This is a genomic window from Duganella sp. CF458 (genome assembly GCF_900113115.1).
In the GTDB taxonomy this organism is placed as follows: Bacteria; Pseudomonadota; Gammaproteobacteria; order Burkholderiales; family Burkholderiaceae_D; genus Rugamonas.
In genome coordinates, this window is the sequence record NZ_FOOF01000006.1 from 1 (window position 1) to 56,049 (window position 56,049).

Genomic DNA, 56,049 nt, shown 5'->3' on the forward strand with positions numbered 1-56,049 from the left:
TTGGCTACAAATCGCCGGCACGCTTTGCGGCAGACTTCAACAAGGAAGTGCTGGCAGCTTGAGACGAGAGTGTCCACTATTGACAGTACACCTCAGTCATCGTCGCCCATTGCGTCAATTGCGTCCCAATCCGTCTCGCTCACGTAGGACGAAGTAATATTGACGGGCTTCCCGCGTAGTGGCTTTTCGAAAGGAAATGACACGGAGGTTCTCACTTTCATAGCAGTAGGTCAACTTGGCAATTCGCTCATCCACGAATCCGATGGTGTTGTAACGCCGCTCCGGGTACGGAAAACGGTCGTCTCGAAAGTGAATTCCAAACCATTGAAAATTTTCCAAGCATCCTGGAAATCGTATTTATGTACGCGGAGGTTTTCCAAGCGTTTCAATTCATCCCACGAGATTGTCATAGCAAGTGTATGCCATCGAAATATGAGGTCAAGCAGGCGGGACGGTAAGTTGATTCTCCGGCGCCTCGACGGTACATGTGTTGAGGTGGATCAGGTAAGATCGCGGGATGACTAGGGATACTTTTGATTACCGCGACGTGGCGGTCGAGTCGGTCGAGGAATTCGGCCAGGTGCTGGTGCGGCCGGTGAATGGGCAGGCGTTCAGTCCGGAGATGCGGGTGCAGTGTTCCCGGCAATTGCGCGATACCGCCGTTTATCCACTCGGGACTTGCTTCCTTGTGCTGGCGAAGATGACGGACCGCTTGGGCGGGGAGCCTTACCTGTATGTCTTTCACGGCGATCCGGTCAAGGTGCTGGCGCCGGCGCAGCTGGATGCCTTCCTTAACGACCGCCGCCGCTTGCGGATTTAGGAGAACGTCGATGAAACCTGCTATTGCCGTGTTGCTGGCAGTTCCTGCGCTGGCGTTGGCGCAGGTGGCCGAGCCGCAGCCTGACGAGTTGCTGCAAATCGCTTTTCCGAAGTGGAAGGACGAGGAGGGCGGCCGCGTGCAGTCGATCCAGACCAGCGCCGCGACGCGCTGCTGGGATGCGAGGCAGGGCAAGAAGCGCAACGTGATTGTGGTGCCACGCCAGGCCGTGCGCGTTGCGCCGGACCGGATCGTGCTGCTGGTAACCCTGACGCCGGCAGGCGATGGCGGCGTGCCGCAAATTGCGCACGGCACGCCTGCCGGTCTTGCGGCTTATACGTTCAAGCCGGGCAAGGATGGATGGAAGCTGGCGAAGCGCCAGGAACCGTTCGACTTGCAGGGCTACGAAGGCCGGGCGCAATTAGGCGTGCTTCCGCTGTCACCAACCAAGCAAGGCTTGCACGTGACGTGGGGCAGTTGCTGGCAGGGCCATTGTGTGGACCTGTTCGCCCTGTATTCCATTGGGCCTGACGGTGTGAAGCCGAAGCCGCTGCTGCTGCAGAAGATCAAGGGCGACAACGTTTATTCGCGCCCGGACTGCGTGGATCGGCTGGCGGGCGTGGTGCAGGGCTTGCAACCGGCCGACCCGGCGTATGCCGACGATAAGGTTGCGCCGGGCCGCTGCTATGCCATCGAAGGCCGCTGGGAAGTTGCCAGCGCCGGAGCGCTGGTCCTGCGCTTCTCCGGGGCCATGAGCAAGGGTGGCAAGGAAGGCAATGCGCCGGCTCAGCGCATCGATCAAGCGATGAAATTCGAATTCCGTGGCGGGCGTTACGTGCCCGTCTCCGGCAGCAACCCCGTTCCAGACGCATAAACCAAAGGAGACCTACGTTGATCAAGATTCGCGAAATTGACCATATCGTATTGCGCGTCGTCGATGCCGACCGCATGATCCATTTCTACACCCAGGTGCTTGGCTGCACCATCGAGCGCCGACAGGACGAGATCGGCCTGATCCAGCTGCGCGCCGGCAGTTCGCTGGTGGATTTGGTGCCTATCGATAAGAAACTGGGCAAGATGGGCGGCGCTGCGCCGGGCAAGGAAGGCCGCAATGTCGACCATTTCTGCTTCCGCGTCGAGCCGTTCGACGAGGCGGCGATCCGCGCCCATTTGAGCGCACACGATGTGCAGAACGGCCCGTCTGAGTCGCGCTATGGCGCGGAGGGCGAGGGGCCGTCGATCTACGTCAACGACCCCGAAGGCAACACCGTTGAACTGCGCGGTGCGCCTTACGCGAGCTGATCACTCGTCGTCGTCCTCGTCGTCTTTTTTGAGCTTCGAGGACTTGCGTGCTTCATCGGCTGCCGCTTTCAGCTTGGCCGCATCGCCCATGAATTCATCCACGCTGTGGTCCTGGCTGCGGCGCACTTCCGGCGGCAGGATCACCGACATATACAGTTCATCGCGCAGGCGGCCGGCATTCTCGTAGTTGCGCATCAGGATCAGGCCCGAGCCTAGGGCCAGGAACACGGCGCAGGAAGAAATGAAGGCGCGCGGCTTGTGCGGTTTGACGGTGCGCAGGTGGTGGTAGATCATCGCCACCAGGATCAGCATCACCACGTGGTTGCCGTAGCGTGTGAACGCCTCCGCCGACCAGGCATAGGCCAGCACGCTGCTCAAGGCCTTCCAGGCGCCGATGGTCACCAGCCCGCTGCCAAGGATGAACAGGTGGCGCCCAAGGCGCGCATGGCCGCCGAACAGGCGATTGGCCAATGCCCAGACTCCGCTCCACACCATGCCGGCGCCGATGCCGGTGACAATCACCAGCAGGTAGCGGATAGCCTGGAAGGCGCCGGTATCGGACAGCGCTTCGGTGACCCCGACGAACAACGCGATCAACGCCATCCCGGCCAGTGCCGGCACGCCGCCTTCCCATGCGTGCATGGTGGTGTCGGTGACTTCGGCTTCCACCGGAAATGCGGTGTCGCGCACGCGCAGGCGGGTGTGGCCGAGGCGAACCACGGTGGTGCCGTTGATCGGCACCGAAGCCTGCCGCTTGCCGTGCACGACGATGCCGTTCTGGCTGCCCAGGTCGCGCATCACCAGTGCGCCATCTTCCGCCAGTTCCACCACGGCGTGGGTAGCCGCGGTATGCGCGTCATCGAGGATGAAATCGTTGTTGTAGCCGCGGCCGATGGTGATCGGCAGTTTGTCGACGCGGTGGCGGTGCAGCACGTCGCCATTGCGCGCCAGGGTCTCGATAAAGAACGGGCCGTTCATTTCTTGCCCCCGCGTGCCAGCGATTCGAGGAAGGCACGCGAGGCACGCAGGCCGTTTTCATATGACACGCCGCGCGCATCGAGGCGGCTTTGCAGGTTCATCTTGCCTTCGTCGGTGCTGGAGGTCAGCAGGGCGAAGTCATACAGGCCGTCGAATTTGCGGTAGGCGCGCACGCACATGACGGCGCGCATCGGCAGGGTACTGTTCTTGACGAATTGTTCGGTGCACATCGGGCCGGTCAGGCGCTTGTCCTTGTGGCTGCCGAAGTTCTCGTTCTTGAACGAGTTGCTGGACAGGACAGCGAAGCGCACTTCATCCAGTCCGGTGCTCTTCATGTACTGGTGCTGGATCTGGACCTGGCCGGTCTGCAGCGAGCCGGAAACGAACAGCGAGGACTCCATCTGGCAGTTGGTGACTTCGACCGAGAACGAGTCGCGGTCGTTGGAGCGTCCCCAGCAGCGCATCTGTTCCGATTCGCGCACCGGCACCGAGTACGGGCCCATGGCCTTGGCAGTCAGCGGCTTGCCCAACAACTGGTCGATCATGGCCGTCTGGTGCACCAGCAGTTGCTGGGCGACGATGGCGGTGAAATCCTTCGGCGGCTTGGCTTCCGGATCGACTTTCTTCAGCAGCTCCTGCGCATAGCGGGCCGGTACCAGGAAAGACACCAGTTCGCCATCCAGGCGCTTGGAGACGTTGATGCCGGCCACCGCGCCGTCGACGGTCACGCTCGGGCCGCCGCTCATGCCGGCATTGATTGGACCGGTGAACATCAGTTGTTCGTAGAAGCTGCGCGCGATCACGCCGTTGAACGAGCCCTCGGAGATGGCAAAGCCCAGGTCGAGCGGATTGCCCAGCGAATAAAGGTATTGGCCTTGCGTCAGCGCGACAGGCTTGTCGCCCAGCTTGAAGTAGCCGGTGCCGTAGCGGTTGACGCGCACCACGGCCAGGTCGTGCAGCACGTCCACCGCCAGCAATTCGATATTCCCGCGCTGGCCGGCAGTGTCCACCCATTCGCCGGTGTAGGTGTCCGGATCCAGCGCGAACTGGGAGACCACGTGATAGTTGGTCATGACCAGGTTGGAGGTGCCGACCAGGAAGCCGGAACCGACCGAGGATTGGGTTCGGCCGGTTTTCAGCAGCGAGCGAACCTGCAGCAGGTCGGACTTGGCGGCGGAATAGAGTTTTTGCGCGGTGCTCGATGGAGTCGGCAGCGAGACCGTATCAGTGGCGGGGGCAGCCGCCTGTTGGGCGTTGGCTGTTGCGCAGCCCCAAGTCAAAGTCAGTAGTAAAGCCAGTTTAGTGAATTTCATCTAATCTTTCGACTCGGGGGAGCGGGGCGGGATTACAGTTCGCCGTCTTCTGCGGCCGGCGGGGTGGCCGGGGTCATCATGTGCCCCAGCTTGAGCGCCTTGGTATTCAGGTAGTGCTGGTTGAAGGCGTTGCGGTTGACCAGCAGCGGCACCCGTTCGGCCACGGCGACGCCCAGGGCGCCCATGGCGGCAATCTTGCGCGGGTTGTTGGTCATCAGTTTGAGGCTCTTCACGCCGAACTGCTTGAGCATCGGCTCCACCAGGGCGTAGTTGCGCTGGTCGGGCTTGAAGCCCAGTTGTTCATTGGCTTGCACCGTGTCGGCGCCTTGCTCTTGCAGGCGGTAGGCGCGCATCTTGTTGATCAGGCCAATGCCGCGGCCTTCCTGGCGCAGGTAAAGCAGCACCCCGCGGCCTTCTTCGGCGATGCGTTTCAACGCGCCTTCAAGCTGGGCGCCGCAGTCGCAGCGCTGGGAGAACAGAACGTCGCCGGTCAGGCATTCGGAGTGGACGCGCGCCAGCACCGGCTCGCCATTGCCGATATCGCCCAGCACCATGGCCAGGTGCTCTTTGCCGGTGGCGTGTTCGACGAAGGCATGCAGCGTGAACTGGGCCCACGGCGTTGGCAGGGCGCACGAGGTGACGTAGTCCAGGTCTTCTTTTACCGGTTGTTCTGCGACGGGCTGCATGATGCTCTTTCAATCTTTGTAATGTGTAACCCTGCAATCATAACAAAAACCCGGTAAATCCGGGGCCGGCCCGCAGGGGCAGCCCCGGATATGCCGGTTCAAGGCAGGTCGAACAGCAGGACTTCAACGTTATCGGCACCGGACAGGGTAACCGTGGCCTCGCCGGTAATCTTGGCTGCATCGCCACCTTTCAGCTCGGCGCCGTTGACCGTCAGCGTGCCGCGGATGACATGGACATAGGCCTGCCGCCCCGCGCCCAGCGTGTGCACCGCACCTTCGCCGCCATCCAGGATGGCGGCGTAGATCAAGGCGTCCTGGTGCACCAGCACCGATCCCTCGCGCCCATCCGGCGAGGCAATCAGGCGCAGGCCGCCGGCCTTGCTCTCTGGCGTGAAGTGCTTTTCCTCGTAGCCTGGCTGGATGCCGTCTTGTGAAGGCTGGATCCAGATCTGCAGGAAGTGCACGCCTTCCTTGTTCGAGTGGTTGTACTCGGAATGGCGCACGCCGCTACCCGCCGTCATGCGTTGCACGTCGCCGTAGTGCAGGACCGAGCCGTTGCCCATGCTGTCCTTGTGTTCCAGCGCGCCGCTCAGCACATAGGAGATGATCTCCATGTCGCGGTGGCCGTGGGTGCCGAAACCCTGGCCAGCTGACACTTTGTCTTCGTTAATCACCAGCAGCGGGCCGAAGCCGACGTGTTCCGGGTCGTAGTAGTGGCCGAACGAGAAGCTGTGGCGGGAATCGAGCCAGCCAAAGTTGGCGACACCGCGGTCTTCGGATTTGCGTACTTGCAACATAATTAGCTCCTTGTGCGATAATTTCGATCAGATGTTTCACAGTATATGGCTGCGTGTCCGTGTTAAAAAGCGAATAATTTGCCGCTCAATGATCGAAAAAATCGAATGCTCAGATTAAGCCTTGAAGCCCTGCAAATCGTGGACGCCATCGACCGTGGCGGTTCCTTTGCCGCCGCCGCGCGTGAGCTGTACCGCGTGCCTTCGACCATTTCCTACACGGTGGGCAAACTGGAGGAGGAGCTTGGCGTGCAGGTGTTCGAACGCTTTGGGCCGCGTGTCGAATTGACGCCGGCCGGTCACGAGCTGCTGAAGGAGGGGCGCTACCTGCTGAAGGCGGCGGGCGACCTGGAACAGCGGGTGCGGCGCGTGGCGTCGGGCTGGGAAACGGAACTGGCGGTCGGACTCGATTCCATGTTCGCTGCCACCGTGCTGGTACCGGACGTGCGCGCCTTCTACGAAGTGACGCAGCAGACCCGCTTGCGCCTGGTGCAGGAAACGCTGGGCGGTAGCTGGGAAGCCTTGCTGGACCGGCGCGTCGATATTGCCGTCGGTGCGCCGGGCGATGGTCCGGCCGGCGGGGGCTATGTGTCGCAGCCGATCGGCCGGTTGAAATGGGTGTTCGCGGTCGCGCCGCAGCATCCGTTGGCGCAGGTGCCGGGGCGCCTGGGACGCAATGACCTGCAACGCCATCGCGCAATTGCCACGGCCGATTCCGCCCGCCTGCTGGCGCCGCGCACGGTCGGCCTGGTGTTGGGACAGGACACCCTGACCGTGCCGACCATGCAAGCCAAGTTCGATTACCAGTTGGCGGGCCTGGGCTTTGGCTTCCTGCCGGAGCGCTGCGCGCGCGCGGCATTCGCCGCCGGCCTGCTGGTGGAGAAGGAGGTCGAAGAACCGAAACCGGATGAAACCTTTTATCTGGCCTGGCGCAGTGGCGAGTCCGGCGCGGCTTTGCGCTGGTGGCGGCAGCGCATGGCAGAACCGGGCTTGTTCGAACGTCTATGTTCCCACTTGCCAAAGTAATGCTGGCTCCATAAAATTTGACATTCCTGGATCTTTGTTGGAGCCAGGCGGCGGCGCACACTATCCCTGACACATCGAAAGGGATTGCCATGCTGGACTTCTACTACGTCGCGACACCCCAAGGGCAGCAATTGCTGATGTTCCTGGAAGAGACCGGGCTACCGTTCCGGCGCATTCCCAAGGCAAAATCCCTGGCGATGGTCGACCACTGGCCGATGGATGCCGGCGAGCCGCTGCCGCTGCAGGAATCGGGCGCCATGCTGCTCTACCTGGCCGAAAAGGCGGGATTCGGCCTGCCGGCCGGTATGCGCGCGCGCGCGGCGGCGCGGCAGTGGCTGTTCTGGCAGAAGTCGTTCGAATGCCAGGGCAACCGGACCGCTGAGCTGTTCAGTACGCTCGACAAGCAGCTTGCAGAGCAGGCCTACCTGTGCGGCGAGCAGTATTCGGTGGCCGATATCGCTTGCTTCCCCCTGGTGAGTGCCCGCGGCGCGCGCCTGGCCGCCTATCCCAGCCTGGCGCGTTGGTTCCATGCCGTCAGCCAGCGCCCCGCCACCCAGCGTGCTTATGGGCGCGAAATGTCCACTTCGGTTCCTGACCCCGAAGTGGACACCGAAGCGGGCATTTCGGCGCTGGCGGGAGTACTGCCATGAGGCGGGCCGACGCCGGGAGCATGTTGTCGGTGGCGGCGATCTGGGGCGCGTCATACCTGTTCATCCGCGTCGGGGCGCCGGAGTTTGGCGCGGCGGCGATGGGTGGGGTGCGCGCGGTGGCGGCGGCACTGCTGTTGTTGCCACTGCTCGTGTGGCGCGGCCAGATCGGCGCATTGCGCCGGCATTGGCGCGGCATCGGCTTTATCGGCGTGACCAATGCGGCGCTGCCATTCCTGCTGTTTAATTTCGCGGCGTTGACGATTCCGGCCGGCCTGTCGTCCATCCTGAGCGCGACCACGCCCTTGTTCGCGGCGCTGATCGGCGCGATCTGGCTTGGCGAACGGCTGACCATTACGCGCATGGCGGGGTTGTCGCTGGGCTTCGGCGGCGTGGTGCTGCTGGTGGCGGGCAAGCTGCATTTCCTGCCGCAGCACGACATGCTGCGCACGATGCTGGCTTCGCTGGCGTGCCTGGCGGCGACGCTGCTGTATGGAATCTCGGGCAACTTCAGCAAGCGCTACCTGGCCGAGGTGCCGCCCCTGGCCGTGGCCGGCGGCAGCCAGATGGTGGCGGCCGTGCTCCTGCTTGGCCCGGCGGTGGTGCTGTGGCCGGCTGAGCCACCTTCGGCCAAGGCCTGGGGCGCCGTGCTGGCGCTGGCTGCGCTGTGTACGACGTTTGCGTATGTGCTGTTCTTTGGATTGATTGCGCGGCTGGGGGCGAGCAAGGCGATGAGCGCGCTGTTCCTGATTCCGGCCTTCGGCGTGCTGTGGGGCTGCCTGTTCCTGGGGGAGATCTTCTCGCTGCAGATGGGCTTGAGCTGCCTGGTGATCCTCGCGGGTTGCGCGCTGACCACCGGGCTGCTTGAACCGTCGCGCTGGACGGTTCCGTTCACGACAAGGCGCGCTTAGCGCTTGTCATCGTTCTTGTGGCTTTGGCGGCCGGCTTCGGCGTGCTGCTCAGGCGTGCCGCCACGGGTGCCCCCACCGCTGCCACCGCTGTTGCCACCACTGCCGCTTTGGCGGCTGCCGCCACCGGAGTCGGAACCGGACTGGCGGTTGCCGTCATTCTTGTGGCTCATGCTGCCAGCCTTGCGTGCTTCTTCCGAGGTGAACTCGTGCGCATTGCCGGATGCGTGGGCTGCCTTGCCGCCTTCGCTGGCGATCTCACGCTGGCGTTCCGGATCCATCGAGGCGAAGCCACGGTTGCTGGTATCGCCGCTTTGGCGATTGCCGCCCTGGTTGCCTGACTGTTTGGAGCCGCCGCCGCGATTGTCTTGATTGCTGGATGCCATGATCATCTCCCATATCGGTTCAAAGGAGTGCTCATGTTAGGCGCGGCAGGGGCGGCCATTAATCAGAACACGCTACCAGACTTTGTAGGAGAATGGCTCATTGAAAAGTAACGTTTTCGAGGCAAGCCATGGCCCAACTGGATCGCTTTGTCACAGCGCAGGACGTGCTCTACCAGCAGGTGGTCGACGAATTGTCGGCCGGGCGCAAGCGCAGCCACTGGATGTGGTTCATCTTCCCGCAAATCGAAGGCCTTGGCTTCAGCGCGATGGCACAACAGTATGCGATCGGCGGCCTGGCCGAAGCGCGGGCTTACCTGGCACATCCCGTGCTCGGCGCCCGGTTGCGCGAGTGCAGCGCGCTGGTACTGGCTGTCCAGGGAGCCACCGTCCATGGTATCTTCGGGTCGCCGGATAATATGAAATTCCATTCGTCGATGACGCTGTTCGCGCAAGCCGCGCCGCATGAGGCGCTGTTCCGCGATTGCCTCGACAAATATTTTGGCGGCGTGCCCGACCAGGCCACGCTGGACTTACTGCACAAGGAAAAACAATGACCCGTACCATCCTCGACGACGCCCACCTGCACCCGGCCATCCGCGAACGCGTGGCAAAGAACCACGCCGATATCGTGGCGCAAGTGCAGGCGGCCATTGCGGCCAACCGCGTGGTGGTCGTCGGCATGCGCCAGAACCCGTTCCCGAAGAAGACCTGCCGCCTGCTCGATGCGCAAGGCACCCAATACACCTACCTCGAATTCGGCAGCTACTTCAGCCAATGGCGCCGCCGCACGGCGTTGAAAATGTGGTCCGGCTGGCCAACCTTCCCGATGATCTTCATCGACGGCGTCCTGATCGGCGGCTTCAACGACTTGGAGCGCCTGATCGAAAAGGGTGAATTCACTGCGCTGGTCGCGCCGCGCCTGCAGGGATGATGGACGCGCTGCCATTGCGCCTGAATCCTGGCGACGATTTGCGCGGTGCTGTGGAACAGGCGCTGCGCGATGCGGGTGCGGCGGCGGGCTACCTGGTGCAGGGCATCGGCAGCTTGTCGGTGGCGCAGCTCCGTTATGCCGGACTGGCGCAGCCGACCGAGCTGCTGGGCGACCTGGAAATCCTGACCCTGGCCGGTTCGGTGGCGCCGGATGGCGCCCACCTGCATATGATGCTGTCCGATGCGCGCGGGCGCGTCTTCGGTGGGCATGTGGGCCGCGGCTGCATCGTGCGCACCACGGCCGAATTGCTGCTGGTGCTGCTGCCGGCGCACCAGTTCTCGCGCCAGCACGATCCGCTGACGGGCTTTGCAGAGCTGGCGATCCGGTCCACGCCTGGCTAGGCTTGCCTGCCTTTCGCATCAATGCGCCGCCGCTGCGCCGTCGTTGCGGCGCCGTTGTGGAATGGTGAATTGTGTTGATAAATGGTTATCAAATCATGCGCTGACGCAAAAACGCCGGTATACTTCAGCGACGATATCCAGGATGACTTCTCCATGCTCCGCCAGCCCCAAACGCATAAGGCCCCAGCCCAAGGCTTTACGCTGATCGAATTAATTATCGTGATCGTCATCCTCGGCATCCTGGCCGCGTTTGCACTTCCGAGAATAATCAATTTCGGCTCCTCGGCCCGCACTGCGTCGATCGAGGCGCTGGCGGGCTCCGTCAAGACTTCCGTCCGGCTGGTGCGCTCGCTCACTGCGCTCAGGGGCGAGGGCACGGCCAGCACGATCGCCAACATCACCTTCGTCGACATCGACGGCGTGTCGATGCGCGTCTGGAGCGGCTACCCGGACCGCTGGTGCGACGGCATCGGCGTAGCGCTGCAGGGCTCGAAAGTCCCGAGCGGCGGTTGCTACCTGTCGCCGAGCGCGGTCCCTTCCGGCGACTATACCTTCTATGGCTACGGCAACAGCCAGATCCCGGGCGGCGATGCCGGCTGGCGCATTGAAGCTGCGCCGACGCCGCTGCAATGCTCGGTCCAATATACCTATAACGGCAGCGGAGCGCCGGTGATCAAGGCCAACACCAGCGGCTGCTGAAGCCAATTCAGTTCCGGCGCGCGCGCAGCGGGTCGAGCAGGGCGCGCAGGTTGTTGTGGTCGATCTCGTACATCAACGCCAGCAGCGCGCCCAGCTCCCCTTTCGGGAAGCCTTCGCGCGCCATCCAACCCAGGTAATGACCCGGCAAGTCGGCCAGCTTGCGGCCCTTGTACTTCCCATAGGGCATATCGCGCGCCACCAGCATTGCCAGGTATTCCGGGTTCATCGTCTTACAGTGCCTTCACAGGTATGCAGATCTCGCAGGTGAAACTGCCGTCGGTCTGCGTCGCAAGGTTTTCGTAGCGCTCAAAGCATGGGCGCTCGTCGCATTGCAGCCCGCTCGAGGGCAGCCATTCCTTCATCATGCGGTTCCACACCGGACCGATATCGCGCGGCGAGCCGGTGTAGCGGGTGACAGCGTAGCGTCCACCGGGCATGTGCGCCACGCTGAATTGTCCGCCGGGTTCGAAGCCCTGCAGGATTTCGACGCAAGCGTCGTAGCGGCATTTGTCGGCCGGGGTGACGCTCGGGTCGTCGTGGCCGATACCGTAGCAGGTGGCTCCGGCCAGGCCGTGGCCGAGCATCCAGGGCATGACAGCCTGGGCCCAGAACTGGCCGACTGCCGGGCCGTAGGGGCCGATGTGGCGGCGGTAGGCGATGCGGGCCGGCGGCAGGTCGATAACGTTGACGTCCATTTTTTGTGCTCCATTGTGGTGGTAGGAGCCCTCATCTTGGTCCATTGCGCCGCTGCCAGCCTGACCGTGCTTGCTGTTCGCCTGATCCAGATTGCTATGTTGTGCGTTGACCTCGGCCAGGAAGGCCGCGATGCGCGCCGGCGTATTTTCGCGCCACTCGGTCGGGGTGCTGCCGAAGCGGGCCTTGAAGGCGCGGGCAAACGCTTCGCCCGAGCCGAAGCCGGTCGACAGCGCCACGTCCAGCACCGTGCCGCCGGCGGCCAGCTTGTGCGCGGCCACTTCCAGCCGGCGCCGGCGCACGTAGTCGCCCAGCGTTTCACCCATCCACGCCGCGAACAGGCGGTGGAAGTGGTAGCGCGAGAAGTTGGCGATATCGGCCAGGCCGGGCAGGTCGAGCTGCGCGTCGAGGTTGCGGTCGATGTGGTCGAGCACCCGGTTCATGCGGCGCTCGTATTCGCTGCGCGGATCGTTCATGCCAGCGGGTAGATGCGATCGAGGCTACCGGGGCCGAAGTATTTTTCGTACTCCTTGGCGGCGTAGGAATCCATCATGCCGGAGATGTAGTCCACCACCAGCCGTTCGCGCGAGTCCTTCAGGCTGCGGATCGCCGGCGGCAGCAGGATGCCGCCTTTGTTGTAGGTCTTGTCGGTCAGGACTTCGAACAGGCCGCGAATGATCTTCTCGCCGCGTTTTTCATACAGCTGCACGTCCTTCTTGCGCAGGATGGCGCGCCACAGCAGGCTTTTCAGGCCGCGCGCCAGCAGGCCTTTGGTGCGGTAGCCCAATTCCGGACCGTGCTTGCCTTCCACCACGCCGATGTCGCGGCACAGCTCATGCACGATCTGCGAGGTCAGCTCCTTGCGCAGCACGATGGAATACTCCTCCGAGCTTTCCTGCATATCGCATTTCAGCGCCTCCTCGTGGGCGTGGTTGGCGATGCTGGCGAACTGCTCGTGGGCGCCGGAAAAGTCCTTGCTGATCTTGAATTCGTGGACGATCTCGCCCCAGGTGATGATGCCGAAGCTCAGTGCGTCCTCCACGTCGTGCGCGGCATAGGCGATTTCGTCGGCCAGGTCCATGATCTGGGCGTCGATGCTCTTGCTCAGCGAGACGCCGCGGGCATTCAATTGCCCGATCAGGAACTCGTAGTCCTCGTCGTACAGGAATTTCTTCGGATTATCGGCGCGGCGCTGGAAGTATTTGGTGATGCCGAGCAGGGAGCGCACGGTCAGGTTCAGGCCGGCGTAGGCGTGGTGCTTCTTCTCCAGCGTGCGCAGGGTGCGGAAAGCTTGGGCATTGCCTTCGAAGCCGCCGGCATCGGCCGCCAGCTGGTCCAGGATCTTTTCGCCGTAATGGCCAAAGGGCGGATTGCCGATATCGTGCGCCAGCGAGCAGGTTTCGGACACCACGCAGCGCTCCAGTCCCAGGTCGGCGGCGATGGAGCGGGCGATCTGCGCCACTTCCAGGCTGTGGGTCAGGCGGTTGCGGTTGAAACGGTTGGCGTCCACCCCGAGCAGCTGCATCTTGCCCTGCAGGCGGCGGAAGGACGACGAATACAGCACGCGCGCATAATCGCGCATGCATTCCTCGCGGCCCTCGCCGCGGCCGTCGGCCTGGGCGTGAACCCGGTATTCGAGCGGCAGTACCAGCGCTTCCTGGGCGCGGGCGAAATCGATGGTCTGTTGGTCGTACATTGTTTTCCTCAGGTTTGCAGGCGATTCTAAGGCGCTTCGGCATTCCAGTGTATATTGCAGCCCAAATTGTTTCATGGCTGGATAACAAAATGTCACCTGTTTCACTGTTCCTCGTGGTGCTGGCCTATTTCGGCCTGCTGCTGGGCGTGGCCTGGGCCACTTCCCGCAACGCCAACAACGACAGTTTTTTCATCGGGAACAAGCGTTCGAACTGGATGCTGGTGGCGTTCGGCATGGTGGGTACCACGTTGAGCGGCGTGACCTTCATCAGCGTCCCGGGCGCCGTGGGCCGCGACGGCTTTGGCTATATGCAGATCATGATCGGCTATGTGCTGGGCTATATCGCGGTGGCTTACGTGCTGCTGCCGCTGTACTACCGCCTGAAACTGACCTCCATCTACCACTACCTCGACGTGCGTCTGGGCCGGCGCTCCTACCAGAGCGGGGCGGCTTTCTTCATCCTGTCGCGCACCCTGGGCGCCACGGCGCGCCTGTACCTGGTGGTGAATATCCTGCAGGCCGTCATCCTGGACAGCCTGGGCGTGCCGTTCTGGCTGACCAACCTGGTCATCCTGGCGATGATCCTGCTGTATACGTACGAAGGCGGGGTCAAGACCATTGTCTGGACCGATACGCTGCAAACCACGGGCATGCTGTTCGGCCTGGCGGCGTGCACGGTGTTCCTGTTGAACGAGATGGGCCTGGGCGTGCTGGAAAGCGTGGAGCGCATGCGTGCGGCCGGCCTGGCGCGTGTTTTCACGACCGATATCGACAGCCCGGGCCATTATTGGAAGCAGGTCGCGGCCGGCTTTTTCATCGTCATCACCATGACCGGCATGGACCAGGAGATGATGCAGAAGAATATCTCGGTGAAGACGCTGGGCGATTCGCAGAAAAACATGCTGGCGCTGAACGCCATCCTGGCCGGCGTGCTGACGTTGTTCCTGTTCCTTGGCGGCTTGCTGTACCTGTACGCGCCGCAGGTTGGCGTGACCGCGAGCGGCGACAGGATCTTTCCGGCCGTTGTGATGGGCCACTTGCCGGCGCTGCTGCAACTGGTGTTCATCGTGGCCCTGATCAGCGCCTTGTTTCCGAGCGCGGACGGCGCGATCACGGCGCTGACATCGTCCTTCTGCATCGACATCCTGGGACTGAAGCGGCGCGCGGAACTGGGCGAGGGCGCGCAACTGCGCATCCGCCACCGGGTGCACCTGGCGTTCTGCGCGCTGTTCCTGCTGCTGGTGATGGTGTTCAAATGGCTCGACAGCGCCAGCATGATCGGCATGATCCTGAAACTGGCCGGCTACACTTACGGCCCGCTGCTTGGCCTGTTCGCCTTTGGCCTGCTCAGCAAGCGGGCAGTGAACGACAAGCTGGTGCCGTGGGTAGCGCTGGCCGGGCCGCTGCTGTGCGCCCTGGTCGACTTTAACCAGCCAATCCTGTTCGGCAGCTACCGCATCGGACTGGAACTGCTGGTCCTCAACGGCCTGGTGGTCATGGCTGGGCTATACCTGATTTCTTCACCCTCCAAGGCGAATGTCGCTTATAGTGTGGAGTAGTTACATTTTTTGCATTAGGAGTAAAGATGTCCCGCTCTGTTTTCTCGTATGTCCGCGGTGGATTCGCCTGGTTCTGGGGTGCCGTGGATAAGAGCCGCCGCGCCACCATGAACTTCCTGTTCCTGCTGATCGTGGTGGTACTGATTGCCGCCATCTTCGGCGGCGGCGTCAAGCCCTTGGGCGACAAGACCATGCTGGTCCTGAACCTGGAAGGCGCCCTGGTGGAGCAATCGTCCGGCAGCAGCCGCGACGCGCTGATGGCCGGCCTGGCCGGCGGCGAAGTGCACAAATCGGTGCAACTGCGCGATGTGTTGAACGTGCTCGAGGCGGCCGCCAAGGACCCGCAGATCGGCGGCGCCGTGCTGGTGCTGGACGAAATGCAGGGCGGCGGCCAGGCCATGCTGCGCGAGATCGGCGCGGCGGTGGACCGCTTCAAGGCCAGCGGCAAGAAGGTGGTGGCCTGGGGTTCCAGCTACAACCAGCGCCAGTACCAGATCGCGATCCATGCCGACGAAGTCTACCTGCACCCGATGGGGGCGGTGTTCCTTGACGGTTTCGGCAAATACCGCAACTACTACCGCGATGCGCTGGACAAGGTGGGCGTGACCGTCAACCTGATGAAGGTCGGCACCTACAAGAGCTTTGCCGAGCCGTTCATCGCCAACGGCCCTTCGCCGGCGGCGGCGGAAGCGGATGCCTTCCTGTACAACGACCTGTGGGCGCGCTATACCGCCCAGGTGGAGAAGTCGCGCAAGATGCCGGAAGGCGCGCTGATGAAGGCGATCGACAACCTGCCGGCGCTGGTGGCTGAGACTAAAGGCAACCTGGCGCAAGTGGCGCTGAACGCGAAGCTGGTCGACGGCTTGAAAACCAAGGACGAACTGCGCGTGATGATGACCAAGCGTGGCGTGGACGATCCCGCTGCCAAGTCTTTCCGCCAGGTCAGCTATCACGATTACCTGGCGCGCGTGTTCCCGAAACTGACCGGCGACGCGATCGGCGTGGTGATGGCAGTTGGCGAGATCAGCGACGGCGATGCGCCGGCCGGCCAGATCGGCGGCGCGTCGACGGCACGCCTGGTGCGCCTGGCGCGCGAGGACAGCGCGATCAAGGCGGTGGTGCTGCGCGTTGATTCGCCTGGCGGCAGCGCTTTCGGCTCGGAGCTGATCCGCCGCGAACTGGAACTGACCCGCGCAGCCGGCAAGCCGGTGATCGTTTCGATGGGCAACGTGGCCGCTTCCGGCGGCTACTGGATTTCGATGGCGTCGGACGAGGTATTCGCCGACCCGGCTACCATCACCGGTTCGATCGGCGTGTTCGCGCTGTTCCCGACCGTGGACAAGGTGATCGACAAGCTTGGCATCCATACTGCCGGCCAGACCACCACCTGGCTGGGCGATGCGGGCAATCCGCTGCGTCCGATGGACCCGCGTTTCGGCCAGCTGATCCAGGGCGTGATCGGCCACACCTACGAGGAATTCACGTCGAAGGCGGCCAAGGCGCGCAATACCACGGCCGACAAGATCGATGCCGTGGGCCAGGGCCGGGTGTGGACCGGTGCCCAAGCGAAGGAGCGCGGCCTGGTCGATACGCTGGGCGGCTACACCGACGCCTTGAAAGCGGCGGCGCAGCGCGCCAAGCTGAGCGGCGAACCACGCATCGTCTACATCGAGCGTGAAGTGTCGCGCTTCGACAAGGTGCTGGAGTTCTTCGGCGCCTCGACCGCGCAAGCTGCCGCTGCCAAGGCGTTCGGCGAGCAAGCGCGCACGTCGCTGCTGCCAGCCGGCGTGCCGGCCGGCGTGGCCACCGAAGTGGTGCAGGACCTGAATTGGCTGAACGAGATGACTGCCCAGCGCAAGCCGTTCATGGCGCTGACCCATTGCCTCTGCAGCTCGCCCGATTAGTTTGTAGCATCTTTGTAAGCAGTTATTACAGGAATCAAGCCGCCAGCCAGTCTGGCGGCTTTTCTTTTGGGGCGTCCGGTGGCCCGAATTGTTTCCGATGTTTCTTGCCGAACGTATTCGGGCCGGGACGCTGTGCTAGAGTCAATTCGCATACCACCCAAAAGAAGAAAGGGTCGCCCCATGGAGACTCCAACAACATCCAATGCCCCCTCGACACCACGCGCCGGCAAACGGGCGCGCTGGATCGGCGGAGTGGCGGCCCTGCTTGGCATGCTGGCCCTGGGCGGCCTGGCCTGGTACCTGACCCACCGCGGCCCTGCCGAAGGCGGGCAGGGTGGCTCGGGTACGCCGGCCACCGCTGGCGCTGGTGGCGCCGGGCAGGGAAGCGGTGGGCGGGGCGGCCGCGGTGGACGCGGTCCCGCTGCCACGGTCGGCGTGGCGACGGCCGAAAAGGCCGACTTGCCGGTCACCCTGGACGCGCTGGGTACCGTCACCGCGGCCGCTACCACCACGGTGCGGCCGCAGGTTTCCGGCATCCTGCAAAAAGTTCTCTTCAAGGAGGGCCAGATGGTCAAGGCGGGCCAGGTGCTGGCCCAGATCGATCCGCGCCAATTCGAGCTGCAGCTGATGCAGGCCACCGGCCAGCGCGAGCGCGATGAGGCGCAACTGGAAAATGCACGCCTGACGCTTGAACGCTATCGCACCTTGCTGGCGCAGGATTCCATCGCACGGCAGGATGTCGACACGCAGGCGGCGCTGGTCAAACAACTCCAGGGCACGGTCACGACCGACCGCGCGAATGAGGGCACGGCGCGCCTGAACCTGGGCTACACCAAGGTGGTGGCGCCGATCAGCGGGCGGGTCGGCTTGCGGGTGGTCGATATCGGCAACCTGGTTGGTTCGAGCGATGCGGCGGGGATTGCGGTGATCACGCAGTTGGCGCCGATCGATGTGGAGTTTGCAGTGCCGCAGGACCGGGTTGCGGAGCTGGCGCCGCGCGCCGGCGATCGTGCCGGCGCACCCATGGTGGCGCTGGCGTACGACCGCACGCGCAGCACGGTGCTGGAGAAGGGCGGGTTTTATGCACTGGATAACCAGGTCGATACGCAGACCGGCACCGTGATGGCGAAGGCGCGCTTCGCCAATGCCGGTTCTTCCTTGTTCCCCAGCCAGTTCGTGAACGTGCGGCTCGAGCTGCGCACCATCAAGGATGCGGTGGTGGTGCCGGTGACGGCGTTGCGGCACGGTTCTTCGGGCGACTACGTGTACGTGTTGCAAGATGGGCAGACAGCCTCGCAGCGGCCGGTCAAGCGCGGGATTGCGACCGTGGACAAGGTGCAGATCGAGAGCGGCCTGGCGGCCGGCGAACAGGTGATCACCGAAGGGGCGGACCGCATCAAGGACGGTGCGCGCGTTACGTTGCCGTCGCAGCGGCCCGGCGCTGACGGCGAGGGCGGCGGCAAGCGGCGCCGTCATCGTGACGATGCGGGCGCCGCCGGCGCGACGCGATGAGCCCCTCGGCGCCCTTCATCCGGCGGCCGGTGGCGACGGCGCTGTTCATGCTGGCCATCGTGCTGGCCGGCCTGCTTGGCTATCGTTTCCTGCCGCTGTCGGCGTTGCCGCAAGTCGACTTCCCGACCATCCAGGTACGTACGCTGTATCCCGGCGCCAGCCCGGAGGTGATGGGGCGCACGGTCACGGCGCCGCTGGAACGGCAGTTTGGGCAGATGTCCGGCCTGCAGCGCATGAGCTCCACCAGCGCAGCCGGGGTTTCCATCATCACGCTGCAATTCAGCTTGGGCCAGACGCTGGACGTGGCGGAGCAGGAAGTGCAGGCGGCGATCAACGCCGGCGGCTCGCTGCTGCCGACCGACCTGCCGGCGCCGCCGGTGTACGCCAAGGTCAACCCGGCCGATGCGCCGGTGCTGACATTGGCCATCACCTCGAAAGCGATGCCCCTGACGGAAGTGCAGAACATCGTCAACACGCGGCTGGCGCTGAAGATCAGCCAGGTCAACGGCGTCGGCCTGGTCACGCTGGGCGGCGGCCAGCGTCCAGCCGTGCGCATCCAGGCCGACACGCAAGCCCTGGCCAGCTACGGCCTCGGCCTGGATACGCTGCGCAGCGCCATCACGGCGGCCAACGCCAACAGCGCCAAGGGCAGCTTCGACGGCCCCACGCGCGCTTTTACCATCAATGCCAACGACCAGTTGCTGGCGGCCGACGATTACCGCCAGCTGATCGTCTCCTACCGCAACGGCGCGCCGCTCCGGCTGCAGGACGTGGCCCGCGTGGTCGATAGCGCGGAGAACGTCAAGCTTGGCGCCTGGGCCGGCCTGACGCCCGCCATCATCCTGGATGTGCAACGCCAGCCGGGCGCCAACGTGATCGCCACGGTCGATGCGATCCGGGAGCGCCTGCCGGAGCTGCAGGCCAGCCTGCCCGGCGCCATCGAGGTGGCCGTGCTGAGCGACCGCACCCACGGCATCCGCGCCTCGGTGCTGCACGTGGAACTTGAACTGCTGCTGGCCGTGGTGCTGGTGGTGCTGGTGATCTTCGCCTTCCTGCGCAGCCCGCGCGCGACGGTGATCGCCAGCCTGGCGGTGCCGATTTCGCTGGTCGGCACTTTCGGCGTGATGTACCTGCTCGGCTACAGCCTGAACAACCTCAGCCTGATGGCGCTCACCATCGCCACCGGTTTCGTGGTGGACGACGCCATCGTCATGATCGAGAACATCGCGCGCCACATCGAGCAAGGCGAGAGCCCGATGAACGCGGCCCTCAAGGGCGCACAGCAGATCGGCTTCACCATCATCTCGCTGACGGTGTCGCTGATCGCCGTGCTGATTCCGCTGCTGTTCATGGGCGACGTGGTGGGACGCCTGTTCCGTGAGTTCGCCGTCACGCTGGCCATCACCATCCTGATTTCCGCCGTGGTGTCGCTGACGCTGGTGCCGATGATGTCCGGCCGCTGGCTGGCCGAGCATAAAGAGCACGAGGCCACCTTGTTTGACCGCCTGGTCAAGCGTTACGACGGTAGCCTGCAATGGGTGCTGGAGCGGCAGGGCGTGACCCTGCTGGTTGCCCTGGGCACGCTGGTGCTGACGGTGCTGCTTTACCTGTGGATTCCCAAAGGCCTGTTCCCGACCCAGGACACCGGCCAGTTGAAAGCCCGCATCGAAGCGGCGCAGACCGTGTCCTTCGAACGCATGGTGCAGTTGCAGCAGCAGGCCGCCCGCGCCATGCTGGAGGACCCGGCCGTGGCCTCGCTCAGTTCCGTGGTCGGCGTCGACGCGGGCAACAACACCATGCTGCATACCGGCAGCATGCTGGTCAACCTGAAACCGGACCGCGACAAGCTGCAAGTGGTGATGGAGCGCCTGCGCCAGCGCGTGGCGCAAGTGGCGGGCGTCAAGCTGTATCTGCAGCCAACGCAGGACCTGACCATCGATGCCGAAAGCGGCCCGACCCAGTACCGCGTTTCGCTGGAAGGTGCCGATAACGCCAGCGTATCGGAATGGGCGACCAGGCTGTCCGAACGCATGGCGGGCAAGGAGCGGCTGCGCAATGTGGTGTCCGATGTGGGCGCCAGCGGCGCCGGAGCCTATGTCAGCATCGACCGCGACACCGCCTCGCGGCTGTCGATCACCGCTGCGGCGGTGGACGACGCGCTGTACAGCGCTTTCGGCCAGCGCATCGTTTCCACCATTTTCACCGAGACCAACCAGTACCGCGTGATCCTGGAAGCTGACCAGGACCGCATGGAGACGCCGGAAGCGCTGGGCAACCTGCAACTGCGCACCGGCAGCGGCAAGCCGACGCCATTGTCGGCCATCGCCAGCGTGCAGGAGCGCCCGGCGCCGCTGCAGCTGACCCACGTGGCCCAGTACCCGGCCACCACCATCGGCTTCGATGCCGCGCCCGGCGTGGCGCTGGGGCAGGCGGTCGACGCGATCCGCGATGCTGCCAGGGAAGTGGGCCTGCCGCAATCGGTCAGCCTGAGCTTCCTGGGCGCGGCGGGCGCCTACCAGGCTTCGCTGAGCAACCAGCTCTGGCTGATCCTGGCGGCGGTGCTGTGCGTGTACATCGTGCTGGGCGTGCTGTACGAAAGCTATATCCACCCGTTGACCATCCTGTCCACGCTGCCGTCGGCCGGCGTCGGCGCGCTGCTGGCGCTGATGCTGACGGGGCAGGAGCTGGGCGTGATCGGCATTATCGGCATCATCCTGCTGATCGGCATCGTCAAGAAGAACGCCATCATGATGATCGACTTCGCCATCGAGGCGGAACGCGAGCAGGGCATGGCGCCGCGCGAGGCGATCCACCAGGCCGCGCTGCTGCGCTTGCGGCCGATTTTGATGACCACCATGGCGGCCTTGTTTGCCGCCGTCCCGCTGATGTTGGGCTGGGGCGAGGGCGCCGAGTTGCGCCGGCCGCTTGGCCTGTCGATCTTCGGCGGCCTGATTGTCAGCCAGTTGCTCACGCTGTACACCACGCCGGTGATCTACCTGGCCTTCGACCGCCTTGCGCAGCGCCGCCGGGGGCGCGGGGAGGCGACATGAACCTGTCCGAGCCCTTTGTCCGCCGTCCTATTGCCACGGTGCTGCTGACGATCGGGCTGGCACTGGCTGGCATCGCGGCATTCTTCGTGCTGCCGGTGTCGCCGCTGCCGCAGGTGGATTACCCCTCGATCTCGGTCAGCGCCAGCCTGCCCGGCGCCAGTCCGGACACCATGGCAAGCAGCGTGGCGACGCCGTTGGAGCGGCGGCTGGCCGTGATCGCAGGCGTGAACGAGGTGACTTCCTCGTCCGGCAGCGGCTCGACGCGCGTCAACCTGCAGTTCGAGTTGAACCGCAAGATCGATGCGGCGGCGCGCGAAGTGCAGGCCGCCATCAATGCCTCGCGCGCCGACTTGCCGGCCACGCTGCGCAGCAACCCGACCTACCGCAAGGCCAATCCATCCGATGCGCCCGTGATCATCCTGGCGCTGACATCGGCCACCCGCAGCCCGGGGCAGGTGTACGAGTCGGTGTCGAACATCGTGCAGCAGAAGCTGGCCCAGGTGAAAGGCGTGGGCGACGTGGAGATCGGCGGCGGCTCGCTGCCGGCGGTGCGCGTCGAACTGTTGCCGTTTGCGCTGAACCGCTACGGCGTATCGTCGGAAGACGTGCGGGCGGCGATCCAGGCCACCAATGCCAACCGGCCCAAGGGAGCGATCGAGGTGGCAGGGCGGCGCCTGCAGATCTATTCGGCTGCGTCGACGGCCAGCGGCGGCCGCAGCGCTGCCGATTACCGCGACCTGGTCGTGGCCTGGCGCGACGGCGCCGCGATCCGGCTCGACGACGTGGCGCAGGTGATCGACGGTGCGGAGAACCGCAACACACTGGGCCTGTTCAACGGCGAGCCGGCCGTGATCGTGCTGGTGACGCGCCAGCCCGGCGCCAACGTGATCGAGACGGTGGATGCGGTGCGCGATTTGCTGCCGCAGTTACAGGCCCAGTTGCCGCAGGATGTGAAACTGCAGGTCGCGTCGGACAGTACCAATTCTATCCGTTCCTCGCTGCTCGAAATCGAGTTCACGCTGCTGATGTCGATTGTGCTGGTGGTGCTGGTGGTGAGCGCTTTCCTGCGCAGCGCGCGGGCGACCGTGATTCCGGCGATCGCGACCGTGGTGTCGCTGCTGGGCACCTTCGGCGTGATGTACTTGCTGGGCTTCAGTCTGAATAACCTCAGCCTGATGGCGCTGACCGTGGCCACCGGCTTCGTGGTGGACGATGCCATCGTGGTGCTGGAGAACACCGCGCGCCACATGGAGCAGGGCATGGAGCGCTTCGCGGCCGCGCTGCAAGGGGCGAAGGAAGTCGGCTTTACCGTGCTGTCGATCAGCGTGTCGCTGGTGGCGGTCTTCATCCCGCTGCTGTTCATGGGCGGGCAGGTGGGCCGCTTGTTCCGCGAGTTTGCCGTCACCTTGTCGGCGGCGGTGATGATCTCGCTGGTGATCTCCCTGACCACCACGCCGATGCTGTGCGCCTGGCTGCTGCGGCCGGGTGCCGCGCAGCAGGCGCCAGGACGCGTGTCGCGTTGGTTCGAGCGGGGCTTCGACATCATTCTGCGCATGTATGAGAAGTCGCTGGACTGGGCGCTCGCCAGCGCGTGGCTGGTGATGCTGGTCCTGGTATTCGTGGTCGGGCTGAATGTCTACCTGTATGCCGCCGCGCCGAAGGGCTTCTTCCCGCAGCAGGACACGGGGCAGATCAATGGCGGCATCCGCGCCGACCAGAGCATCTCCTTCCAGGCCATGCAGGGCAAGCTGCGGCAGCTGGTGAATATCATCCGCGACGATCCGGCCGTGGCGACGGTGGTCGGCTTTACCGGCGGCTCGCGGGCGGGCGGCGGCTTCATGTTCGTCAACCTGAAACCGGCGGCGGAGCGCGACGTGACGGGGCAGCAGGTGATTGCGCGCCTGCGGCCCAAGCTGGCGCGTGTGACCGGCGTGTCGCTGTTCCTGAACACGGTGCAGGACTTGCGCATGGGCGGGCGGCAAAGCAATTCCACTTACCAGTACACGCTGAAAAGCGACAACCGCGCCGATTTGAAACGCTGGGCCTCGCGCCTGGCCGATGAAATGAAGCGGCAGAAGGCGCTGGTGGACGTGGATACCGACCAGGCGGACAACGGTGTCGAAACCTTTGTTGCGGCCGACAAGGACATGGTGTCGCGCATGGGCCTGTCGATGAAGGATGTCGACAACGCGCTGTACAACGCGTTCGGGCAACGCCAGGTGGCAACGATCTACGATGAGCTTAACCAGTACAAGGTGGTGATGGAAGTGGCGCCGGAATATGCCCGCAGCCCGGAAGCGCTGGCCGACGTCTATGTGGGGCGCCGCGCTGCCGCCAGCACGGGCGGCTCGGTGGTCGGGGCAGGGATGCGCGACCCGTCCGGCGGCTCGGCGCTGAGCACGCAGGCCGACGCCATGGTGCCGCTGGCGGCGCTGGCCTCGTTTGCCGAGCGATCCACCCCGGCCTCGGTGAATCACCAGGACGGCGAACTGGCGACCACGGTTTCCTTCAACCTGGCTGACGGCGCCAGCCTGGGCGAGGCGCAGCAAGCGGTGAAGGACGCGGAAAACGCCATCGGCATGCCGAACAACGTACGCGGCAGCTTCCAGGGCACGGCGCGCACGGCGCAGGAAACCAACCAGCAGCAGCCGCTGCTGATCGCCGCGGCGCTGGTGGTGATCTACATCGTCCTGGGCATGCTGTACGAAAGCCTGGTGCATCCGATCACGGTGCTGTCGACGCTGCCCTCGGCCGGCGTCGGCGCGGTGCTGGCGCTGCTGATGTTCCGCATGGAGTTTTCGCTGATCGCCCTGATCGGGGTGTTCCTGCTGATCGGCATCGTGAAAAAGAACGCCATCCTGATCATCGATTTCGCGCTGGAGGCGGAACGCACGCGCGGCCTGGACTCGCGCAGCGCCGTGCGGGAAGCCTGCCTGCTGCGCTTCCGCCCGATCCTGATGACGACCATGGCGGCGGCGCTGGGTGCACTGCCGCTGGCGATCGGCTTTGGCGAAGGTTCGGAGCTGCGCCAGCCGCTGGGCATCGCCATCATCGGCGGCCTGGTTGCCAGCCAGCTGCTCACTTTACTGACCACGCCCGTGGTCTACCTGCTGCTCGATAAGCTGCGCCTGCGTGGCGCAAAGGCCACAACATGAAAAAAATTCTCGGCGCGCTCACCCTGGCATTGGCCGGCTGCGCCACCGGCCCGGCATACCAAACGCCCAGCGCGCCGCTGTCGGCGCAATTCAAGGAGGCCGAAGGCTGGCAGCCGGCCGCGCCGGCCGACCTGCTGGAAAAGGGCCCCTGGTGGGAGCTGTTCGGCGACGCCACCCTCAACCAGCTGGCCAGCCAGGTGGACGTGAACAACCAGAACGTGGCGGCGGCGCAAGCGCGCTACGCCCAGGCCCGCGCCGCCGTGGCCGAGCAGCGTGCCTCCTTGTTCCCGGTAGTGACGCTGGACGCCAGCGCGAACCGTAGTGGTAGCGGCAGCAGCGGCGCGGGTGGCGACGGGCGCACCGGCAACCAGTACCGGGTGAACATCGGCGCCAGCTGGGAGCCGGATGTGTGGGGCCGGTTGCGAGCGGGCGTCAGCGGAGCCCAGGCCGGCGCCCAGGCCAGCGCAGCCGACCTGGCGGCCGCGCGGCTGGCGGCGCAAGGCGAACTGGCGGCGAACTACATCGGCTTGCGCCTGTCGGACGCCCAACTGGCGCTGCTGGGCGAAACGGTGGCGGGCTACCAGCGTGTGCTGCAGATCACCCAGAACCGCGTGAACGCCGGCGTGGCGCCCAGTTCCGACCTGCTGCAAGCCCAGACCCAGCTCGCCAATGCCAGTGCCGACCGGCTCAGCGCGCAGCGCCAGCGCGCCCAGCTCGAACACGCCATCGCCATCCTGCTGGGCAAGGCGCCGGCCGATTTCACGCTGGCCGCTGCGCCATGGACGCTGCAGGTGCCGCAGATCCCGCTCGGCCTGCCGTCGACGTTGCTGGAACGGCGGCCCGACATCGCCGCTGCGGAGCGCCGGGTGGCGGCCGCCAACACGCAGATCGGCATCGCGCGCAGCGCCTATTTTCCCAGCCTGAGCCTGGGCGGCAGTTATGGCGTGGCGGGCAGCCAACTGGGCGGCTTGTTCAGCGCCTCCAACACCCTGTGGTCGCTCGGCCTGTCGGCGGCGCAGGCGGTGTTCAACGCCGGCGCCACCGGTGCCCGCGTCGACCAGGCCAGTGCCGCGCGCGACGTGGCGGTGGCCAACTATCGCCAGGCCGTCCTGACCGCCCTGGCCGACGTGGAAGACCAGCTGGCGGCCAGCAAAGTGCTGGCGCAGCAGCAGGCCTTGCGCGAAACCTCGGCCCATGCCGCCAGCCAGGTCGAGCAGCAGATGCTGAACCGTTACCGGGCCGGCCAGGTCGGCTATACCGACGTGGTGGCGGCCCAGGTCACTGCGCTCAATGCCCGGCGCGCGCTGCTGCAGGCCCAGGCCGACCGCCAGTCGACGGCGGTGGCGCTGGTGCAGGCGCTGGGCGGCGGCTGGAAGGGGTTTTAACCGACAGGCGGTTTGCCATTTCCTTGCTTCACTGGCATCATGCCGGGATGACCAACCGTTTAGTTTCGTCTGATTCGGAAACCAGTGAGGCGCTGCGGCACCAGCAGGCGGTGCAGATTGTCGGCATGGGTGCATCGGCCGGCGGGCTCGATGCGATTTCCGAGTTCCTGGCCTCCATGCCGTCCCGCACGGGGATGGCGTTCATCGTCCTGCAGCACCACGATCCCTCGCGCCGTGGCCTGCTGCCCGAGCTGCTGCGCCGTATCACCACCATGGAAGTGTGTGAAATCGCCGAATCGATCGAGGTGCGGCCGGACCATGTGTATGTGGCGCCGCCCAACTTCGACCTGGCTTTTTCCAACGAAAAGCTGATGCCGGTGGAGACCGCCGACGTCCATAGCCGCTATCCGATCGACTCCTTTTTTCGCGCGCTGGCCGCCGAAAAGGGGCAGGCTGCCGCCGGCGTGGTGTTTTCCGGCATGGGCACCGACGGCACCGCCGGCTTGCGTGCGATTCAGGAGGCTGGCGGCGTGACCCTGGCGCAGGAACCCAATTCCGCCAAGTTTGACTCGATGCCGCGCAGCGCGATCGCGGCCGGCGTGGCCGATTTCGTTGCGCCGCCCGGCGCCAGGCCTTGCGCGAGCTGATGTCGCTGCTGCAGCGCCATACCGGCAACAACTTCACCGAATACAAGATGAGCACTGTGCTGCGCCGCATCGAGCGCCGCATGAAGCTGCACCAGCTCGATTCGATGGAATCCTACGTGGCCTACCTGCGCGACAACGCGGCCGAAGTGCAGCTGCTGTTCCGAGTAATGCTGATCGGTGTGACCAGCTTCTTCCGCGATCCGACCGTGTGGGAACACCTGTGCAGCGAGACCATACCGGCGCTGCTGGCGGCCAACCCGGAAGGCGCCGCCTTCAAGGCCTGGGTGCCGGCCTGCTCGACCGGCGAAGGAGCCTACACCCTGGCCATGGTGTTCGACGAAGCGGTCACGCGCGCCAACGCCCGCGAGACGGGCAGGTATTCGCTGCAGATCTTTGCCACCGACCTGCATGGCGACGCCATCGACAAGGCGCGCCAGGGCCTGTTCGGACGCGGCGTGGAAGACACGGTGACGCATGAACGGCTGGTGCGCTATTTCCTGGCCGACGGCGCCGGCTATCGGATCCGCAAGGAACTGCGCAATATGATCATCTTCGCGCAGCAGAACATCATTTCCGATCCGCCGTTCACCAAACTCGATATTCTTAGCTGCCGCAATCTGCTAATCTATTTCAACCCAAAACTGCAGGAACAGTTGATACCACTGTTCCACTATGCCTTGAAACCGGAAGGCTTGCTGGTATTGGGCAGCGCGGATACGCCAGGCAGCTACAACGAGCTGTTCATGCCGGTGCCGGGTTGCGGGCGTATTTACCGCCGCCTGGACGCCAGCACGCAGCGCGTGGCGAATTATTTCCCGACCAAGATCGCGAAGGCCGCGCAACCAAGTTCCATCGAAGTTGCTACCATGACCATGAACGGCAATATCCAGACACAAGTAGAACACCTGCTGCTCAAAGCCCATACACCGGCGGCAGTCATGATCAACAGCGATGGCGATATCCTCTACATCCACGGCCGCACGGGCACTTTTCTGGAGCCGGCCACCGGCCGCGCCAACTGGAACATCCACGCCATGGCGCGCGACGGCCTGCGCTACGAGCTGGCCGACCTGATCGAACGCGCCAACCGCAGCGAGTCGACCGAAACCGTGCGCGAGCTGCTGTTCAAGGATGGCGCCTCCTCGCTGCTGGTCGACATGACGGTCGACGTGGTGCGCGAAGACGGTCATTCCGGCCACAACCTGCTGGTGACGTTCGATGCTTCGGCGATGCCGGCCCGCAAGCGCGGCAGCCGGGGCGCCGACCCGCGCCCGCAGGAGCTGGAACAGCAACTGACCATGGCGCGCCTGGAACTGCAGGCAGTGCGCGAAGAAATGCAAACCTCGCGCGAAGAACTGAAGGCGGCCAACGAAGAACTGCAATCGAAGGTGGACGACCTGTCGCTGGTCAACAGCGACATGAAGAACCTGTTGAACAGCACCGATATCGCCGTCATCTTCCTCGACAGCCAGATGAACATCCGGCGCTACACCAACCAGGCCACCCAGTTGTACAAGCTGATCGCCACCGACTTGAATCGTCCGCTCAGCGATATCGCCAACGACCTGGTGTATCCTGCCATGGAAGACGATGCGGCCGAGGTGCTGCGCTCGCTGGTGTTCTGCGAGCGCCAGATTCCGACCCGCGACGGCCGCTGGTTCATGGTGCGCATCATGCCTTACCGCACCGTGAATAACGTGATCGACGGCCTCGTGCTAACCTTCGTCAACGTCACCGAACTGAAACTGCTGGAAGCGCGCTTAACGCCTGAAGGAGGCAGCAACAAATGACCCGAACCGACGCCCTGCGCCAATGGCATGAGCTGCAAGTCAGCCAGCTGGAACTTGAGGTCCAGAGTGCCGCCTTGGCGGAGCTCGAGCGTCAGAAACGGGAGGTCGAGCAGGGCCTGCTGCGCTATGCCGGCCTGTTCGACCAGGGGCCGGTATGCTACCTGGCGCTGGCGCGCGACGGCATGATCGCCGGCGCCAACCGCGCGGCGGCGGCGCTGTTTGCCGTCCCGCTGCAGGACTTGCCGGGACAGCCGGTGGAGCGCTTCCTGGCGCCGGGCAGCCAGCCCGGGTTGCGGCGCATGCTGGCCGGCCTGGGCGCCGACGGCGCCAGCGCGTCCATGGAGGCGCAACTGTTCGAATCCATCGGCGGCGGGCGGGTGCGCATCGAAGCCAGGCTCGATCACGCCGGTGAGGCAATCCGCATGGTAGTCAGCGATGTGCGCTCGCATGAACAGAACGATGCGGCGCTGCGCCGGGCATTTGCCGTGCTGGACAACCTGGGCGAGGGCGTCGCCGTGGCCGACGCCGACGGCGCCATCGTGGCCATCAACCCGGCCTTTTCCGCCATCAGCGGCCTGGTAGAGGCGAAGGCCATCGGCAGCGATCTGGCTGCGCTGTGCGGCGCTGACGCCGCCCTGAATGTGCTGGCGGGCGGCAGCTGGCAGGGTGAATTGAGCGGGCGGCGCCCGGAAGGGGGCGACTACCAGGCCACCCTTTCGCTGCGCACCATGGCGGGCGCGGACGGCGACGTGGCAGGGGTGGTGGCCGTGCTGTCGGATATCAGCCGCCGCAAGCAGGCTGAATCGGCCTTGCAGGACCTGCGCCGCAACCTCGAAACACGGGTGGTGCAGCGCACCGCGGAACTGCTGCACGCCAACGGCCAGCTGCGCCAGTTGTCGGCCCATATGGCGGCGGTCAAGGAAGAGGAACGCAAGCGCATCGCACGCGAAATCCACGATGAACTGGGACAGAACCTGCTGGCCCTGAAGCTGGACATCGCCCAGCTTAACGAACGCATGAGCGGTCGCCGGACCCGCTTTGCGCGGCGGGTGGGGGCGGCACTGGAGAATATCGACGCCACGCTGCGCAGCGTGCGCGGCATCATGAACGAATTGCGGCCCTCGGTGCTGGACCTGGGCCTGGCGGCGGCGCTGGAATGGCTGGTGAACGATTTCCGCCACCGCAGCAGCCTGCATTACGAGCTGGCCCTGCCCGGCGAGGCGGTGCTGGCGGCCATCAATAGCGAAACCAGCCTGGTACTGTTCCGCATCGTGCAGGAGGCGCTGGTCAATGTGCTGCGCCACTCGCGCGCCACCCAGGTGGCGGTGCGGCTCGGGATGGAGGAGGGCGTGCTGCTGCTGGAGGTGGAAGACAACGGCATCGGCATCGTGCCCGCCTGCCGCGAGCGGCCCGGCTCCTTCGGCCTGATCGGCATGCAGGAGCGGGTCGATGCCCTGCACGGCAGCTTCTCCTTGAACGAATACGAGCCGGGTGCCGGATGCTGCGTGACGGTACACCTTCCTTTGTAAACAAAAGTCAATAGCCCTGAGGCCCCGGAACGCATATACTGCCGGTGCTTTTATACGTTCAGGGGACTGTTTTGACTAAAAAACTCGCACTTTCGGCAGCCATCGTGTCTGCCTTGGCCGCTTTCGCTCCTGCCCAGGCCGACGAAGGCCAGTGGCAGCCGCACCAACTGCCGCAACTGAGGGCCGAACTGAAACGCATCGGCATCACCATCCCGGCCGAACGCCTGGCCGACCTGTCCAGGCATCCAATGAGCGCCATGGTGTCGCTGGACGGCTGCTCGGCCTCGTTCGTGTCCCCTGAAGGCCTGGTGGTCACCAACCACCACTGCGCTTACGGCGCCATCCAGCGCAATTCGACCGCCGAAAAGAATTACATCGCCAACGGCTTCCTGGCCAAGACCCGCGCCGAAGAACTGCCGGGCGGCCCGACCACCCGCGTCTACGTGACCGACAAGGTGGAAAACGTGACCGAGCGCGTGAACGGCGGCCTGGACAAGCTGGCCGGCAAGGACCGCCACGCCGAGGTGAAGAAACGCATCAAGGCGCTGATCGCCGACTGCGAGACCGACAAGAACTACCGCTGCTCCGTGCCAGCCTTCCATCGCGGCGCGGAGTACTACCGCATCCGCCAGATGATGATCAAGGACGTGCGCCTGGTGTATGCGCCGCCTGAAGCCATCGGCAACTACGGCGGCGACATCGACAACTACGAGTGGCCGCGCCACACCGGCGACTATTCCTTCCTGCGCGCCTATGTCGGCAAGGATGGCAAGCCGGCCGACCCGTCGCCGGACAACGTGCCGTACAAGTCGAAGGACTTCCTGGTGGTTTCCGCCGAAGGCCTGAAGAACGGCGATCCTATCCTGCTGGCCGGTTACCCTGGCCGCACCAGCCGCTACAAGCTGCCGGTCGAAATCCGCTATGCGCGCGACCTGAGCTACCCGCTGATGGTGGCCGACTACCAGGCCGACCTCGACGCGATTGCCGCCGCCACCAAGGGCAAGGAAAACGACGTGGTGCGCTATGCCAGCGTGGTCAAGTCGATCAACAACCGCATGAAGAAAACCCAGGGCCTGCTGGACGGCTTCGCGCGCAAGGACCTGGCTGCCATCAAGGACAAGCAGGACGCGGAATTCCGTACCTGGTACGGCAAGCAGGCCAGCTCCTCGCCGGCCATGCTGGCCGAACTGGACGCCGCCATCGCGGCTGAAATGGACCTGGGCGACGATGAATTCGCCTACGGCGTGGCGACCTACAGCGACCTGCTGAAATCCGCGCGCACCCTGTACCGCCTGGCGCTGGAAAAGCAGAAGGCCGATGCCGACCGCGAACCGGGCTTCCAGGAGCGTGACCTGGCCAACATCAAGGCGCGCCTGACCCGCCTGGAGCAATCGCTGGTGCCGTCAGTCGACCAGGCCCGCTACGTCGCCGGCCTGCAGCGCTACGTCAAGCTGCCGACCAAGGCCCATCCGCAGTGGCTGGACAACCTGACCCCGGCCCTGGCCGACGTGCCTGGCATGTACCAGAAGACCGGCCTGGCCGACACCGCCACCCGCCTGGCCTGGATGGACAAGGCGCCGGCCGATTTCGAGCAGTCGACCGATCCGTTCATCAAGCTGGCGGTGCGCATGCATGGCGTGGCGATGACACTGGAAGAGCGCCGCAAGGAAGTGGACGGCAACCTGGAAAAGATCATCCCGCAGTACATGGGCGCTGTGATCGCGTGGAAGAAGTCGCAGGGCAAGCCGGTCTACCCGGACGCCAACTCCACCCTGCGCGTGACCTACGGTACCGTGTCGGCTTATGCGGGCCGCGACGGCATCACCAAAGGCCCGTTCACCACGGTGGAGGGCATCCTCGAGAAGCACACCGGCAAGGAGCCATTCGATGCGCCGCAAGCACTGATCGATGCGGTCAAGGCCAAGCGCTACGGGCAGTTCAAGGATTCGGTGCTGGGTACCGTGCCGGTCGACTTCCTGTCCTCGGCTGATACCACCGGCGGCAATTCCGGCTCCGCGGTCGTCAACAAGCGCGGCGAACTGGTTGGCCTGAACTTCGACTCCACGTACGAGTCCATCACCAAGGACTGGTACTTCGACCGCGACATCACGCGTGCCATCCACCTGGACGTGCGCTACATGCTGTGGGTAATGAAGGAGGTTGACCACGCGGACAACCTGCTGAAGGAAATGACCATCAAGTATCCGCAGAAGTAAGCGGAAAAAAAGGGGCTCCTGGTGAGCCCCTTCTCGTTATGGGGCAAAACTCTTAAACGCTCTTAAGCGCTCTTATTTCCTCTTGTTCGCTCTTGTTTGCTCTTAAATTGAGGCGTTTTCTTGCACAGGGTCACCTCCCGTTTTGGTCGCCGCTTCCCGCTCATGGCATAATCCCGCCTCACCCAAACGCAATCACATGAACGAAACCATTTCCCTGTTCGGCCTCGCCAACACCACTCCGCTTGAGCTGGTGTCATTTGTGCTTGCCGTCCTGACCGTCTGGCTGAACATCCGCCAGAACCACTGGGCATGGCTGTTCGCCATCCTGTCGTCGGCGACCTACGGTGTGGTGTTCTTTGGCGCCAAGCTGTATGGCGACATGGCGCTGCAGGGCGTGTTCATGACGGTGTCGTTCTGGGGTTGGTACCAATGGCTGCACGGGAACCAGGGCAAGGAGCTGGCCGTGTCGACGCTCAGTGCGCGCGGGCGCGTGTGGTCCGGCGTGGCCTGGCTGGCGGGCTTTGGCCTCCTGGCCTGGTTCCTGCGCCGTTATACCGACACCGACGTGCCGAACGCCGACGCCTTCCTGACTGCCGGCAGCCTGGTGGGACAAGCCCTGCTGTCGCGCAAGAAGATCGAAAACTGGCACGTCTGGATCATCGTCGACGTGCTGTACGTCGCCTTGTATGTCCACAAAGGCTTGATGCTGACGGCCGTCCTGTACGGCATGTTCGTGGCGATGGCGGTTGCCGGCCTGCTGGCCTGGCAGGGCAGCAGCGACGAACCGGAAGAAGCAGTCGTCTGGAAATGAAGCAGCCATACCGCGTCGGCATCGTCGGCGCCGCAGCCTCCGGCAAGACCACGCTGGCGCAAGCGCTGGCAGAGCGCTACGGCGCCATCTGGGTGCCCGAATACCTGCGCGAGTTCTGCGACACGCGCCAAAGCGTTCCCGTATCGACCGACCAGTTCCACATCGCCACCACCCAGGTGGCACGGGAAGACGCACTGGCCGCGCAAGGCGGGCGCTTCCTGTTCTGCGACACCACGCCGTTGATGACGGCGGTCTACAGCATCCACTACTTCGGCGGCATCGACGAGCAGCTCGAAAGCCTCGCTTCGTCGCGCCAATACGACATTACCCTGGTCTGCAAGCCGGAATTTGCATGGATACCCGACGGCCTTCATCACGAAGAGGAAGATGTCAGCGGTATTATTGACTCGATCCTGCTCGACCAGCTGGCCCGGCGCGGCGTACCTTACACGCGCATCTCGGGCGACCTCGAAGAGCGCCTGAAGCAAGTAGGTCGACTCCTGGGAGGTTGAAGCATGAAAGAACTGCTCGCGTTGGCCGCCATGCTCCCCTTGGCGGCGTTTGGCGAGACCGGTTATTACGTGGTCACCACCTACGATGTGGAAGGCCAGGCTTCAATCGACTACAAGTACTGGAATGCCCACTACAAGAACTCACGCAACGTGGCCAGCCCCGAAATCGGCATCGGCTACGGTATCACTTCGCGCTGGTACACCGAGCTGTCCACCCAGTGGATCCAGTTCAACGGCCGGCACACGCGCAATACCGGCATCGAATGGCAGAACGACTTCCTGCTGACGCAGGGGCAATATGATGTGGACGTGGCGCTGCATACCCTGGTGGAGCGCTCACGGCGCCGTGAGGATGGTTACGCCGTCGAAATCGGTCCGGTGCTGCAGGCGCAGTTTTGGCGAACCCAGTTGAATTTCAATCTGTTCTTCCAGCGCGAAATGGACAACGGAGAGAAAAATGAAACTGAACTGGCCTACCAGTGGCAGGTCAAGCAGCGGTGGAAAAGCTGGTTTTCGCCAGGCCTGCAAGGCTTTGGCGAAGTAGGGAAGTGGAATGACTGGCTGCCGTCGAAGAAGCAATCGCACCGGGCCGGCCCGGCCTTCTTCGGCGAAGCAGGCCACTTCAAATACGAAGCAGCCTACCTGTTCGGCAAGAACTCGGGACGCGCAGCGAATTCTTTCTCGATGCGCGCCCGGTACATCTTTTAGAACTCCACCTGCGCGGAGAGGTGGAAGGTGCGCGGCGAACCTGGGAACAGGTAGCCGCCCAGATCCGGCGTCACGTCGCGCCAGTAGAACTTGTCGAAGGCATTCTTCACCTGCGCGCGCAGGATCACGGCCGAGCCGCCCACGCGGGTCGCATACGAACCGCCCAGGTTTACCACATGGTAGGACGGCACCATGGTTTTGTTCTCCTGGTCGAATGCCTTCTTGCCGGCGAACTGCCAGTTCGCGTTCAGCTTCAGGCCTGGCACATCGGTCACAGCGTAATCGGCCCACACGGTCGACTTGAAGTTCGGCACGTTGGTCACGCGTTTGCCGTCCAGGCCCACCAGGCCGGTACCTGCCTGCTCGGTATGGATCGCCGCCATGGAAGCACCCAGCAACAGCTCGCGCGTCACCTTGCCCTGCGCCGAAAACTCCACGCCGCGATGGCGGTCCTGGCCGTTACGCACAAAGGTATTTGACGTCGCGTCGGTGAACTCCAGGCCCTGGTCGATCTGGTACAGCGCGGTCGACAGGGTGACGCCGTTGATTTCAGCCTTCGCGCCCAGTTCCACCTGCTTCGATTTACCCGGCGCCAGCGCGCGTGCCTCATTGGTGGTGCCGATCGGCGCCACGCTGCCGTATTGCAGGCCTTGTGCGTAGTTCGCGTAGTAGGACAGCTTGGCGGACGGGCTGAATACCAGCGCCACATTCGGCAGCCAGAAGTTCTTGCGAACAGGCGCAACTTCCACCTCATTGCGGCGCAGGGACGCATAGCGCACGCCGGTATGCAGCGCCAGTTGGTCGGTCAGGCCGAGAATGTCCTGCACGAAGGCGGAGCGCTCATGATCGTTGCGGCGCTCGGAAACCGGGCCGACTTGCTTGTCCGTCAGCGGCACCGCCACCGGGCGATAGATGTTGCTCACACCGGCGTACTCATACACGTAATCGCCCCAGCGCTCCCGGTTGCTGAAGAAGGACAGGCCGGCAGCCAGCTCATGGCGAATCGAACCGGTCGCAAAGCGGCCATTCAACAGCGCCTTGGCGGACAACGGTTTTTTCTCCTCACCCAGGCTGCGATAGTCGTACACGTCGTAATCGCCGTTGGCGCAGAAGCCTGGCCACAGCGACTCGCTGGAGCAGCCGTAAGGGAAGGCGGTATAGTCATCGCGCTTGAAACGGTGCTGGTTGGCGCTCAGGGTGGCCTTCCAATCAGCCGAAAGCTGGTACTGGAAGTTCACGCCGATGTTGCTGGACTCGGTTTCCACCGGCTTGGCCCAAGGCTGGTCGTTCAGGAAGGTTGCTGCATCGACCACCGGCAGGCTGGCGCCGCCGATCAGCTGGAAGCCAGGCGCCGATTTCTGCGATTTCTTCTGGTAGTCGGCGTCGAACTGCAGCAGCGCCTGTGGGCTGATGCGGAAATCGAACGCTCCGGAAACGAAGCTGCGGTGGCCGTCAGCGCCCTTGACGATGGAACGCATGTGCTCACCGGCAGCGTTGATGCGGTAGCCGAAGCGGTTGTCTTCGAAACGGCCGCCCAGGTCCACGCTACCGAGCGCCGAACCGCGCTCGCTCACGGAAAACAGGACGGAACGCAGCTTGTTGTCGGTCGGGCGCTTGGTCACGTAATTGACTACGCCGCCCGGCGCAGTGACGCCGTACTGCAGGCCGGCCAGGCCGCGCAACACCTCGATGCTTTCCTTGTTCTCCAGCGGGATCTGGGCGTCGCCGGAAATCGCATGGCCGTCCTTGCGGTAGGAGTTGGCGTTATTCAGCTTGAAGCCGCGGATCGAGAACTGCTCGGCGTAGCCAACCGCGTTGTAGGCATCGCCGATGCTGGCGTCGAATTTGACGGCGTCGGTCGTGTTGAGGATGCCCAGTTCCTGGATCTGTTCGCGCGTCAGCACGCTGACGGAAGCGGGAGTCTGCAGCAACGGCTGTTCGCTGAAACCGGCCACGGAGGCGCGTTCAGCGGCAATGCGATTGGCGGAGATGACCACTTCGGTCATTTTCTGGTCCTGCGCGAAAGCGGCAGGGGCGAAGGCGGAAGCGACGGCCAGTGCGGCCAAAGTGAGGCGATTGCTGTTCATGATTGTGCTCTTGCTGTACGTTATGCGCCAGCGGGAGAGCACGAGGGGTGAGAGCGGGGCCCGCAGCTGCGGACCATCAACCATCTACGCTTTCCTTCGCTGGCATTATCCAGATCAGGTTCGGAGGGTATTTCTCACCCCGCGCACATGCGCGAGGACCCCTAGCGAGGCGGTATTGTACTACAGGCTCAGTTGCAGCGCCTTGCGCACGTCGGCAGGCGTGATATCGCGGCGCTCACCGAGGCCGCTCAGGCCGGCCGCTTCCATTGCTGCGACGACCGCGTCGATCGCTTCCGAACCCAGGCCGTAGCCGGACAAGCGGGTCGGCACGCCCATCTGCTCGAAGAAGGCGCGCGTGTTGCCGATCGCCGCGTCGATGCGTTCATCTTCGGTGCCTTTGCTCTCGTGCAGGCCCCATACGCGCTCGGCATACTGCAACAGCTTGCCGCGCTTGGCCTCGCGGCGAATCTGCAGCACGCCCGGCAGCGCAATCGCCAGCGTTTGCGCATGGTCCAGGCCGAACAGCGCGGTCAGTTCGTGGCCGATGCCGTGGGTGGCCCAGTCCTGCGGCACGCCCACGCCGATCAGGCCATTCAGCGCCATGGTGGCCGTCCACATGATGTTGGCGCGCACTTCCACGTCATCCGGACGCGCCAGCACTTGCGGGCCCAGTTCCAGCAGGGTTTGCAGCAAGCCTTCGGCAAAGCGGTCCTGCACCGGCGCGTTGGCTGGGTAGGTCAGGTATTGCTCCGTAGTGTGGACGAAGGCATCGACCACACCGTTGCCGACCTGGCGCAGGGGCAGGGTCAGCGTCTTGGCCGGGTCCAGCACCGAGAAACGCGGATAAACGTGTGGACTCATGAAAGCGCGCTTTTCCTGCGTCTCGGCGCGGCTGATCACGCTGGCGCTGTTCATTTCCGAGCCCGTCGCGGGCAGCGTCAGCACGGCGCCAAAGGGCAGGGCAGCCTTCACCACCTTGCCGCCGATTTTCAGGATGTCCCAGGCGTCGCCGTCATACGCGGCAGCGGCGGCAACAAATTTGGTGCCGTCGACAACAGAGCCGCCGCCCACCGCCAGCAGGAAGTCGATGTTCTCGCGATGAATCAGCTCCACCGCCTTCATCAGCGTTTCGTAGCGCGGGTTCGGCTCGATGCCGGCAAACTCCAGCACGGAGTGGCCGGCCAGTGCCGCACGCACTTCGTCATAGGTGCCATTGGCTTTGATGCTGCCGCCGCCATACAGCATCAGCACTTTTGCGTTGGAGGGAATATGTTTTGCCAAGGAGGCAATTTGGCCCGTGCCGAAGATGACGCGGGTTGGATTGTGGAATTCGAAGTTTTGCATAGTGCCGGGCATTATCGCGCAAATCTGGCCCATCCGTGCGACACCCCGCCAGGGGCCTTGCTACACTTGAGAAATCCGCGCCGCAGGCTGACAATGCGTGTACCCGCATGCCTAAGGAGAGTGAGATGACACAGGAACACGTGGTCGAGCCGCGCGACTACCTCAATGCCCAGGTGCTGGACATGCACCGGGCGCTAACGTCGTTGAGCGAGAAGATCGAGATGCTCGATGTGCATAACCAGCGCATCGAAACGTGCACCGATCCCGAGCTGAAGCTGGTCATGGCCAGCCATCGCGACGCCACGCGCAAGCAGATCGCGATGCTGCTCGAATGGGTGCGCCGGCGCGACCCGAAAATGGACAAGGAAATGAAGGAAGCGCTGTTCAAGGCGGGACCGATCGCCGCGCAGTACCACTACGAGTAATGTCCTGGTATCGCGCTGCAAACAGAAAGGAAGTCGATGAAGTTGCAGCCGTACCGGGAAGGCAGCTGGTTTGCCATCCCGCTGAGAAATGGCGGCTATGCCACCGGACTGGTGGCCCGCCTGTCACCGCAAGGAAAGGTCATGCTGGCCTATCTGTTCGGGCCGACCCACTGGACGCTGCCGACCCTGGCGGACGTGCAGCCGCTGACGGCCAACGATGCGCTGAAGGTGATCCGCACCGGCGATATCGCGCTGGCCAATGGACGCTGGCCTGTGATCGGCAACACCATCGGCTTTCAGCGCAACGACTGGCCGGTGCCGATGTTCATTCGCCGTGCCGACGCCTTGAAGCGCGCCTGGCAAGCCACTTACGGCGACGATCCGGCCAAGCCGGAACGCGAAGTGTCCGTGCCATACGACACGGAGGGGTTGGAGAGCGATTCCTTGTTTGGCTACGGCTCGGCGGAACTGCTCATGACCAAATTGCTGGAGTAGGGGGGATCCCTATGTACACAGGCGGCTGTTTTTGCGGCGCAGTGCAGTACGAAGCAGACGCGCCGGTATTGGTAAGCACCTGGTGCCATTGTTCGATGTGCCGCCGGCTGTGCGGTGCGCCCAGCGTAGCCTGGTTCACCGTGCCGCGCTCCCAGTTTCGCTATGTGCGCGGCAAGCCCGCCATTTACCACTCCAGCCCCGGCGTGACGCGCGAATTTTGCGGCACATGCGGCACGCATCTCACCTTCGCCGACGATAGCTCGCCCGGGGAAATGGACATCACCACCGCCAGCCTGGACGACCCGGAAGCCTTGCCGCCGCAAGACCACACCTTCGCTGACAACCGGCTGCACTGGGAACCGATCTGCGACGACCTCCCGCGCTACCGCCGCACCCGCCGCGACGGCGCCCTTGAACGCGCGTAGCCACGCCGCTGTCTGACTTCCTGCGAAGTGCAACTCAGCGTCCGCTAAATTCGCAACCCATCGCGCTGGACTTGGCTCGGGTAGCTCAGCGAAGTTCAGACTGACGTGAAAATCAGCCATTTGACCAAGGACGATTTGCGCCAATTGCACTCGTTCGAGCGAAGGTGATGTCCCTTCAAACGAATTGGCCAACGCGGCCTTGTTGTCGAGATACTCGATCCAATTTGGCTGTTTTTCACTCATATTCACTGACTTTGTCATGAAGGGCTTCTAGCCGATATAAAGCTACTTTTCCCTGATGAGTCGAGCCGTTAAGGAAAATCCCATAGCCAGAGCAATCAAGACTATACAGGCTACAGCGAGGCCGGCCCAACCTCCTCGGAACCAGCGCATCGCGAACGATACGATGCACCAGGGGGCAATGAACAGGACACTCCCGACTGCCAGGTAGGCATGGCGTCGCCAGGTTTTTGCGACGGTGATATGTGCGACGAAAAGCACGGCAAATGGAATGGCCAATAGCGCTGAGCCGATGGCATTGGATATCGGGGCAATGCGCCAATCCAGGGTAAAGAAGTTTGCCAGCGTGCCTGCTATGAAGATGATTGCGGTGATGGCGGCAAGCGGATGGAGGCGGTGAAGTGGCATATGTCCGCGATCGATTGTTCTGCGCTCAGGTGCAGGCGGCAGCGCGTGTGAGCAACAACAGGCGCTCCTGCTCATTCTGCGTCAGCGTCGCCGCGCGCTCGAATTCAAAGCGGGCTTCGGGCAGGCGCTTCAGCTTGAACAGGAAGTCGCCGCGCACGCTTGGCAGCAGGTGGTACTGCTTGAGCGCCGGTTCATCGAGCAGTTGGTCGACCAGCTCCAGGCCCACGGCGGGGCCATAGGCCATCGACAGCGCGACGGCCCGATTCAACTCCACCACCGGCGACGGCGCGCGTGTCGCCAGCGCCAGGTACAAGTCCGCGATCTGCTGCCAGTCTGTGTCTTCCGGCCTGCGCGCGCGGGCGTGGCAGGAGGCGATGGCAGCCTGCAGCACGTAAGGCCCCGGCACGCGATTCAAGGCTTGCGCGCGCTGCAGCGCGGCCAGCCCACGGCGGATCAGCAACTGGTCCCAGCGTGTACGGTCCTGCTCGAGTAGCAGCACCGGCTTGCCCTCCGCATCGGTGCGGGCGCGCGAACGGGAAGACTGGATCTCCATCAGGGCTACCAGGCCATGCACCTCGGGCTCGCCCGGCACCAGCTCGGCCAGGATGCGGCCCAGTCGCAGCGCTTCATTGCACAGGGCAGGGCGCATCCAGTCGGTGCCGGCGCTGGCGGAATAGCCTTCGTTGTAGACCAGGTAGATCACTTGCAGCACAGCGCCCAGGCGCTCTTCCAGCTCGGCGCCGCGCGGCACTTCGAACGGCACCTTGGCGTCGCCCAAGGTGCGCTTGGCGCGCACGATGCGTTGCGCCACGGTCGATTCGGCGGCCAGGAAGGCGCGCGCGATTTCGTCCGTCGTCAGGCCGCCCAGCAGGCGCAGGGTCAGCGCGACGCGCGCCTCCATGGTCAGCACCGGGTGGCAGGAAATGAAGATCAGGCGCAGCAGGTCGTCGCCGATATTGTCGTCGAGTTCGCGCTCCAGGTCCGGCGCGGCATCCTGCAGCAAGCCTTCGATCTCGTAAGTCAGCTCCGGCTCTTTTTCGTGCACCAGCTTTTGATGGCGAAGGTAGTCGAGCGCCTTGTTCTTCGCCGCTTGCATCAGCCAGGCGGCAGGCCGGTCGGGCGTGCCGTTTTCCGGCCAGGTTTCGAGGGCGCTGACCAGCGCATCCTGCGCCATTTCCTCCGCCAGCGCGACGTCGCGCAGCATGCGTGTCAAGACCGCGATGATCTTCGCTTCTTCAATGCGCCAGACAGCGTCGATGGCGCGGTGGATGCTGTTGTCGTTCATGCTGCCACTTTACCATCAAGGTGGTGGCCGCGTGATAAACTCGGCAACTTTTCTAAAAATGAACCGGGGCGATGAAGAAGAACGTAGCGACAATCCGTGATGTGGCCGCCGCCGCGGGGGTATCCACCGCCACGGTTTCCAAGTTCGTCAACGGCGCGCAGCGCTTCTCGCCGGCAGTGGAGGCTCGCCTCACCAGCATCATCGGGGAACTGGGCTATCGCTCCAATCCGATGGCGCAGTCGATGATCACCGGCCGCACCAAGGCGATCGGACTGTCGGTGCTGGACATCACCAACCCGCACTACGCCAGCGTGGTGAAAGGGGCCAACCGGGTCGCCCAGGCTCATGGCTACACTTTGCTGCTGGTCGACACCGAGGAAACCCCGGAACGCGAGCGGCAGCTATTGGAGGCACTGAGCCGGCGCGTGGATGGCATGATCGTCTATTCCCGCACGCCGGAAGAGGAATTGGGCTGGCTGCTGGCGCTGGACCGCCCATCGGTATTTTTCGGCCGGCCCGACCTTATCGATATGCCCTCCGTTGCCAGCGACGACCAGTTGGGCGCCTACATGGTCACGCGCCACCTGCTGGCGCAAGGGCACAAGCGGGTCGGCTACATGGGGTTTGCCAATTCGCGCCGGAATCCCGAGCGCATGGCCGGGGTGCGGGAAGCGCTCGCGGCGCAAGGCCTGCAACTGAGTGCATTCGAAGCCGAAGCGCCAACCTCGGCCGCGGGCCAGAAGCTGTGCTCCTCGATCATGCTGGGCCGGCAGCCGCTCGACGCGCTGGTCTGCTTCAACGACCTGCTGGCGCTGGGCTTCATGAAGGCCGCGCAGACGCTGGGCTTCCACGTGCCGGACGATATTTCCGTGGTCGGCTTCGATAATATCCAGTTTGGGAATTTCGCCTCGCCGGCCCTGACCAGCGTGGACCTGAATAGCGAGCATATGGGCGCGGCGGCGATGGAGAAACTCCTGGCCTCCATCGAAGGCCAGGAGATCGAGCCGCTCACGGTCGTCAACGCGCAGCTGGTGCTGCGCGCCTCCACCGCAACGCGGCCTTAGATCGCAACCTTGCGCAGTTCCACTTCCATATCGCCCGGGTTAGGGTAAGGGTAGGACTTGACCCAGGCGATGACGTCATCGCGCGAGGCCGCATCCAGCGCCCAATAGCCGGCGATCAGTTCCTTCACCTCGGCGAAAGGACCGTCGGTGATGAAGGGCTTGCCGCCGCTGAACTTGACGCGCGCACCGCTTGCGGTGGACCGCAAGCCTTCGCCCGACAGCGCAATACCGGCGGCAACGCCGGCGTTGTTGGCGCGGTTCATGATGTCGATCACCACGGCGGGCGGCTCGAAGTCCTGCTCCGCCACAGGATCGGAGCGCAGCAGGATGGCCCAGGCAGCGTGCTTGGGCGCGGCGCCGGTGTCGAAGCCTACGCAGCCGCCGGGGCAACCGGCTTCGCGCACTTCCACCACGGCACCGCCTTCAGCGTCGGCCGACGGCCAGCGCGCAGCCAGCTCGCTGGCGGCGCGGCGGTCTTCGGCCTCGATGAAGCTGAAGCCGGCCACGCTGACATCGTCGAACGGGCCTTCTTGGTACAGCCACTGGCCGTCGCGGCGGCGCATGCGCAAGCCGCCGTCGGCACTGGAACGCAGCCATTTGGCACCCGGTACGGCCTGCACCAGTTCAGCGGATGGGAAAGTGTCCGATTCCGACGTGGCGTCGGCCTTCCGAATAACCATGTACTGCATTGAAGTCTCCTTTATACGGGCGCTGCGATCTTGCTGGCGATGCGCGCTTCCTGTTCACGCAGTTCGGGCGTGAATTCGGCGCCGAAATCCTCGGCCTCGAAGACCTGGCGGATTTCGATATCCGAGTCGCTTTCCATCGGATTGGGGCAGCGCTTGACCCATTCGATGGCTTCAGCCAGCGACTTTACCTGAATCAGCCAGAAGCCCGCAATCAGCTCCTTGGTTTCCTGGAACGGGCCGTCGATGACGGTGCGCTTGCTGCCCGAGAAGTGCACGCGGGCGCCGCGCGAACTCGGGTGCAAGCCTTCGCCGGCCAGCAGCACGCCGGCGTTCACCAGTTCCTCGTTGAACTTGCCCATCGCTTCGAGCAGTTCGGTTTTCGGCATCTTGCCCGCTTCGGAATCAGGGGTAGCTTTGACGATGAGCATGAATCGCATGTTGTCGGTCTCCTTAGGCTTTGCACTCGGGCGATTTGCCCATCATTTCCTTCATCCCTTCCTGCATCTGCTCGGGCGTCAGGTCGCGCGTGTGGGTGGCGATCGACCAGCTATGGCCGAACGGGTCAACCAGAACGCCGTAACGGTCGCCCCAGAACATGTCTTCCGGCGGCATCCTGGCGGTGCCGCCGGCGTCGATGGCGCGCTTGTAGGCGGCGTCGACGTCTTCCACGTAAATGTGCAGGGTCACCGGCGTGCCTTTGTAGTGTTTCGGGCCGAAGCAGCCGGCGTCAGGAAAATCGTCAACCAGCATGATGTGCGAGTCGCCGATGCTGATCTGGGCGTGCATGATCTTGCCGCCCGGGCCGGGCAGGCGGGAATTCTCTACTGCGTTGAAAGCCTTCTTGTAGAAATCGATAGCGGCAGCTGCGCCTTCGCACACCAGGTGCGGGGTTACCGTGTGCATGCCTTCTGGGATCGCTTTGACAGTCATGGTCGTTCTCCATTCGTGGTTGAGGAAAGAGGACACTTTTTGCGGCCTCCATATTCCCACGACGCACGGGGATGCGCCAGATCGACACGATTGCAAAATTTTTTTGAGCCTGCGCTTGCCGGCGGATCTTCTGGTTGTAGTTGGGTTCCGGGATCCTACAGCGCACGCAACGTGATCGTGAACTTCAAGCCGCCACCTTCCCGATTGGCAACTTCCAGTTCCGCCTCATGCCGTGCCAGCACCCGGTCCACAATGGCCAGCCCCAGCCCAGCCCCATTGGCCTGGCCGCGCGCCGTATCCAAGCGCGTGAATGGCTTGAGCAACTGTGCAATCTGCCCCTCCGGCACGCCCACCCCATGGTCCTGCACCTCGACCACCACCCGCTTGGCGGTATGCATCCCGCGCACCGAGCACTTGATATCAATCTCAGTCACATCCGCATCCGGCGTCTTGCCGTAGCGCCGGGCATTCTCGACCAGGTTGCCGATCACGCGCTTAAGGTCGGTCGCATTGCCCAGCACGTGCGCCTGTTCCGGTAGCTCAGCCGTAACCTTGACATCGGCATGCCGCCCCGCCTCGTGCGCGCAATCGGCCAGCAGCGCCGCCATATCGACATTGATAAAGCTGGATGCCTCGGTCGGCTTGGCGTAGTCGAGGAACTGGGCAATGATCGCATCCATCTGCGCAATATCCGACTGCATGCCTTCGCGCGCCTCCTGCGACAGGTTGGCCATTTCCACCTCGAGCTGCATGCGCGCCAGCGGCGTGCGCAAATCGTGGGAAATACCGGCCAGGATCACGGCGCGGTCGGATTCGACCTGCCGCAAGTCGTCCACCATCTGGTTGAAGCTGCGGTTGGCCTGGCGCACTTCCTGCGGACCGAGTTCCGGCAACGGCTCCGGATGACGGCCCTGGGCGATCTCGCGCGCGGCGGCGGTCAAACGCTTCAGCGGCAGGTTGATCAGGCTGGAAATCAGCGCCGCGCCCAGCAGCGATACCAGCGCTACCATACCGGCCCAGCCCAGCCATTCAACCGGACCCTGCAGGCGTTCGCGCTCCAGCATCAGCCAGTAGCGGTCATCGGCAATCTTGAAGCTGACCCAGTAGCCCGGCACGCCATTCACTTCCGAGGAAAAACGGGTATCGGCACCGAGCTTGGCGCGCACCAGGGTCTGGATGTCGGCCATCAGCCCGGAGCTTGGCGGCGCCGCGACTTCATCGTCGTCCTCCATGGTGAACACGCGGATGCCTTCGTTCGACACCAGTTCGAACAGCAGTTCGCGCCGCAAGTCGGTCGCCGAGTGGGTCAGGGCGGCGCGGGTGATGGTCACCACGGAGACCACCTGGGCGGCGGTCTGCTGCGCCAGCGGTTCGCGCTGGACGTAGTTGATCATGCCGAACCAGGCCGACATGGAGAGCGTGGTCAGCACGCTCAGCAAAAGAAAAGTGCGCCAGAACAGGCCGCTGGTCAGCGACGCCGGGCGCGGCAGGCGGAATTTCATCGACAGCCCAAAATCAGCGTGGCTGGCCCTCGGGGATGAAGACATAGCCCAGGCCCCACACCGTCTGGATGTACAGCGGGCTGGACGGGTCCGGCTCGATCAGCTTGCGCAGGCGGGAAATTTGCACGTCCAGGCTGCGGTCGAATACTTCGTACTCGCGGCCGCGCGCCAGTTCCATCAGCTTTTCGCGCGACAGCGGCTGGCGCGCGTGGCGCGCAAACACCTTCAGCACCGAGAATTCGCCGGTGGTCAGCGGCACGGTTTCGCCATTTTTCTTCAGCGTGCGCGTGCCCAGGTCCAGCACGAACTGGCCGAACTCGAAGGTTTGCGGATGCTCGGATGGCGCGCCCGGGATTTCGTCCGGTTGCTTGCGGCGCAGCACGGCGCCGATACGGGCCACCAGCTCGCGCGGGTTGAACGGCTTCGGCAGGTAATCGTCGGCGCCCATTTCCAGGCCCACGATGCGGTCCACGTCCTCGCCCTTGGCGGTCAGCATGATGATCGGGGTCTGGTCGCCGGCGCCGCGCAGGCGGCGGCAGATCGACAGGCCGTCTTCGCCGGGCAGCATCAGGTCCAGCACCAGCAGGTCATAGCGCTCGCGCAGCCACAGCTTGTTCATGGCGGTCGCGTTTTCGGCGGTGACCACGTTGAAGCCTTGCTCGGTCAGGTAGCGGCGCAACAGGTCGCGCAGGCGGACGTCATCGTCCACCACCATGATCTTGGCCTGGTGGCCTTGCTGGCCGCCGCTCGCGGCTGGAGGGGTAGTGGTGGTATTCATAGGGAGATTTGATCTTGTTGAATTGTCAGATGCATGTCGCTATGGTAACGTCATATTGATGGCCGGTGCCATACCGGTGAAAACTCATTACAAATTCTTACAAACTTTACCCGGTCGCTCTTACTATAGGAAGTTGGAGCGCATACACTGCGGGCATGGATACGGCAAGTACGACGAGGACGGCGATGAAACTTGGTGCTAAAACAGGATTGGGCAAAGCGGCTTTGGCGCTGTGCGCCGGCCTGTGCTGTACCTGGATGGCCAGCGCGCAGGCGCAGTCCGACCAGCGCGAGCGCCAGCAAGAACGCCGCGAAGCGCCACGCGACTTCCGCGACAATCGCATGAACGATGCCCGTGAAGCGCGCTATCAACGCCAGTATGAAGGGCGCATCGACGATGCGCCGCGCATGATGGACGACCGGGACAACGCAGATTCGCGCCGCATGGGTGGCCGCATGACCCCCGACGAGCGCCGCGACCTGCGCCGCCAGATCAATGAAGCGGGCCAGCAAGTGTACTCCTTGCCGCGCAAGCGGTGACTTTTGTGACGTTTACGTAACGCCAGGAAAACTTTCGGCCTCAAAAACCTCCGGAATTTGATGTTTTGCGTGTAATATTGATTGCCCGCAAGACAACGCGCCCCGGCGCGCCCATGATCAGGGCACTGGAGGAAGAGCTTTGTCCCAAATTGCACAACAGGAGAGCGCCGGCAGCTTGCCGGCCGGCGTAGCCCAGCGGCCCGATGGGGTCTACCTGGACGTACGCCTGCTGGCGCCTGAACTGACCGCAGCGGTCGATGCACTGTTCCGCAGCGGTTACGTGCTGCGCGGCCTGGACTACCCGGTGCTGGCGCGTGCCTTGTACGGCGTGGGACCGGAGCTGGCGCCCAATCCCGAGCTGCTGCTGCGCGTGGGCGACCGTCTTGAGCCGTTTCCCGCCCAGCGCAAGCCTTTGTACCGCAACGTCAAGATCCGCGACGGCGAGGCGGAATACTTCTTTGAACCGATCTACCTGCCGGCCGAGGAGCTGTCCGACGGCACCTTGCTGCCGGAACGCCTGGCCCAACTCGATTTCGACGAATTCGTCGCCGATATGTGGCTGAAGAACGTGCGCTTCGGCATCCAGGTGGCGGCTGTGCGCGCCGCGCTGGCTGCGCCGAAGGGCGAACGCGTGGCCGCAGCGCTCGACCTGGAACCGACGCCGGCCCAGGATGCGCGCGTGGTGGAGGTGGCGTCCGAACTGCATCGCAGCGATGCGCCGCGCCAGCGCGCGGACGGCACGGTCGACCTGACCAGTTTCCAGAACCGCTTCCCGCAGATCAAGCAAGGCATGCGCCTGCTGCAAAAGTTGCCCGGTGTGCCCGGTGAACCGGGCCGCAATATCGCCGGCCAGCCGCTGGCCGCGCTGGCGCCGAACGATGTCGATTTCGCTCGCCTCGCAGGCGAGGGCACCATCATCGCACGCGAACCGGACGGGGAATTCCTGGTGGCGGCGCGCGAGGGCTTCCTGAATGTGGACCCGAAAAGCGGGCAGGTGGCGCTGAGCGACAAGATCATCAGCCGCGAGGGCGTCTCCGGCCGCACCACCGGCAACCTGGAACTGATGGGCGCTTTCGAGGAATTCGGCGACGTGCAGGAACTGCGCGACGTGAACGGCAGCGACATCACGGTGCATGGCGACGTGTTCGGCAACATCAATTCCAGCGGCGGCACCATCGTACTGGGCCGCAACCTGGTGGGCGGCCGTGCCATCAACGCCAAGGGCGATATCCGCATCGAGGGCGTGGCTTCGGGCGCCACCATCCAGACCGCCAACGGCACGGTCACCATCACCGGCCGCGCCGAAAGCTGCGTGATCAGCGCACCCAAGGTGGTGATTGCGGAAGCGTCCAACTGTGAAATCTTTGCCGACGAAGTGAATATGGAGTTGGCGATCGGCTGCGCCGTCGCCGGCCGCAGCGTGCTGGTGGAAAGCGCCGGCCCGCGCAAGAGCAGCGAAATGTTCGTCTACGTGGTGGTGAAAGACGTCGCCGGCCACGACGCCGAACTGGAAACGCTGCAGAAGCAGGTCGCCGTCCACGAAGTGGAGATTGCCGCCTGGCGCGCCGAACATGACCGCCTGAATGCCATGGCCGAAGTGCGCAGCTACCTGACGCTGGCCGAAAAACTGCGCAAGGGCGAGATCCACCTGACGCCGGCCCAGGTGCCGCACCTGAAGAAGGTGGCAGGGGCGGTGGCGCCGCATATCAAGGCGATCGGCCAATTGCTGCAGTCGATCAAGGTGGGCGAGGAGGCCATTGCCGGCGCCCGTGCCCGGCGCGACGAGCTGGAAGCGTTGAAGCGCGATGCCGCCTCCCGTTCCTCGGTGCGGGTCAGCATGGTCGACGGCGAAGTGCTGGTGCGTACCTTGCCCCTGGGCGAAGCGGTGGCGGCCAACTTCATGGCGCAGCCCAAGGATTACAAAGCCCTGCTGCGCGGTCCAAGGCTGGACAGCCTGGCCATCTTCGCCGGCTCAAGCGGCAGCGTGAATTGGCATGGCGCGGTCCTGGCCGAGGCGAGCGTGGCGTAATGGGCCGATAGCCGTACAATGGCGCAAGAAGACTACCCGGGAGACATGGTGCCTGCAGACGCTGCCACGGCCGCCGCGGCGGCTGGCGATCTGCCATCGTCGCTGGTCCAGCGCGCCGATGGCGTCTATTTCAAGGCGGAAGCTCCTGCGGCGTTGCTGCAGGCGGCTGCCAACCAGGTATTCCTGTCCGGCGCCTGCTTTCGCGGGCTTGACTACGGCGTCTTCATTCGCGCCCTGTATGGCGCCGGCCCCGAGCTACCGGACGGCATGGCCGGCCAAGCCCTGTGGCGCTTTGCCGACGCTATCGTGCCGTTCCCAAGCGGGCGGCGCGACCTGTACAAGGCGGTGCGCATCGTCGGCGGCGAGGCTGAATACTATTTCGAACCCGTATTTATCGAGACCGAAGGCGAGGCGCCGCTGCCTGCGCATCTGGACTTCGGCGAATTCGTGGCCGACATGTGGAGCAAGGGCGTCCGCTTCGGCATCGATGCGCCGGTGGTGCGCGAGGCCATTGCCAGCGGCAAAGTGGCGCGCCTGATCGTGGCGCGCAAGCTGCCGCCGGTGCCTGGACGCGATGCCGCCATCGTGGAAGTATCGGAAAGCATCCACCGCTCCAACGCGCCGCGCCTGCTGGCCAACGGCCGTTTCGACCTGCACAGCTTCCAGAACCGCTTCCCGCAAGTGAAGGCCCAGGTGCGCCTGCTGCGGCGCGAGCCGCCGCAGGCCGGCACGCGCGGCTTCGAACTGTCCGGCATCGTGCTGGAACCGCCGCCGGCGCGCGACCTGGAGCTGGTCACGGTGGCCGGCGAGGGCACCCTGGTCGAGCATCGCGATGGCATCGACTACCTGGTGTCGTCGCGCGAGGGTTTCATCAACGTCGATAGCAAGAGCAAGCGCATTTCCATCGGCCCCAAGATCGTCAGCCGTGAAGGCGTCTCCGCGCGCACCACCGGCAACCTCAAGCTCGATGGCGATTACGAGGAGTTCGGCGAAGTGCAGGAGCAGCGTACGGTGGAGGGCGGCAATATCACCGTGCATGCCGACGTGTTCGGCAATATCGTTTCGCGCGGCGGCACCATTGTCCTGCAAAAGAACCTGATGGGCGGCAGCGCGACCAATGCGGACGGCAATATCCGCGTGGCTGGCGTCGCCTCGGGCGCACTGCTGCAGTCGAAGACGGGCGAAGTCGTCCTGGGCAAGGCGCAGAACTGTGTGATTACCGGTTCGCGCGTCATCATCACCGAGGCTTACAACTGCGAGATCATGGCCGACGAGGTGCTGATCAAGGTGGCCGCCGGCTGCGCCATCGCTGCGCGCCGCATCGAGATCGACAGCGCCGGCCCGCGCAAGCAAGCCGAAATGCAACTGCATGTGATGGTGCCCGATACCAGCAAGTACGACGACAAGCTGGCCGAATGCGTCGCCCGCGCGGAGAAGCACGAGCAGCAGGCCGAGCGCTGCAAGACGCAGATGGAAGCCATCACCGCCGACCAGGAGGTACGCAACTACCTGCAACTGGCCAGCAAGGTGCGCAAGCAGGAAGTCACGCTGAACCAGGAGCAGCTGGTGTTGTTCCAGAAGATGGCGCTGAAAGTCGGCCCGTCACTGAAGATGGTGGCGCGGCTGCAGGTGTCGATGAAGGAAGCCCAGGCCGCCCAGCAGAAGGAGCAGGAACTGGGTGAGCATGTCTACAGGCAGAAGCTGCTGGTTGTCGGCGGCGCACGCTGCACGGTGCGCATGGTGGCCGGCGACATGGTGGTGCGCAAGCTGGTCTTCAATCCCGACCTGGGACCGGCCTACCTGCTGCCGCCAAAAGAAGTCAAGCTGCGCGTCCGCGCCCCCTTGGGAGCGCAGCAGCCCTTGTTCGTCGGCAGCGGCGGCCAGTTCGACTGGAGCGGCAGCGCCGCCTAGATGGCAGCGTAGCAGGGCATGGCGCCCAGCGGCAGGTCGTGGAACAGGTTGTGATCCGTGTCGTCGATTTCGCCGTTGGCCTGCAGCACCCGGATCTTGGACAGGTAGTCGCCCACCGCCAGCACGCGTGCCATCGGCGTCCTCGGTTCACCCTTGCGCATGGATTCCTGTTCGCGGATCGCCTGCGTGATCGAGGGCGGGAACTTCCACGCTTCCGAGATGCCGGCCGCAATGGCAAGCGACTCGTGTGCCAGGCGGGCGCGGAAGGTGGCAGAACCGAGTTCGCCGGGCTTGGCGCCGGCGCTGTCCATCACGCGCAAGGCAGTCAGCAAGCCCGAATTGAGCACCAGTCCCGCCAGGAAAGCCTCAAACGGATTGACGCCGAATTCAGGCGCCAGCATGCGGCAGGCCACCGCGCTTTTCTCGGACTGCTCCCAGATGCGCGGCGCCAGCAGCTTGGTGTAATGGCCTGAATTGAGGTCGATGATGGGGCGGAAGGCGACCGTGGTGATCAATTGGCGCAAGCCTTCCTGCCCGACCACGATCACCGCGTGTTCGACGCTGTTGATGGTGGTGACCTCGCCGCTGTTCTGGATGGCGGCATTGGCCAGGCGCAGTACCGCACCCACCAGCACCAGGTCGTTGGAAATCTTGCGTGCGATGTCGGCACCGGCGAAATTCTCGCTGCGCAGGCTTTGCAGCAGTTGCGGAATCACGCCCGGCATGCGGCGCAGCATGTCGGCTGCATTGTGGCCCGATTGGGCGGCCAGGATCAATTCATGCAGTACGCGGCCTTCGGGTGCTGTGGTATCGAGCGATTCGTTCTCGCGCAAGCCGAACAGCCAGCGCTGGAAATGGGAGTTGACCAGGTCTTTTTGTTCGAAATCAGGCCCCCCCTCGAGGGCGGGCGACAGCGCTGGTATCGGCACCGGCGCCGGTGCTGGCCGCGCCGGCGCGGCGGTGGCGGCCGGTTGCGGGCGGCTTTCAGGTTTGGCGAGCAATCGCTTCAGCCATTGGTACATGGGCGCTTTCCCAGCAATTGTTATGAAAGCATTGTAGCCCAGGCCGCAATCTTTGAGGATGGTCAAACTGTTTGCTGTTGCGTAACGGTACGATGGAACAGCGTAACACCGGAATCAGAGGAGCAATATGGAAGCCGACCTGCGACAGTACCTGACGTTCCGCCTGGGCGGCCTTGAATACGCGCTGGACTACCGCCGCGTGCAGGAGTTGCGTCCATTGAGCGCGCTCGAACGCATTGCGTCGGGCGGGGAAATCGTCGAAGGCGTCGCCCTGTCGCGCGGCGTCATCATGCCTATCGTCGACATGCGCGTGGCGTTCGGCCCCCGCCCGCCGATGCACGACCCGCGCACGGACGTGATCATCCTGCAGCTTTCAACCTGCGTGATGGGAATGGTGACCGATGGTGTGACCGACCTGGTGTCATTGCCGGTGAGCGCGGTCCACCCCCTGCCGCATGCGGGCGAGGAGGTGGATTACCTGCTGGGGATGGGGCAGCTCGGCGAGCGGCGGCTGATCATGCTCGATATCGACCGCCTGATGGCGGTGCGCGGCACGCCGCGCGCGCGTCAGGCGGCCAGCGCTTCGAGTTGTTCCTGAAGCTCGAGCCACTCGCCTTCAAGCTGTTCCAGTTCCTTGCTGCATTCGACCTGGTCGGCCAGCAGGGTTTTCAGCTTCGGCTTGTTTTCCGCTTCGTAGATGGCCGGATCGGCCAGGGCGGCGTCGATCGTGGCTTTCTGCTCGCTGCGCTGGGCCATCGCGGTTTCCACCTTCTTCAGGCGGTTCTCCAAGGGCTTGCGCTGGGCCGACAGGCGCTGGCGCTGCTCGGCTTCCAGGCGCTTTTGCTCCTTGCGGTCCGCAGCGGAGAGCGGCGCTTCTTCCACCATGCAGGCTGCCGGGGCGGCATTGGCGGCGGCCGGTGATGCCGCGGCGGCAGGCTTGGCCATCTTGGTTTGCAGCAGCCAGTCCTTGTATTCATCGAGATCGCCGTCAAACTCGCGCAGGCGGCCGCTTTCGACGATGATGAATTGCTCGGTGGTGGCGCGCAGCAGGTGGCGGTCGTGGGAGACCACCAGCAGCGTGCCTTCGAACTGGGCCAGCGCATCGGTCAGCGCTTCGCGGGTTTCCAGGTCCAGGTGGTTGGTCGGTTCGTCCAGCAGCAGCAGGTTGGGGCGCTGCCATACGATCAGGGCCAGCGCCAGGCGCGCTTTTTCGCCGCCGGAGAATGGCGCGATCTTGCTGGTCACCATATCGCCAGGGAAGTTGAAGCTGCCCAGGAAGTTGCGCAGCTCCTGTTCGCGCACGGTCGGCGCCATCTTCTGCAAGTGCCACAGCGGCGATTCGTCGTGGCGCAGCATCTCCACCTGGTGCTGGGCGAAGTAGCCGATCACCAGGCCTTTGCCGGTGGTGGCGGTGCCTGTCAGCGGGTCGATGTCGCCGGCGATGGTCTTGATCAGGGTCGACTTGCCGGCACCGTTCACGCCCAGCAGGCCGATGCGCTGGCCTTGGACCAGCGAAAATGTCACACCGCGCACGATGGTCTTGTCGCCTTGTTCGGTGTGGTAGCCGCAATTCACGTCCTCCATCACCAGCAACGGGTTCGGCGCGCTGACCGGATCGCGGAATTCGAAGCTGAATTCGGCGGCGGCGCGCAGCGGCGCCAGTTCTTCCATCCTGGCCAGCTGCTTCATGCGGCTTTGCGCCTGGCGGGCCTTGGTGGCCTTGGCCTTGAAGCGGTCGATGAACGATTGCAGGTGGGCGCGGGCGCGCTGCTGCTTCTCGATGGCGGAAGCTTGCAGCACCAGTTGCGCTGCGCGCTGGCGCTCGAAGCCGGAGTAGTTGCCCGAGTAGCGTTTCAGCTTGCGCTCGTCGATGTGGACGATCACGTTCACGATCTCGTCGAGGAAATCGCGGTCGTGGGAAATGATGATCAGGGTGCCGGGATAACGCTTCAGCCAGTCTTCCAGCCAGATGATCGCGTCCAGGTCCAGGTGGTTGGTCGGTTCGTCAAGCAGCAGCAGGTCGGAAGGGCACATCAGCGCCTGCGCCAGGTTCAGGCGCATGCGCCAGCCGCCCGAGAAGCTGGCCACTGGCTGTTGCATCTGCTCCAGCGAGAAGCCCAGGCCGAGCAGCAACTGCTCGGCGCGCGACTGCACGGTGTAGGCGTCGGTGTCGGCCAGCTCGGTATGGACGTGGGCGATCTCGATGCCGTGCTCCGGCGAATCGGGCAGGGCTTCCAGGCGCGCCAGCTCGGCCTGCAACTGGCGCAGGTGGGCGTCGCCGTCGATGGCGTAGTCGATCGCGGTGCGCGGCAGGGCAGGAGTTTCCTGCGCCACGTAGGCCATGCGCCAGCTTTTCGGGAAATCGATGTCGCCCAGGTCAGGGTGCAGCTCGTTGCGCAGCATCGCGAACAGGCTGGATTTGCCGGCGCCATTGGCGCCGATCAGGCCGATCTTGTCGCCCGGATTGAGGGTCAGGTCGGCGGATTCCAGCAGCGGCTTCAGGCCGCGCATAAGGCTGACGTTGATGAAGCGGATCATTTTTTGGTCGTTTCTTTAAAACCGGTAAACCAGGGTCAGACCCGGATTTACCGGTTTAGATTTTGAGTTGGTCGGCGGTCAGCAGGAACACCATGTCGTCGCCCTGGCTGGTGGTCAGCCAGGTCAGGCCCAGGTGGCCGAAAGCCGCTTCCGCGAACTCTTTTTCGTTGCCGATTTCAACGATCAGCAACCCGTCGTCGGTCAGGCGTTCAGCCGCGCCGGCCACGATCTTGCGCACCAGGTCCATGCCGTCGGCGCCGCCGTCCAGCGCGATTTGCGGCTCGTGCAGGTACTCCTGCGGCAGATTGGCCATCGACGAAGAGTTCACGTACGGAGGATTGGTGATGATCAGGTCGTACTTCCTGCCGGCCGGGACGTTGGCATACAGGTCCGACTGGATCAGGTTCACGCGCTCTTCCAGCTTGTAGGTCTCGACGTTCTTGCGCGCCACTTGCAGCGCATCGCCGGAGATGTCGACCGCATCGACCGCGGCGTCCGGGAAAGCGTCGGCCATCATGATCGACAGGCAGCCGGAGCCGGTGCACAGTTCCAGGATGTTCGACACGTTTTCGGCATCGTTGACCCACGGCGCGAAATAATTCGGGATCAGCTCCGCGATGTAGGAACGCGGCACGATGGTGCGTTCGTCGACATAGAAGCTGTATGTGCCAAGCCAGGCTTCATTGGTGATGTAGGCGGCAGGCACGCGGTCATTCGCGCGGCGCTCGATCACGGCCAGCACTTCGGCGATTTCTTCCGGCTGCAGGCGGGCGTCCATGAACGGCTCCAGGCGGTCCAGCGGCAGGGCCAGGGTGTGCAGGGTCAGGTAGGCCGCTTCATCGTATGCCTCGGCGCTGCCGTGGCCGAAGAACAGCTTGGCCTTGTTGAAACGGGTGACTGCGTGGCGGATCAGGTCGCGCGGGGTGGTGTACAGGGTGGTATCCATAATGTTCTTCTTAGCGCAGGAGGTTTTCCAGGGTGCGGCGGTAGATGTTCTTCAGCGGATCGATAAAGCGGATTTCGACGTGCTCGTCGATCTTGTGGATGCTGGCGTTCGGGGGGCCAAATTCTATCACCTGGGGGCAGATCCGGGCGATGAAGCGCCCGTCGGAAGTGCCGCCGGTGGTGGACAGCTCGGTGTCGACGCCCGTCTCATCCTTGATGGCGTGGCACAGTGCCTCGGACAGCGTGCCGCGCGGCGTCAGGAAGGGCAGGCCGGACAAAGTCCAGTCCAATTGGTATTCCAGGCCGTGCTTGTCGAGGATGGCATGCACACGCTGGCGCAGGCTTTCGTGGGTGGAAGCGGTCGAGAAGCGGAAGTTGAAGTCGATGTGCATGTCGCCCGGGATCACGTTGTTCGCGCCGGTGCCTGCCTTGATGTTCGACATTTGCCAGGAAGTCGGCAGGTAGTACTCGTTGCCGTGGTCCCAGACTTGCGCCACCAGTTCGGCCAGCGCGGGCGCGGCCAGGTGGATCGGGTTCTTCGCCAGTTGCGGATAAGCGATATGGCCTTGCACGCCCTTGATGGTCAGGCTGCCCGACAGCGAACCGCGGCGGCCATTCTTGATCATGTCGCCCAGGGTCTTGTCGGAAGTTGGTTCGCCGACGATGCAGTAATCGATGGTCTCGTTGCGCGCTTGCAGCTGTTCCACCACTTTGACGGTGCCGTCGGTGGCGGGGCCTTCCTCGTCGGAGGTAATCAGGAAAGCGATCGAGCCCTTATGGCTCGGGTTCGCGGCGAGAAACTCCTCGCAAGCGACCACCATGGCGGCAATCGAGGTTTTCATGTCGGCGGCGCCCCGGCCGTACAGCTTGCCGTCGCGGTGGGTCGGATAGAACGGCTCGGACGACCATTTTTCGACCGGTCCGGTCGGCACCACGTCGGTGTGGCCGGCAAACACCAGCACCGGACTTGCCGTGCCCTTGCGCGCCCACAGGTTGGTCACGTCGCCGGAGATGATGGTCTCGCAGTGGAAGCCGAGTGGCTCCAGCCAGGATTTCAGATGGTCCTGGCAACCCTTGTCATCCGGCGTAACGGATGCGCGGCCCAGCAGCTTTTCGGTCAGGTCGAGGGTGCGGGAAGCGCTCATGCTGCGAAGATTTCCTGGTACATGGCGTCGTTGAAACCGACGTGGGCTTTGGCGCCGGCGCCCACCAGCACCGGGCGCTTGATCACGGACGGGTTTTCCAGCATCAGGGCGATAGCGGCATCGGCGCCGGTGACGGCGGCCTTGCGCTCGTCGGGCAAGGCACGCCAGGTGGTACCCTTCTTATTGACCAGCA

54 protein-coding genes and 1 riboswitch (1 of these 55 only partly in view) are annotated in these 56,049 nt (G+C 64.1%); of the genes, 31 read left to right on the forward strand and 23 right to left on the reverse strand.

Annotated features, from left to right (window positions below; genetic code table 11):
* Positions 1–114: 114 nt before the first annotated feature.
* A complete protein-coding gene (locus BM269_RS30155; RefSeq protein ID WP_170860339.1) occupies positions 115–339 on the reverse strand; it encodes a BrnT family toxin in 225 nt (74 codons plus the stop codon).
* A gap of 178 nt (positions 340–517) precedes the next feature.
* Here BM269_RS30155 and BM269_RS10400 point away from each other — a divergent pair, with 178 nt between their 5' ends.
* The 3 genes from BM269_RS10400 to BM269_RS10410 are packed head-to-tail and all read left to right on the forward strand — an operon-like array spanning position 518 to position 2,119.
* Positions 518–820, forward strand: coding sequence for a hypothetical protein (locus BM269_RS10400; RefSeq protein WP_090436967.1), 303 nt, complete (start codon positions 518–520; stop codon positions 818–820).
* A 10-nt stretch (positions 821–830) separates the two neighbouring features.
* Positions 831–1,691, forward strand: a complete 861-nt coding sequence (locus BM269_RS10405; RefSeq protein ID WP_090436968.1) for a hypothetical protein — start codon at positions 831–833, stop codon at positions 1,689–1,691.
* Between the two features lie 17 nt (positions 1,692–1,708).
* On the forward strand, positions 1,709–2,119 hold the full coding sequence (locus tag BM269_RS10410; protein ID WP_090436969.1) for a VOC family protein: 411 nt from the start codon (positions 1,709–1,711) through the stop codon (positions 2,117–2,119).
* Here the strand turns inward: BM269_RS10410 and BM269_RS10415 are convergent, their stop codons facing one another.
* From BM269_RS10415 to BM269_RS10430, 4 genes are all read right to left on the reverse strand, one after another.
* A complete protein-coding gene (locus BM269_RS10415) occupies positions 2,120–3,097 on the reverse strand; it encodes an FHA domain-containing protein (protein ID WP_090436970.1) in 978 nt (325 codons plus the stop codon).
* Complete coding sequence (locus BM269_RS10420; protein WP_090436971.1) at positions 3,094–4,410, reverse strand: S1 family peptidase; 1,317 nt, start codon at positions 4,408–4,410, stop codon at positions 3,094–3,096. The genes BM269_RS10415 and BM269_RS10420 overlap by 4 nt, the downstream gene beginning before the upstream one ends.
* 32 nt (positions 4,411–4,442) lie before the next feature.
* Positions 4,443–5,096, reverse strand: a complete 654-nt coding sequence (ribA, locus tag BM269_RS10425; protein WP_090436972.1) for a GTP cyclohydrolase II — start codon at positions 5,094–5,096, stop codon at positions 4,443–4,445.
* Between the two features lie 98 nt (positions 5,097–5,194).
* The gene (locus BM269_RS10430) at positions 5,195–5,893 is read right to left on the reverse strand and encodes a pirin family protein (protein WP_090436973.1); all 699 of its coding nucleotides are present in this window, start codon (positions 5,891–5,893) and stop codon (positions 5,195–5,197) included.
* A 105-nt stretch (positions 5,894–5,998) separates the two neighbouring features.
* Here BM269_RS10430 and BM269_RS10435 point away from each other — a divergent pair, with 105 nt between their 5' ends.
* The 3 genes from BM269_RS10435 (at position 5,999) to BM269_RS10445 (ending at position 8,474) form a co-directional block, all read left to right on the forward strand.
* Positions 5,999–6,916: a LysR substrate-binding domain-containing protein gene (locus tag BM269_RS10435; RefSeq protein WP_090436974.1), complete on the forward strand. Its 918-nt coding sequence runs from the start codon at positions 5,999–6,001 to the stop codon at positions 6,914–6,916.
* 89 nt (positions 6,917–7,005) lie between these two features.
* On the forward strand, positions 7,006–7,566 hold the full coding sequence (locus BM269_RS10440; protein ID WP_090436975.1) for a glutathione binding-like protein: 561 nt from the start codon (positions 7,006–7,008) through the stop codon (positions 7,564–7,566).
* Complete coding sequence (locus BM269_RS10445) at positions 7,563–8,474, forward strand: DMT family transporter (protein WP_090436976.1); 912 nt, start codon at positions 7,563–7,565, stop codon at positions 8,472–8,474. Before BM269_RS10440 ends, BM269_RS10445 begins: the two co-directional genes overlap by 4 nt.
* Here the strand turns inward: BM269_RS10445 and BM269_RS10450 are convergent.
* Positions 8,471–8,857: a KGG domain-containing protein gene (locus BM269_RS10450; RefSeq protein WP_090437236.1), complete on the reverse strand. Its 387-nt coding sequence runs from the start codon at positions 8,855–8,857 to the stop codon at positions 8,471–8,473. The genes BM269_RS10445 and BM269_RS10450 overlap by 4 nt on opposite strands.
* 128 nt (positions 8,858–8,985) lie before the next feature.
* Here BM269_RS10450 and BM269_RS10455 point away from each other — a divergent pair, with 128 nt between their 5' ends.
* The 4 genes from BM269_RS10455 to BM269_RS30040 all read left to right on the forward strand — a co-directional run bounded on the left by BM269_RS10455 (position 8,986) and on the right by BM269_RS30040 (position 10,888).
* The gene (locus BM269_RS10455; RefSeq protein WP_090436977.1) at positions 8,986–9,411 is read left to right on the forward strand and encodes a DUF1810 domain-containing protein; all 426 of its coding nucleotides are present in this window, start codon (positions 8,986–8,988) and stop codon (positions 9,409–9,411) included.
* Positions 9,408–9,788 carry a glutaredoxin domain-containing protein gene (locus BM269_RS10460; RefSeq protein WP_090436978.1) on the forward strand — a complete coding sequence of 127 codons (381 nt, stop codon included), beginning with the start codon at positions 9,408–9,410 and terminating at the stop codon, positions 9,786–9,788. Before BM269_RS10455 ends, BM269_RS10460 begins: the two co-directional genes overlap by 4 nt.
* Entirely contained in the window at positions 9,788–10,189 is a 402-nt protein-coding gene (locus BM269_RS10465; RefSeq protein WP_090436979.1) for a PPC domain-containing DNA-binding protein, read from the forward strand. The genes BM269_RS10460 and BM269_RS10465 overlap by 1 nt, the downstream gene beginning before the upstream one ends.
* A gap of 153 nt (positions 10,190–10,342) precedes the next feature.
* Entirely contained in the window at positions 10,343–10,888 is a 546-nt protein-coding gene (locus BM269_RS30040; protein ID WP_211482680.1) for a prepilin-type N-terminal cleavage/methylation domain-containing protein, read from the forward strand.
* Positions 10,889–10,895: 7 nt separating this feature from the next.
* On the opposite strand, the gene BM269_RS10475 is transcribed toward BM269_RS30040, so the two are convergent.
* From BM269_RS10475 to dgt, 3 genes are read right to left on the reverse strand one after another with little or no spacing between them, the layout of a single operon-like run.
* On the reverse strand, positions 10,896–11,114 hold the full coding sequence (locus BM269_RS10475; protein WP_090436981.1) for a DUF3820 family protein: 219 nt from the start codon (positions 11,112–11,114) through the stop codon (positions 10,896–10,898).
* 4 nt (positions 11,115–11,118) lie between these two features.
* The gene (locus BM269_RS10480) at positions 11,119–12,057 is read right to left on the reverse strand and encodes an AraC family transcriptional regulator (RefSeq protein WP_211482681.1); all 939 of its coding nucleotides are present in this window, start codon (positions 12,055–12,057) and stop codon (positions 11,119–11,121) included.
* Complete coding sequence (dgt, locus tag BM269_RS10485; RefSeq protein WP_090436982.1) at positions 12,054–13,277, reverse strand: dGTP triphosphohydrolase; 1,224 nt, start codon at positions 13,275–13,277, stop codon at positions 12,054–12,056. Before dgt ends, BM269_RS10480 begins: the two co-directional genes overlap by 4 nt.
* Before the next feature lie 89 nt (positions 13,278–13,366).
* Here dgt and BM269_RS10490 point away from each other — a divergent pair, with 89 nt between their 5' ends.
* From BM269_RS10490 to BM269_RS10545, 13 genes are all read left to right on the forward strand, one after another.
* The gene (locus BM269_RS10490; protein ID WP_090437238.1) at positions 13,367–14,836 is read left to right on the forward strand and encodes a sodium:solute symporter; all 1,470 of its coding nucleotides are present in this window, start codon (positions 13,367–13,369) and stop codon (positions 14,834–14,836) included.
* Between the two features lie 26 nt (positions 14,837–14,862).
* Positions 14,863–16,740: a signal peptide peptidase SppA gene (gene sppA / locus BM269_RS10495; protein WP_090436983.1), complete on the forward strand. Its 1,878-nt coding sequence runs from the start codon at positions 14,863–14,865 to the stop codon at positions 16,738–16,740.
* Between the two features lie 180 nt (positions 16,741–16,920).
* Positions 16,921–18,252 carry an efflux RND transporter periplasmic adaptor subunit gene (locus tag BM269_RS10500; RefSeq protein WP_090436984.1) on the forward strand — a complete coding sequence of 444 codons (1,332 nt, stop codon included), beginning with the start codon at positions 16,921–16,923 and terminating at the stop codon, positions 18,250–18,252.
* Positions 18,249–21,302, forward strand: coding sequence for an efflux RND transporter permease subunit (locus BM269_RS10505; RefSeq protein WP_090436985.1), 3,054 nt, complete (start codon positions 18,249–18,251; stop codon positions 21,300–21,302). The genes BM269_RS10500 and BM269_RS10505 overlap by 4 nt, the downstream gene beginning before the upstream one ends.
* Positions 21,299–24,457 (forward strand): efflux RND transporter permease subunit, encoded by a 3,159-nt coding sequence (locus BM269_RS10510; protein ID WP_090436986.1) that lies wholly within the window; start codon positions 21,299–21,301, stop codon positions 24,455–24,457. Before BM269_RS10505 ends, BM269_RS10510 begins: the two co-directional genes overlap by 4 nt.
* Positions 24,454–25,842, forward strand: a complete 1,389-nt coding sequence (locus BM269_RS10515) for an efflux transporter outer membrane subunit (protein WP_090436987.1) — start codon at positions 24,454–24,456, stop codon at positions 25,840–25,842. The genes BM269_RS10510 and BM269_RS10515 overlap by 4 nt, the downstream gene beginning before the upstream one ends.
* A 47-nt stretch (positions 25,843–25,889) precedes the next feature.
* Positions 25,890–26,489, forward strand: coding sequence for a chemotaxis protein CheB (locus BM269_RS29790; RefSeq protein ID WP_229204586.1), 600 nt, complete (start codon positions 25,890–25,892; stop codon positions 26,487–26,489).
* On the forward strand, positions 26,477–28,279 hold the full coding sequence (locus tag BM269_RS10520; RefSeq protein ID WP_229204587.1) for a CheR family methyltransferase: 1,803 nt from the start codon (positions 26,477–26,479) through the stop codon (positions 28,277–28,279). Before BM269_RS29790 ends, BM269_RS10520 begins: the two co-directional genes overlap by 13 nt.
* The gene (locus tag BM269_RS10525) at positions 28,276–29,808 is read left to right on the forward strand and encodes a PAS domain-containing sensor histidine kinase (protein ID WP_090436988.1); all 1,533 of its coding nucleotides are present in this window, start codon (positions 28,276–28,278) and stop codon (positions 29,806–29,808) included. Before BM269_RS10520 ends, BM269_RS10525 begins: the two co-directional genes overlap by 4 nt.
* 71 nt (positions 29,809–29,879) lie before the next feature.
* Positions 29,880–32,024, forward strand: a complete 2,145-nt coding sequence (locus tag BM269_RS10530; RefSeq protein ID WP_229204588.1) for a S46 family peptidase — start codon at positions 29,880–29,882, stop codon at positions 32,022–32,024.
* Positions 32,025–32,220: 196 nt separating this feature from the next.
* Positions 32,221–32,835, forward strand: a complete 615-nt coding sequence (gene pnuC / locus BM269_RS10535; protein ID WP_090436990.1) for a nicotinamide riboside transporter PnuC — start codon at positions 32,221–32,223, stop codon at positions 32,833–32,835.
* On the forward strand, positions 32,832–33,347 hold the full coding sequence (locus BM269_RS10540; RefSeq protein ID WP_090436991.1) for an AAA family ATPase: 516 nt from the start codon (positions 32,832–32,834) through the stop codon (positions 33,345–33,347). The genes pnuC and BM269_RS10540 overlap by 4 nt, the downstream gene beginning before the upstream one ends.
* Before the next feature lie 3 nt (positions 33,348–33,350).
* Positions 33,351–34,055: a hypothetical protein gene (locus BM269_RS10545; RefSeq protein ID WP_090436992.1), complete on the forward strand. Its 705-nt coding sequence runs from the start codon at positions 33,351–33,353 to the stop codon at positions 34,053–34,055.
* Here the strand turns inward: BM269_RS10545 and BM269_RS10550 are convergent.
* Together BM269_RS10550 and BM269_RS10555 are read right to left on the reverse strand one after the other, a co-directional pair.
* Positions 34,052–36,142, reverse strand: a complete 2,091-nt coding sequence (locus tag BM269_RS10550) for a TonB-dependent siderophore receptor (protein ID WP_090436993.1) — start codon at positions 36,140–36,142, stop codon at positions 34,052–34,054. The genes BM269_RS10545 and BM269_RS10550 overlap by 4 nt on opposite strands.
* A gap of 74 nt (positions 36,143–36,216) precedes the next feature.
* Positions 36,217–36,315, reverse strand: a riboswitch (TPP riboswitch).
* Positions 36,316–36,322: 7 nt separating this feature from the next.
* Complete coding sequence (locus tag BM269_RS10555; RefSeq protein ID WP_090437239.1) at positions 36,323–37,486, reverse strand: iron-containing alcohol dehydrogenase; 1,164 nt, start codon at positions 37,484–37,486, stop codon at positions 36,323–36,325.
* 125 nt (positions 37,487–37,611) lie between these two features.
* On the opposite strand from BM269_RS10555, the gene BM269_RS10560 reads away from it, so the two are divergent.
* The 3 genes from BM269_RS10560 to BM269_RS10570 are packed head-to-tail and all read left to right on the forward strand — an operon-like array spanning position 37,612 to position 38,831.
* A complete protein-coding gene (locus BM269_RS10560) occupies positions 37,612–37,911 on the forward strand; it encodes a ferritin family protein (protein WP_090436994.1) in 300 nt (99 codons plus the stop codon).
* 36 nt (positions 37,912–37,947) lie between these two features.
* Positions 37,948–38,406: an immunity 26/phosphotriesterase HocA family protein gene (locus BM269_RS10565; RefSeq protein ID WP_090436995.1), complete on the forward strand. Its 459-nt coding sequence runs from the start codon at positions 37,948–37,950 to the stop codon at positions 38,404–38,406.
* Positions 38,407–38,447: 41 nt separating this feature from the next.
* Positions 38,448–38,831, forward strand: coding sequence for a GFA family protein (locus BM269_RS10570; protein WP_229204589.1), 384 nt, complete (start codon positions 38,448–38,450; stop codon positions 38,829–38,831).
* 285 nt (positions 38,832–39,116) lie between these two features.
* Here BM269_RS10570 and BM269_RS10575 read toward each other — a convergent pair whose 3' ends face one another.
* Together BM269_RS10575 and BM269_RS10580 are read right to left on the reverse strand one after the other, a co-directional pair.
* On the reverse strand, positions 39,117–39,479 hold the full coding sequence (locus tag BM269_RS10575) for a hypothetical protein (RefSeq protein ID WP_090436997.1): 363 nt from the start codon (positions 39,477–39,479) through the stop codon (positions 39,117–39,119).
* A gap of 25 nt (positions 39,480–39,504) precedes the next feature.
* The gene (locus BM269_RS10580) at positions 39,505–40,764 is read right to left on the reverse strand and encodes an RNA polymerase sigma factor (RefSeq protein ID WP_090436998.1); all 1,260 of its coding nucleotides are present in this window, start codon (positions 40,762–40,764) and stop codon (positions 39,505–39,507) included.
* Between the two features lie 71 nt (positions 40,765–40,835).
* Between BM269_RS10580 and BM269_RS10585 the strand changes: the two genes are divergently transcribed.
* Positions 40,836–41,828 carry a LacI family DNA-binding transcriptional regulator gene (locus BM269_RS10585; RefSeq protein ID WP_090436999.1) on the forward strand — a complete coding sequence of 331 codons (993 nt, stop codon included), beginning with the start codon at positions 40,836–40,838 and terminating at the stop codon, positions 41,826–41,828.
* Here the strand turns inward: BM269_RS10585 and BM269_RS10590 are convergent.
* The 5 genes from BM269_RS10590 to ompR form a co-directional block, all read right to left on the reverse strand.
* On the reverse strand, positions 41,825–42,508 hold the full coding sequence (locus BM269_RS10590; RefSeq protein ID WP_170860340.1) for a YciI family protein: 684 nt from the start codon (positions 42,506–42,508) through the stop codon (positions 41,825–41,827). The genes BM269_RS10585 and BM269_RS10590 overlap by 4 nt on opposite strands.
* Before the next feature lie 20 nt (positions 42,509–42,528).
* Positions 42,529–42,954, reverse strand: coding sequence for a YciI family protein (locus tag BM269_RS10595; RefSeq protein WP_057259319.1), 426 nt, complete (start codon positions 42,952–42,954; stop codon positions 42,529–42,531).
* A 13-nt stretch (positions 42,955–42,967) separates the two neighbouring features.
* The gene (locus tag BM269_RS10600) at positions 42,968–43,447 is read right to left on the reverse strand and encodes a VOC family protein (RefSeq protein WP_090437001.1); all 480 of its coding nucleotides are present in this window, start codon (positions 43,445–43,447) and stop codon (positions 42,968–42,970) included.
* 155 nt (positions 43,448–43,602) lie between these two features.
* Positions 43,603–44,949: a sensor histidine kinase gene (locus tag BM269_RS10605; RefSeq protein ID WP_090437002.1), complete on the reverse strand. Its 1,347-nt coding sequence runs from the start codon at positions 44,947–44,949 to the stop codon at positions 43,603–43,605.
* Between the two features lie 13 nt (positions 44,950–44,962).
* A complete protein-coding gene (ompR, locus tag BM269_RS10610) occupies positions 44,963–45,727 on the reverse strand; it encodes an osmolarity response regulator transcription factor OmpR (RefSeq protein WP_090437003.1) in 765 nt (254 codons plus the stop codon).
* A 185-nt stretch (positions 45,728–45,912) separates the two neighbouring features.
* Here ompR and BM269_RS10615 point away from each other — a divergent pair, with 185 nt between their 5' ends.
* The 3 genes from BM269_RS10615 to BM269_RS10625 all read left to right on the forward strand — a co-directional run bounded on the left by BM269_RS10615 (position 45,913) and on the right by BM269_RS10625 (position 50,206).
* Positions 45,913–46,266: a hypothetical protein gene (locus tag BM269_RS10615; RefSeq protein WP_139232708.1), complete on the forward strand. Its 354-nt coding sequence runs from the start codon at positions 45,913–45,915 to the stop codon at positions 46,264–46,266.
* 139 nt (positions 46,267–46,405) lie between these two features.
* Complete coding sequence (locus BM269_RS10620) at positions 46,406–48,295, forward strand: flagellar assembly protein A (RefSeq protein ID WP_090437005.1); 1,890 nt, start codon at positions 46,406–46,408, stop codon at positions 48,293–48,295.
* A 45-nt stretch (positions 48,296–48,340) separates the two neighbouring features.
* Complete coding sequence (locus BM269_RS10625) at positions 48,341–50,206, forward strand: flagellar assembly protein A (protein WP_090437240.1); 1,866 nt, start codon at positions 48,341–48,343, stop codon at positions 50,204–50,206.
* On the opposite strand, the gene BM269_RS10630 is transcribed toward BM269_RS10625, so the two are convergent.
* The gene (locus BM269_RS10630; protein ID WP_090437006.1) at positions 50,203–51,228 is read right to left on the reverse strand and encodes an HDOD domain-containing protein; all 1,026 of its coding nucleotides are present in this window, start codon (positions 51,226–51,228) and stop codon (positions 50,203–50,205) included. The genes BM269_RS10625 and BM269_RS10630 overlap by 4 nt on opposite strands.
* Before the next feature lie 127 nt (positions 51,229–51,355).
* On the opposite strand from BM269_RS10630, the gene BM269_RS10635 reads away from it, so the two are divergent.
* Positions 51,356–51,826 carry a chemotaxis protein CheW gene (locus BM269_RS10635; RefSeq protein ID WP_090437007.1) on the forward strand — a complete coding sequence of 157 codons (471 nt, stop codon included), beginning with the start codon at positions 51,356–51,358 and terminating at the stop codon, positions 51,824–51,826.
* Here BM269_RS10635 and BM269_RS10640 read toward each other — a convergent pair.
* The 4 genes in view from BM269_RS10640 to BM269_RS10655 are tightly spaced (at most 55 nt apart) and all read right to left on the reverse strand, a layout consistent with a single transcriptional unit that may run on beyond the window.
* Positions 51,796–53,766 (reverse strand): ATP-binding cassette domain-containing protein, encoded by a 1,971-nt coding sequence (locus BM269_RS10640; protein ID WP_090437008.1) that lies wholly within the window; start codon positions 53,764–53,766, stop codon positions 51,796–51,798. The genes BM269_RS10635 and BM269_RS10640 overlap by 31 nt on opposite strands.
* Before the next feature lie 55 nt (positions 53,767–53,821).
* On the reverse strand, positions 53,822–54,712 hold the full coding sequence (gene prmB, locus BM269_RS10645; protein WP_090437009.1) for a 50S ribosomal protein L3 N(5)-glutamine methyltransferase: 891 nt from the start codon (positions 54,710–54,712) through the stop codon (positions 53,822–53,824).
* Between the two features lie 10 nt (positions 54,713–54,722).
* Positions 54,723–55,856 (reverse strand): succinyl-diaminopimelate desuccinylase, encoded by a 1,134-nt coding sequence (gene dapE / locus BM269_RS10650; RefSeq protein WP_090437010.1) that lies wholly within the window; start codon positions 55,854–55,856, stop codon positions 54,723–54,725.
* Positions 55,853–56,049: the 3' portion of an ArsC family reductase gene (locus tag BM269_RS10655; RefSeq protein WP_090437011.1), read on the reverse strand. Its footprint extends 157 nt past the window's final position; only the last 197 of its 354 coding nucleotides appear in the window; its start codon lies off the right edge, out of view; the stop codon is at positions 55,853–55,855. The genes dapE and BM269_RS10655 overlap by 4 nt, the downstream gene beginning before the upstream one ends.

Bases quoted from the DNA above. Each gene is read 5' to 3' on its own strand.
- BM269_RS10400 (WP_090436967.1), top strand. From the start codon at position 518: ATGACTAGGGATACTTTTGATTACCGCGACGTGGCGGTCGAGTCGGTC.
- BM269_RS10405 (WP_090436968.1), top strand. From the start codon at position 831: ATGAAACCTGCTATTGCCGTGTTGCTGGCAGTTCCTGCGCTGGCGTTG.
- BM269_RS10415 (WP_090436970.1), bottom strand. From the start codon at position 3,097: ATGAACGGCCCGTTCTTTATCGAGACCCTGGCGCGCAATGGCGACGTG.
- BM269_RS10420 (WP_090436971.1), bottom strand. From the start codon at position 4,410: ATGAAATTCACTAAACTGGCTTTACTACTGACTTTGACTTGGGGCTGC.
- ribA (WP_090436972.1), bottom strand. From the start codon at position 5,096: ATGCAGCCCGTCGCAGAACAACCGGTAAAAGAAGACCTGGACTACGTC.
- BM269_RS10430 (WP_090436973.1), bottom strand. From the start codon at position 5,893: ATGTTGCAAGTACGCAAATCCGAAGACCGCGGTGTCGCCAACTTTGGC.
- BM269_RS10435 (WP_090436974.1), top strand. From the start codon at position 5,999: ATGCTCAGATTAAGCCTTGAAGCCCTGCAAATCGTGGACGCCATCGAC.
- BM269_RS10440 (WP_090436975.1), top strand. From the start codon at position 7,006: ATGCTGGACTTCTACTACGTCGCGACACCCCAAGGGCAGCAATTGCTG.
- BM269_RS10445 (WP_090436976.1), top strand. From the start codon at position 7,563: ATGAGGCGGGCCGACGCCGGGAGCATGTTGTCGGTGGCGGCGATCTGG.
- BM269_RS10450 (WP_090437236.1), bottom strand. From the start codon at position 8,857: ATGGCATCCAGCAATCAAGACAATCGCGGCGGCGGCTCCAAACAGTCA.
- BM269_RS10455 (WP_090436977.1), top strand. From the start codon at position 8,986: ATGGCCCAACTGGATCGCTTTGTCACAGCGCAGGACGTGCTCTACCAG.
- BM269_RS10460 (WP_090436978.1), top strand. From the start codon at position 9,408: ATGACCCGTACCATCCTCGACGACGCCCACCTGCACCCGGCCATCCGC.
- BM269_RS10465 (WP_090436979.1), top strand. From the start codon at position 9,788: ATGGACGCGCTGCCATTGCGCCTGAATCCTGGCGACGATTTGCGCGGT.
- BM269_RS30040 (WP_211482680.1), top strand. From the start codon at position 10,343: ATGCTCCGCCAGCCCCAAACGCATAAGGCCCCAGCCCAAGGCTTTACG.
- BM269_RS10475 (WP_090436981.1), bottom strand. From the start codon at position 11,114: ATGAACCCGGAATACCTGGCAATGCTGGTGGCGCGCGATATGCCCTAT.
- BM269_RS10480 (WP_211482681.1), bottom strand. From the start codon at position 12,057: ATGAACGATCCGCGCAGCGAATACGAGCGCCGCATGAACCGGGTGCTC.
- dgt (WP_090436982.1), bottom strand. From the start codon at position 13,277: ATGTACGACCAACAGACCATCGATTTCGCCCGCGCCCAGGAAGCGCTG.
- BM269_RS10490 (WP_090437238.1), top strand. From the start codon at position 13,367: ATGTCACCTGTTTCACTGTTCCTCGTGGTGCTGGCCTATTTCGGCCTG.
- sppA (WP_090436983.1), top strand. From the start codon at position 14,863: ATGTCCCGCTCTGTTTTCTCGTATGTCCGCGGTGGATTCGCCTGGTTC.
- BM269_RS10500 (WP_090436984.1), top strand. From the start codon at position 16,921: ATGGAGACTCCAACAACATCCAATGCCCCCTCGACACCACGCGCCGGC.
- BM269_RS10505 (WP_090436985.1), top strand. From the start codon at position 18,249: ATGAGCCCCTCGGCGCCCTTCATCCGGCGGCCGGTGGCGACGGCGCTG.
- BM269_RS10510 (WP_090436986.1), top strand. From the start codon at position 21,299: ATGAACCTGTCCGAGCCCTTTGTCCGCCGTCCTATTGCCACGGTGCTG.
- BM269_RS10515 (WP_090436987.1), top strand. From the start codon at position 24,454: ATGAAAAAAATTCTCGGCGCGCTCACCCTGGCATTGGCCGGCTGCGCC.
- BM269_RS29790 (WP_229204586.1), top strand. From the start codon at position 25,890: ATGACCAACCGTTTAGTTTCGTCTGATTCGGAAACCAGTGAGGCGCTG.
- BM269_RS10525 (WP_090436988.1), top strand. From the start codon at position 28,276: ATGACCCGAACCGACGCCCTGCGCCAATGGCATGAGCTGCAAGTCAGC.
- pnuC (WP_090436990.1), top strand. From the start codon at position 32,221: ATGAACGAAACCATTTCCCTGTTCGGCCTCGCCAACACCACTCCGCTT.
- BM269_RS10540 (WP_090436991.1), top strand. From the start codon at position 32,832: ATGAAGCAGCCATACCGCGTCGGCATCGTCGGCGCCGCAGCCTCCGGC.
- BM269_RS10545 (WP_090436992.1), top strand. From the start codon at position 33,351: ATGAAAGAACTGCTCGCGTTGGCCGCCATGCTCCCCTTGGCGGCGTTT.
- BM269_RS10550 (WP_090436993.1), bottom strand. From the start codon at position 36,142: ATGAACAGCAATCGCCTCACTTTGGCCGCACTGGCCGTCGCTTCCGCC.
- BM269_RS10555 (WP_090437239.1), bottom strand. From the start codon at position 37,486: ATGCAAAACTTCGAATTCCACAATCCAACCCGCGTCATCTTCGGCACG.
- BM269_RS10560 (WP_090436994.1), top strand. From the start codon at position 37,612: ATGACACAGGAACACGTGGTCGAGCCGCGCGACTACCTCAATGCCCAG.
- BM269_RS10565 (WP_090436995.1), top strand. From the start codon at position 37,948: ATGAAGTTGCAGCCGTACCGGGAAGGCAGCTGGTTTGCCATCCCGCTG.
- BM269_RS10575 (WP_090436997.1), bottom strand. From the start codon at position 39,479: ATGCCACTTCACCGCCTCCATCCGCTTGCCGCCATCACCGCAATCATC.
- BM269_RS10580 (WP_090436998.1), bottom strand. From the start codon at position 40,764: ATGAACGACAACAGCATCCACCGCGCCATCGACGCTGTCTGGCGCATT.
- BM269_RS10585 (WP_090436999.1), top strand. From the start codon at position 40,836: ATGAAGAAGAACGTAGCGACAATCCGTGATGTGGCCGCCGCCGCGGGG.
- BM269_RS10590 (WP_170860340.1), bottom strand. From the start codon at position 42,508: ATGGTTATTCGGAAGGCCGACGCCACGTCGGAATCGGACACTTTCCCA.
- BM269_RS10595 (WP_057259319.1), bottom strand. From the start codon at position 42,954: ATGCGATTCATGCTCATCGTCAAAGCTACCCCTGATTCCGAAGCGGGC.
- BM269_RS10600 (WP_090437001.1), bottom strand. From the start codon at position 43,447: ATGACTGTCAAAGCGATCCCAGAAGGCATGCACACGGTAACCCCGCAC.
- BM269_RS10605 (WP_090437002.1), bottom strand. From the start codon at position 44,949: ATGAAATTCCGCCTGCCGCGCCCGGCGTCGCTGACCAGCGGCCTGTTC.
- ompR (WP_090437003.1), bottom strand. From the start codon at position 45,727: ATGAATACCACCACTACCCCTCCAGCCGCGAGCGGCGGCCAGCAAGGC.
- BM269_RS10615 (WP_139232708.1), top strand. From the start codon at position 45,913: ATGAAACTTGGTGCTAAAACAGGATTGGGCAAAGCGGCTTTGGCGCTG.
- BM269_RS10625 (WP_090437240.1), top strand. From the start codon at position 48,341: ATGGTGCCTGCAGACGCTGCCACGGCCGCCGCGGCGGCTGGCGATCTG.
- BM269_RS10630 (WP_090437006.1), bottom strand. From the start codon at position 51,228: ATGTACCAATGGCTGAAGCGATTGCTCGCCAAACCTGAAAGCCGCCCG.
- BM269_RS10635 (WP_090437007.1), top strand. From the start codon at position 51,356: ATGGAAGCCGACCTGCGACAGTACCTGACGTTCCGCCTGGGCGGCCTT.
- BM269_RS10640 (WP_090437008.1), bottom strand. From the start codon at position 53,766: ATGATCCGCTTCATCAACGTCAGCCTTATGCGCGGCCTGAAGCCGCTG.
- prmB (WP_090437009.1), bottom strand. From the start codon at position 54,712: ATGGATACCACCCTGTACACCACCCCGCGCGACCTGATCCGCCACGCA.
- dapE (WP_090437010.1), bottom strand. From the start codon at position 55,856: ATGAGCGCTTCCCGCACCCTCGACCTGACCGAAAAGCTGCTGGGCCGC.